Annotated in this window: 61 protein-coding genes and 3 pseudogenes (1 of these 64 running past the window's edge); 44 read left to right on the top strand and 20 right to left on the bottom strand. The window is 66.2% G+C overall.

Annotation, left to right across the window (positions count from 1 at the left end; translation table 11 throughout):
- A protein-coding gene (locus JM664_RS11300; RefSeq protein ID WP_227420033.1) for a helix-turn-helix domain-containing protein crosses the window boundary here: on the bottom strand, window positions 1–958 show its 5' portion. The gene continues 191 nt to the left of window position 1, outside the view; only the first 958 of its 1149 coding nucleotides appear in the window; its start codon is at window positions 956–958; its stop codon lies off the left edge, out of view.
- 345 nt (window positions 959–1303) lie between these two features.
- On the opposite strand from JM664_RS11300, the gene JM664_RS11295 reads away from it, so the two are divergent.
- The 8 genes and pseudogenes from JM664_RS11295 (at window position 1304) to JM664_RS11260 (ending at window position 9730) form a co-directional block, all read left to right on the top strand.
- Window positions 1304–2185, top strand: coding sequence for a recombinase family protein (locus tag JM664_RS11295; RefSeq protein WP_227420032.1), 882 nt, complete (start codon window positions 1304–1306; stop codon window positions 2183–2185).
- Between the two features lie 133 nt (window positions 2186–2318).
- Window positions 2319–3512: a plasmid partitioning protein RepA gene (gene repA / locus JM664_RS11290; RefSeq protein WP_227420031.1), complete on the top strand. Its 1194-nt coding sequence runs from the start codon at window positions 2319–2321 to the stop codon at window positions 3510–3512.
- Window positions 3496–4425 carry a plasmid partitioning protein RepB gene (gene repB / locus JM664_RS11285; RefSeq protein WP_227420030.1) on the top strand — a complete coding sequence of 310 codons (930 nt, stop codon included), beginning with the start codon at window positions 3496–3498 and terminating at the stop codon, window positions 4423–4425. Before repA ends, repB begins: the two co-directional genes overlap by 17 nt.
- A gap of 211 nt (window positions 4426–4636) precedes the next feature.
- On the top strand, window positions 4637–5851 hold the full coding sequence (gene repC, locus JM664_RS11280) for a plasmid replication protein RepC (RefSeq protein ID WP_227420029.1): 1215 nt from the start codon (window positions 4637–4639) through the stop codon (window positions 5849–5851).
- A gap of 1300 nt (window positions 5852–7151) precedes the next feature.
- Window positions 7152–7516 (top strand): annotated as a pseudogene (locus tag JM664_RS11275) (transposase); the annotation flags it as partial.
- Between the two features lie 380 nt (window positions 7517–7896).
- Window positions 7897–8178 carry a hypothetical protein gene (locus tag JM664_RS11270; protein WP_227420028.1) on the top strand — a complete coding sequence of 94 codons (282 nt, stop codon included), beginning with the start codon at window positions 7897–7899 and terminating at the stop codon, window positions 8176–8178.
- Window positions 8175–8588, top strand: coding sequence for a type II toxin-antitoxin system VapC family toxin (locus JM664_RS11265; RefSeq protein ID WP_227420027.1), 414 nt, complete (start codon window positions 8175–8177; stop codon window positions 8586–8588). The genes JM664_RS11270 and JM664_RS11265 overlap by 4 nt, the downstream gene beginning before the upstream one ends.
- A gap of 188 nt (window positions 8589–8776) precedes the next feature.
- On the top strand, window positions 8777–9730 hold the full coding sequence (locus JM664_RS11260; protein WP_227420026.1) for an IS5 family transposase: 954 nt from the start codon (window positions 8777–8779) through the stop codon (window positions 9728–9730).
- A gap of 154 nt (window positions 9731–9884) precedes the next feature.
- On the opposite strand, the gene JM664_RS11255 is transcribed toward JM664_RS11260, so the two are convergent.
- Window positions 9885–10550 (bottom strand): VirC2 family conjugal transfer protein, encoded by a 666-nt coding sequence (locus JM664_RS11255; RefSeq protein WP_227420025.1) that lies wholly within the window; start codon window positions 10548–10550, stop codon window positions 9885–9887.
- Window positions 10531–11259, bottom strand: coding sequence for a P-loop NTPase family protein (locus JM664_RS11250; protein WP_227420024.1), 729 nt, complete (start codon window positions 11257–11259; stop codon window positions 10531–10533). Before JM664_RS11250 ends, JM664_RS11255 begins: the two co-directional genes overlap by 20 nt.
- Before the next feature lie 45 nt (window positions 11260–11304).
- On the opposite strand from JM664_RS11250, the gene JM664_RS11245 reads away from it, so the two are divergent.
- The 9 genes from JM664_RS11245 to JM664_RS18875 all read left to right on the top strand — a co-directional run bounded on the left by JM664_RS11245 (window position 11305) and on the right by JM664_RS18875 (window position 19889).
- Window positions 11305–11730: a hypothetical protein gene (locus tag JM664_RS11245; protein WP_227420023.1), complete on the top strand. Its 426-nt coding sequence runs from the start codon at window positions 11305–11307 to the stop codon at window positions 11728–11730.
- A gap of 41 nt (window positions 11731–11771) precedes the next feature.
- The gene (locus JM664_RS11240; RefSeq protein ID WP_227420022.1) at window positions 11772–12251 is read left to right on the top strand and encodes a DNA mobilization endonuclease VirD1/MobC family subunit; all 480 of its coding nucleotides are present in this window, start codon (window positions 11772–11774) and stop codon (window positions 12249–12251) included.
- On the top strand, window positions 12248–14050 hold the full coding sequence (locus JM664_RS11235; protein ID WP_227420021.1) for a relaxase/mobilization nuclease domain-containing protein: 1803 nt from the start codon (window positions 12248–12250) through the stop codon (window positions 14048–14050). Before JM664_RS11240 ends, JM664_RS11235 begins: the two co-directional genes overlap by 4 nt.
- 12 nt (window positions 14051–14062) lie before the next feature.
- Window positions 14063–16174 carry a type IV secretion system ATPase VirD4 gene (gene virD4, locus JM664_RS11230; RefSeq protein WP_227420020.1) on the top strand — a complete coding sequence of 704 codons (2112 nt, stop codon included), beginning with the start codon at window positions 14063–14065 and terminating at the stop codon, window positions 16172–16174.
- 127 nt (window positions 16175–16301) lie between these two features.
- On the top strand, window positions 16302–16655 hold the full coding sequence (locus JM664_RS11225) for a type II toxin-antitoxin system RelE/ParE family toxin (RefSeq protein WP_227420019.1): 354 nt from the start codon (window positions 16302–16304) through the stop codon (window positions 16653–16655).
- Window positions 16655–16948 carry a helix-turn-helix domain-containing protein gene (locus tag JM664_RS11220; RefSeq protein WP_227420018.1) on the top strand — a complete coding sequence of 98 codons (294 nt, stop codon included), beginning with the start codon at window positions 16655–16657 and terminating at the stop codon, window positions 16946–16948. Before JM664_RS11225 ends, JM664_RS11220 begins: the two co-directional genes overlap by 1 nt.
- 12 nt (window positions 16949–16960) lie before the next feature.
- Window positions 16961–17887: an ABC-three component system protein gene (locus tag JM664_RS11215; RefSeq protein ID WP_227420017.1), complete on the top strand. Its 927-nt coding sequence runs from the start codon at window positions 16961–16963 to the stop codon at window positions 17885–17887.
- Window positions 17884–18123: an ABC-three component system middle component 6 gene (locus JM664_RS11210; RefSeq protein WP_227420016.1), complete on the top strand. Its 240-nt coding sequence runs from the start codon at window positions 17884–17886 to the stop codon at window positions 18121–18123. The genes JM664_RS11215 and JM664_RS11210 overlap by 4 nt, the downstream gene beginning before the upstream one ends.
- On the top strand, window positions 18120–19889 hold the full coding sequence (locus JM664_RS18875) for an ABC-three component system protein (protein ID WP_227420015.1): 1770 nt from the start codon (window positions 18120–18122) through the stop codon (window positions 19887–19889). Before JM664_RS11210 ends, JM664_RS18875 begins: the two co-directional genes overlap by 4 nt.
- A 53-nt stretch (window positions 19890–19942) precedes the next feature.
- Here the strand turns inward: JM664_RS18875 and virB11 are convergent, their stop codons facing one another.
- The 15 genes from virB11 to JM664_RS11135 form a co-directional block, all read right to left on the bottom strand.
- Window positions 19943–20935, bottom strand: coding sequence for a P-type DNA transfer ATPase VirB11 (virB11, locus tag JM664_RS11200; protein WP_227420014.1), 993 nt, complete (start codon window positions 20933–20935; stop codon window positions 19943–19945).
- Window positions 20932–22257 (bottom strand): TrbI/VirB10 family protein, encoded by a 1326-nt coding sequence (locus JM664_RS11195; protein ID WP_227420013.1) that lies wholly within the window; start codon window positions 22255–22257, stop codon window positions 20932–20934. Before JM664_RS11195 ends, virB11 begins: the two co-directional genes overlap by 4 nt.
- Window positions 22254–23024: a TrbG/VirB9 family P-type conjugative transfer protein gene (locus tag JM664_RS11190; protein WP_227420012.1), complete on the bottom strand. Its 771-nt coding sequence runs from the start codon at window positions 23022–23024 to the stop codon at window positions 22254–22256. The genes JM664_RS11195 and JM664_RS11190 overlap by 4 nt, the downstream gene beginning before the upstream one ends.
- 1 nt (window position 23025) lies before the next feature.
- On the bottom strand, window positions 23026–23700 hold the full coding sequence (locus JM664_RS11185) for a virB8 family protein (protein WP_227420011.1): 675 nt from the start codon (window positions 23698–23700) through the stop codon (window positions 23026–23028).
- Window positions 23701–23765: 65 nt separating this feature from the next.
- Window positions 23766–24845, bottom strand: a complete 1080-nt coding sequence (locus JM664_RS11180; protein ID WP_227420010.1) for a type IV secretion system protein — start codon at window positions 24843–24845, stop codon at window positions 23766–23768.
- Window positions 24846–24972: 127 nt separating this feature from the next.
- Complete coding sequence (locus tag JM664_RS11175; RefSeq protein ID WP_227420009.1) at window positions 24973–25287, bottom strand: hypothetical protein; 315 nt, start codon at window positions 25285–25287, stop codon at window positions 24973–24975.
- A gap of 89 nt (window positions 25288–25376) precedes the next feature.
- Entirely contained in the window at window positions 25377–26093 is a 717-nt protein-coding gene (locus JM664_RS11170; protein ID WP_227420008.1) for a type IV secretion system protein, read from the bottom strand.
- On the bottom strand, window positions 26090–26218 hold the full coding sequence (locus JM664_RS18720; RefSeq protein WP_264465656.1) for a hypothetical protein: 129 nt from the start codon (window positions 26216–26218) through the stop codon (window positions 26090–26092). Before JM664_RS18720 ends, JM664_RS11170 begins: the two co-directional genes overlap by 4 nt.
- A complete protein-coding gene (locus JM664_RS11165) occupies window positions 26215–28566 on the bottom strand; it encodes a VirB4 family type IV secretion/conjugal transfer ATPase (RefSeq protein ID WP_227420007.1) in 2352 nt (783 codons plus the stop codon). The genes JM664_RS18720 and JM664_RS11165 overlap by 4 nt, the downstream gene beginning before the upstream one ends.
- The gene (locus JM664_RS11160) at window positions 28559–28834 is read right to left on the bottom strand and encodes a VirB3 family type IV secretion system protein (protein ID WP_227420006.1); all 276 of its coding nucleotides are present in this window, start codon (window positions 28832–28834) and stop codon (window positions 28559–28561) included. The genes JM664_RS11165 and JM664_RS11160 overlap by 8 nt, the downstream gene beginning before the upstream one ends.
- Entirely contained in the window at window positions 28834–29121 is a 288-nt protein-coding gene (locus JM664_RS11155; protein WP_227420005.1) for a TrbC/VirB2 family protein, read from the bottom strand. The genes JM664_RS11160 and JM664_RS11155 overlap by 1 nt, the downstream gene beginning before the upstream one ends.
- Window positions 29109–29789 (bottom strand): lytic transglycosylase domain-containing protein, encoded by a 681-nt coding sequence (locus tag JM664_RS11150; RefSeq protein ID WP_227420004.1) that lies wholly within the window; start codon window positions 29787–29789, stop codon window positions 29109–29111. Before JM664_RS11150 ends, JM664_RS11155 begins: the two co-directional genes overlap by 13 nt.
- A complete protein-coding gene (locus tag JM664_RS11145) occupies window positions 29789–30226 on the bottom strand; it encodes a hypothetical protein (RefSeq protein ID WP_227420003.1) in 438 nt (145 codons plus the stop codon). Before JM664_RS11145 ends, JM664_RS11150 begins: the two co-directional genes overlap by 1 nt.
- Window positions 30198–30458 (bottom strand): hypothetical protein, encoded by a 261-nt coding sequence (locus JM664_RS11140; RefSeq protein ID WP_227420002.1) that lies wholly within the window; start codon window positions 30456–30458, stop codon window positions 30198–30200. Before JM664_RS11140 ends, JM664_RS11145 begins: the two co-directional genes overlap by 29 nt.
- A gap of 230 nt (window positions 30459–30688) precedes the next feature.
- Entirely contained in the window at window positions 30689–31105 is a 417-nt protein-coding gene (locus JM664_RS11135; protein ID WP_227420001.1) for a hypothetical protein, read from the bottom strand.
- 860 nt (window positions 31106–31965) lie between these two features.
- On the opposite strand from JM664_RS11135, the gene repC (JM664_RS11125) reads away from it, so the two are divergent.
- The 5 genes from repC (JM664_RS11125) (at window position 31966) to JM664_RS11105 (ending at window position 37230) form a co-directional block, all read left to right on the top strand.
- Window positions 31966–33204, top strand: a complete 1239-nt coding sequence (gene repC / locus JM664_RS11125; RefSeq protein WP_227420000.1) for a replication initiation protein RepC — start codon at window positions 31966–31968, stop codon at window positions 33202–33204.
- Between the two features lie 243 nt (window positions 33205–33447).
- Window positions 33448–35163 (top strand): RcgA family putative transporter, encoded by a 1716-nt coding sequence (locus JM664_RS11120; RefSeq protein ID WP_227419999.1) that lies wholly within the window; start codon window positions 33448–33450, stop codon window positions 35161–35163.
- Complete coding sequence (locus tag JM664_RS11115; protein WP_227419998.1) at window positions 35132–36181, top strand: RcgR family putative quorum lactone hydrolase; 1050 nt, start codon at window positions 35132–35134, stop codon at window positions 36179–36181. The genes JM664_RS11120 and JM664_RS11115 overlap by 32 nt, the downstream gene beginning before the upstream one ends.
- A gap of 239 nt (window positions 36182–36420) precedes the next feature.
- The gene (locus JM664_RS11110; RefSeq protein WP_406675794.1) at window positions 36421–36846 is read left to right on the top strand and encodes a tyrosine-type recombinase/integrase; all 426 of its coding nucleotides are present in this window, start codon (window positions 36421–36423) and stop codon (window positions 36844–36846) included.
- A gap of 168 nt (window positions 36847–37014) precedes the next feature.
- Complete coding sequence (locus tag JM664_RS11105) at window positions 37015–37230, top strand: WGR domain-containing protein (RefSeq protein WP_227419997.1); 216 nt, start codon at window positions 37015–37017, stop codon at window positions 37228–37230.
- A 314-nt stretch (window positions 37231–37544) separates the two neighbouring features.
- On the opposite strand, the gene JM664_RS11100 is transcribed toward JM664_RS11105, so the two are convergent.
- On the bottom strand, window positions 37545–37844 hold the full coding sequence (locus tag JM664_RS11100; protein ID WP_227419996.1) for a type II toxin-antitoxin system ParD family antitoxin: 300 nt from the start codon (window positions 37842–37844) through the stop codon (window positions 37545–37547).
- A 290-nt stretch (window positions 37845–38134) separates the two neighbouring features.
- Here JM664_RS11100 and JM664_RS11095 point away from each other — a divergent pair, with 290 nt between their 5' ends.
- The 9 genes and pseudogenes from JM664_RS11095 to JM664_RS11055 all read left to right on the top strand — a co-directional run bounded on the left by JM664_RS11095 (window position 38135) and on the right by JM664_RS11055 (window position 44780).
- The gene (locus tag JM664_RS11095) at window positions 38135–38476 is read left to right on the top strand and encodes an ArsR/SmtB family transcription factor (RefSeq protein WP_227419995.1); all 342 of its coding nucleotides are present in this window, start codon (window positions 38135–38137) and stop codon (window positions 38474–38476) included.
- Window positions 38473–38916, top strand: coding sequence for an arsenate reductase (glutaredoxin) (gene arsC, locus JM664_RS11090; protein ID WP_227419994.1), 444 nt, complete (start codon window positions 38473–38475; stop codon window positions 38914–38916). The genes JM664_RS11095 and arsC overlap by 4 nt, the downstream gene beginning before the upstream one ends.
- A complete protein-coding gene (gene arsB / locus JM664_RS11085; RefSeq protein WP_227419993.1) occupies window positions 38913–40025 on the top strand; it encodes an ACR3 family arsenite efflux transporter in 1113 nt (370 codons plus the stop codon). The genes arsC and arsB overlap by 4 nt, the downstream gene beginning before the upstream one ends.
- Window positions 40018–40749, top strand: coding sequence for an arsenical resistance protein ArsH (gene arsH / locus JM664_RS11080; RefSeq protein WP_227419992.1), 732 nt, complete (start codon window positions 40018–40020; stop codon window positions 40747–40749). The genes arsB and arsH overlap by 8 nt, the downstream gene beginning before the upstream one ends.
- Window positions 40750–40935: 186 nt before the next feature.
- Window positions 40936–41121: pseudogene (locus tag JM664_RS11075) on the top strand (transposase); the annotation flags it as partial.
- 14 nt (window positions 41122–41135) lie between these two features.
- On the top strand, window positions 41136–41381 hold the full coding sequence (locus JM664_RS11070) for a hypothetical protein (RefSeq protein ID WP_227420102.1): 246 nt from the start codon (window positions 41136–41138) through the stop codon (window positions 41379–41381).
- Window positions 41378–41731, top strand: coding sequence for an IS66 family insertion sequence element accessory protein TnpB (tnpB, locus tag JM664_RS11065; RefSeq protein ID WP_227419991.1), 354 nt, complete (start codon window positions 41378–41380; stop codon window positions 41729–41731). Before JM664_RS11070 ends, tnpB begins: the two co-directional genes overlap by 4 nt.
- A gap of 66 nt (window positions 41732–41797) precedes the next feature.
- A pseudogene (tnpC, locus tag JM664_RS11060) lies at window positions 41798–43398 on the top strand (IS66 family transposase).
- A gap of 224 nt (window positions 43399–43622) precedes the next feature.
- Window positions 43623–44780: a permease gene (locus JM664_RS11055; RefSeq protein WP_227419990.1), complete on the top strand. Its 1158-nt coding sequence runs from the start codon at window positions 43623–43625 to the stop codon at window positions 44778–44780.
- A 15-nt stretch (window positions 44781–44795) separates the two neighbouring features.
- Here JM664_RS11055 and JM664_RS11050 read toward each other — a convergent pair whose 3' ends face one another.
- The gene (locus JM664_RS11050; RefSeq protein WP_227419989.1) at window positions 44796–47246 is read right to left on the bottom strand and encodes a heavy metal translocating P-type ATPase; all 2451 of its coding nucleotides are present in this window, start codon (window positions 47244–47246) and stop codon (window positions 44796–44798) included.
- A gap of 149 nt (window positions 47247–47395) precedes the next feature.
- Here JM664_RS11050 and cueR point away from each other — a divergent pair, with 149 nt between their 5' ends.
- The 13 genes from cueR to JM664_RS10985 all read left to right on the top strand — a co-directional run bounded on the left by cueR (window position 47396) and on the right by JM664_RS10985 (window position 55322).
- Window positions 47396–47791, top strand: coding sequence for a Cu(I)-responsive transcriptional regulator (gene cueR / locus JM664_RS11045; protein WP_227419988.1), 396 nt, complete (start codon window positions 47396–47398; stop codon window positions 47789–47791).
- 74 nt (window positions 47792–47865) lie between these two features.
- A complete protein-coding gene (locus tag JM664_RS11040; protein WP_227419987.1) occupies window positions 47866–48210 on the top strand; it encodes a hypothetical protein in 345 nt (114 codons plus the stop codon).
- 137 nt (window positions 48211–48347) lie between these two features.
- Window positions 48348–49799 (top strand): multicopper oxidase family protein, encoded by a 1452-nt coding sequence (locus JM664_RS11035; protein WP_227419986.1) that lies wholly within the window; start codon window positions 48348–48350, stop codon window positions 49797–49799.
- A 92-nt stretch (window positions 49800–49891) separates the two neighbouring features.
- Window positions 49892–50749: a WD40/YVTN/BNR-like repeat-containing protein gene (locus JM664_RS11030; RefSeq protein WP_227419985.1), complete on the top strand. Its 858-nt coding sequence runs from the start codon at window positions 49892–49894 to the stop codon at window positions 50747–50749.
- 11 nt (window positions 50750–50760) lie between these two features.
- Window positions 50761–51264: a DUF411 domain-containing protein gene (locus JM664_RS11025; RefSeq protein ID WP_406675793.1), complete on the top strand. Its 504-nt coding sequence runs from the start codon at window positions 50761–50763 to the stop codon at window positions 51262–51264.
- Between the two features lie 132 nt (window positions 51265–51396).
- The gene (locus tag JM664_RS11020; RefSeq protein ID WP_227419984.1) at window positions 51397–51882 is read left to right on the top strand and encodes a c-type cytochrome; all 486 of its coding nucleotides are present in this window, start codon (window positions 51397–51399) and stop codon (window positions 51880–51882) included.
- The gene (locus JM664_RS11015; protein ID WP_227419983.1) at window positions 51879–52457 is read left to right on the top strand and encodes a DsbE family thiol:disulfide interchange protein; all 579 of its coding nucleotides are present in this window, start codon (window positions 51879–51881) and stop codon (window positions 52455–52457) included. The genes JM664_RS11020 and JM664_RS11015 overlap by 4 nt, the downstream gene beginning before the upstream one ends.
- Window positions 52454–52975, top strand: coding sequence for a TlpA family protein disulfide reductase (locus tag JM664_RS11010; RefSeq protein WP_227419982.1), 522 nt, complete (start codon window positions 52454–52456; stop codon window positions 52973–52975). The genes JM664_RS11015 and JM664_RS11010 overlap by 4 nt, the downstream gene beginning before the upstream one ends.
- 3 nt (window positions 52976–52978) lie before the next feature.
- Window positions 52979–53254 carry a hypothetical protein gene (locus tag JM664_RS11005; protein WP_227419981.1) on the top strand — a complete coding sequence of 92 codons (276 nt, stop codon included), beginning with the start codon at window positions 52979–52981 and terminating at the stop codon, window positions 53252–53254.
- A gap of 22 nt (window positions 53255–53276) precedes the next feature.
- Entirely contained in the window at window positions 53277–53564 is a 288-nt protein-coding gene (locus tag JM664_RS11000; RefSeq protein ID WP_227419980.1) for a hypothetical protein, read from the top strand.
- Window positions 53565–53617: 53 nt separating this feature from the next.
- Window positions 53618–54274, top strand: coding sequence for an SCO family protein (locus JM664_RS10995; RefSeq protein ID WP_227419979.1), 657 nt, complete (start codon window positions 53618–53620; stop codon window positions 54272–54274).
- A complete protein-coding gene (locus JM664_RS10990) occupies window positions 54271–54714 on the top strand; it encodes a copper chaperone PCu(A)C (protein ID WP_227419978.1) in 444 nt (147 codons plus the stop codon). Before JM664_RS10995 ends, JM664_RS10990 begins: the two co-directional genes overlap by 4 nt.
- 80 nt (window positions 54715–54794) lie before the next feature.
- Window positions 54795–55322, top strand: a complete 528-nt coding sequence (locus tag JM664_RS10985; protein ID WP_227419977.1) for a cytochrome-c oxidase — start codon at window positions 54795–54797, stop codon at window positions 55320–55322.
- Window positions 55323–55427: the final 105 nt, after the last annotated feature.

Raw genomic sequence — 55427 nt, 5'->3', positions numbered from 1 at the left:
CCCAGAACCGCGCGGCCCGGCGCGGCAGGAGGTTGCGGATGAGGCTCTGCCCCTCGAGTTCGGCGATCAGGTTCAGCGCCGTTCGGCGGGTGACGCCAAGCTCGTCCGCGACCAGCGCCGAGGTAAAGATTGGCCGCGCCAGCACGAACCGAGCCATCTCTGCCATCCGCGAGCGCCCGTGCCGCCCCTGCCCCGCCGCCCTGATCCGGGCCACGTCGCGCCGCAGCCGGCCGAGCTGGCCCAGGTCCCAGGCGAGGCTTTCGGCCGCCAGCGCCAGCAGATCCGCCACCCCCGCCTCGCGCAGCGGCGACCAGAGCCGGAAGCCGCGCCGGGTCAGTGCCACCGATGGCGTCACCACCCAATGCGCCGCGACCGGCGCCAGCAGATCGCCGTCGCGAAGGGGCGCCCTGCCCTGTCCCGCCAGCTGCGCCCGCGCCGCGCTTTCGACCGCCATGAAGACGAGCCGCTCCGCCGCGGGCGATCGCCGGCCCGAGCGCCGGGCATAATCCGCCGCCGCCCGGAGCCCCGCCGCCACCGGCATCTCGAGCCAGTCCCCGAGCCCCGTGGCCAACGCTTGCAGCTCGGCATCGCCCAGCCGCTCGGTCGTGTCCGGCGCCACGCCGATCGGCGCGGCCGCCCGCTCGATCCGGCGGATCGCCGCGACCGGATCGCCGAGCACGTCGCCGGGCGCGCGCAGCACGTCGAGGATCTGTCCGGCAAGCTCGGCGCCGCGCGCGTCGATCTCCTCGGTCCGGTTCATCGCCAGGCGCATGACGATCTCGGACTCCGAGAGCCGCACGTCCTCGAGCGCCACCGAGCGGACCGCCTCGGCGAAGGCGGCCTCGGTGCGCCAGAGCCGGCCCGTCTCAGGCTCGGCCAACGTCAGCGCCTCGATCCGCGCCGCTGCCACCTCTGCACGGAGCAGCGCCAGGTGCATGCGCGTCCCAGGCTGGTCCATGCGTCCTCCGCGCAAGTTCCTCACGTGGAAGCTAAAAGCGCAGGAAGCGAAAGTACATCCGTCATTGCTTCACTTGCGTTGGAGTTCTTCCGGAGCGTGGGCATTGAGGTCGGTGCACGGCAGCGTTTCCGCCGTCGTGTCCCGCGCCGGGAAAGGCCGCAGGGCGCTCTCCGGCCAAGCCTACAAGACCTTGCGGCAAGAAGGGACGCACGGGCGGGACCCCATCCAGGGCTTGCCTGCGCCTGCAAACGGTCGTTTAGTGGGACCTGCTTGAATTGCAGAAGCGCGTCCGGAGAGCGCAGACTTGCCAAACTCCCCCGCCAGCCGGCCCTGCCCCGTACCGCCGTGGCCCTGATCGGCTACGCCCGCGTCTCCACCGACGACCAGCTCACCCTGTCGCAGGAGGAGGAGCTCCGCGCCGCCGGCTGCGACGAGACCCACCTCGAGCACGCCTCGGGCGCCAGCCGCGCCCGTCCCGTCCTCGCCCGCGCGCTGCAGCGCGTGCGACCCGGAGACGTCCTCCTCGTCGTGCGCATCGATCGCCTCGCCCGCTCGCTCAGCCATCTGCTGGAGGTGATCGAGGGGCTCGAGGCGAAGGGCGCCCACTTCCGCTCGCTGAACGACCCGATCGACACCACCAGCCCGCAGGGCAAGTTCACCCTGCAGGTCCTCGGCGCCGCCGCCGAGCTCGAGCGCGCCCTGATCCGCGAGCGGACGCTGGCCGGGCTCCGCTCCGCCCGCGCGGCAGGCCGCGTCGGCGGCAATCCCGGCCTGCGCGCCCGCGACCCCGACGCCATCCGCACGCTCCGTCGCGCCCGGCAGGAGCGCTACCACGACGCCCTCGCCCGTTCCGCGCCCGACTGGGCGCCGCTGGTTCGCCGCCACCGCCCCGACATGGCGTGGGAGGACCTCGTTCGCCTGATCAACGCCCACAGGTCGGACGGCCCGCCCTGGACCGTCGAGCGCCTGACCCGTGCCGTGAAACGCTACGTCGCCGACGGCCTCCTCGACGCCACGGTCCTCGGCCGCGCCCGGCCCCGCAACGCCGACGACCGCCTGATGGCGATCGTGGCCGGCATTGCCGGGGCCGACCCGTCGCTCACCCTGCAGGCCATCGCCGACCGCCTCGAGGCGATGCGCGAGCGCACCCCCCGCGGCCGCACAAGATGGCAGCCATCGTCGGTCAGGATGTTGCTGGAACGCGCGGGCAAGCAGGGATTGCTGTAGAGGCCGCTTGGTGGTCTCCTATCCGTGCCACACAAAATCTAGAAAGCGCTTGCACGAATCTGGTTGCTCGGGCAATAGTCTCGAAAAAATACGCGCGTTCACATAAAAAACGCGCCTACGGATCGGGGCAGACGTGAGCGAAGGTGAGCAGGACCTTGATGTCGCCATTGGACACTACGCGGAACTTCTCGCGTCGAACCTGCACGCTCAACGCGCGGCCCACTTTCCGCCCGACGCAAGGAAAGTCATGCGAAGCTTGACCAGCGGCGAAGCGGCTGAGCTACTTGGCGTCGATCATACCTACCTCCGCAAGCTTCATCGGGAGGGAAAGATTCCTGATGTCGAAACGACGGCCGGTAGTCACCGTCGCTACACGCTCGATGATATCTGGCAGATCCGTCAAGCTTTGGAAGCCAACGCGAAAAAGCCCGGAACCTACGTCCCGGGACGCCGTGCTGGTGATGAACTACAGGTTGTGTCCGTCGTGAACTTCAAGGGCGGGTCGGGCAAGACGACGACCTCGGCCCACCTCGCGCAACGCCTTGCCCTCAAGGGGTATCGGGTACTGGCGATTGATCTGGACCCGCAGGCGTCCCTCTCTGCCCTTCACGGCATCCAGCCCGAGCTTGACCTCATTGAGGGCGGGACGCTTTACGACGCAGTTCGCTACGATGACCCGGTCCCGATCTCCGAAGTGATCCGCAAGACCTACATTCGTGGTCTAGACTTGATCCCCGGGAACCTTGAACTCATGGAGTTCGAGCACGAGACCCCTGCCGCTATCCAACGTGGCGGCGCACGGGCCTTTTTTGCTCGGGTTCGTGAGGCCCTTGATAGCGTCCAAGCCGACTACGACGTCGTCGTGATCGACTGCCCCCCGCAGCTCGGGTTCCTGACGATGTCGGCGTTATCCGCCTCGTCCGGCGTTCTTGTAACCGTTCACCCGCAGATGCTCGACCTCATGTCGATGTCACAGTTCCTGCGGATGACAGCCGACCTTCTCGGCGTGATACGGGACGCGGGCGCAAACTTGCGCTTCGACTGGCTTCGTTTCTTGCCGACCCGCTATAAGGTCGGCGACGCGCCGCAAACCGAGGTGATTGCCTTCACCCGAGGCCTCTTCGGTCGGTCTGTTCTGACCAACCACATGGTAGAGTCTACCGCAATCTCTGATGCAGGGCTGACCAAACAGACGCTCTATGAGGCGGACCGGAGAGACTTCACGCGACAGACCTTCGACCGCGCGATGGAATCCATGAACGCCGTTAACGACGAGATCGCCGCGATCCTTCAGAGCACGTGGAGGCGAAATGGCAAGAAAGCCTAAGCTAGGCCTGCCGTTGCAGACGCTCCGCAACGCACCTGACGCCCTTGAGGGTCGCCGGCTCCGCGGTGGCGTTTTTGAGATCGACCCGGGTCGCATCGACACCGCAGGTCGCCTTGACGATCGACTGCAGATCGAGATCGAAGGCCTGAAGGCGTCGATCTCCAAGAACGGTCAGCGGGTACCGATCCTGGTGCGGCCTCTGGATAGCGATAACTATAGCCTGATTTACGGCCGACGACGTCTTGCGGCCTGCCGTGAGCTGGGGATCAAGGTCCGCGCCATCGTAACTGAGGTTGAGGGCGATCAAGCGCTCCGCGATCAGTTGCTCGAGAACCAAGAACGCCGCGACCTGAGCTTTATCGAGCGAGCGTTGGTCGCTGCTGCCCTGCTCGATGGTGATCACCTGACCGAGGCTGAACGCACGAACAAGGGCGTGGCCGAGGTGTTGAATTTGACCGAGGCCGGCGTCTCGCAGCTGTTAAGTGTTGTCCGGACAGTCGGAGAGGATCTCATCCTAGTAATCGGTGCGGCACCTGGCATTGGCAGGCCCAGATGGGAGGAGCTCAAGAAGTCTCTAGGTGCCGCCGATGTGGATCGCGATCGATTGCTCGCCGCCGCAACAGATGCCAAGACGGATCATCCTGGCGGAGTCGACGATGAATCCGATAGAGCCTTCCTGGCCGTGCTCGAAGCTGCGCAACAATCGGGCCAATCCGGGCCATCTGCGCGCAACCGCGAACGGGCACTGCTGATACCGGGCGTCGGAGCAGCGACCGTCACGACGGGCCGCCGCGGAAAGCAGCTCAAGCTCGAGCTGAAGGCCGAAGACACTGATTTCGTCAGCTGGCTCGAAGGCAACGTGCCACAGCTGATTACCGAGCTTCATGAGCGCTGGAAGCGCTCAGAAGACTGAGGCAGGGCGACCAACAACAAGGAGGCACGACACAGGCAGAAAAAGAAAAGGCCCCGAGAAGCAAGCTTCACGAGACCTTTCTTGGGTTTCGCGTCGGGGCCAGCCCGCTACAAAACTCAGTGTTGACACCCTGAACGTAGCGATCTGGCTCCTATCCCGCAAGCGCAATGCGCCTCGCGGGGCCTAAAATTTTGCCTTCGTGAACGTTTTCATGGAGTACACACCGCTTTCGCCGTTTCTGCGGCCGATCTCGCGCGTCCATCTACGCACCATCCAAGAGCCTGAGGCGCAGGTCTCCCGCAAGCTGATCAACAAGTGGGAGCTTCTTCGGGAGCTGTCGAAGGCTCAGACGGCTTTCGACATTACGGAGCGAGATCTGAGGGTCCTACAGGGTCTGCTGAGCTTCTTCCCGGACGCTGAGCTCGGCGAGAATGCTGAGATGATCGTCTTTCCCTCCAACAAAGCGATCTGCGAGCGCCTAAATGGCATGCCCTGCTCCACGATGCGACGTCACCTCGCCAAGCTTGTCGGCGCCGGGCTGGTCGGCCGGCGCGACAGCCCCAATGGGAAGCGCTACGTGCGCAAACATGGCGATGAGCGTGTTTCGTTCGGCTTTGATCTCTCTCCACTCTTCCGCCGCTCCGAGGAGATCGCACGGGCAGCAGTGGCTGTTCGCGACGCCGAGAACCGTCTGAAGCGGCTTAGAGAGGTTGTGAGCCTGATGCGGCGTGACCTCGCTGCACTGGCAGAGTTCGGCGAAGAGATGCAGCCAGGCCGTGGCCTATGGGATCAGCTTCGCGATAAGGCCGCCGTCACGGCGCGTGCGCTTCGCCGAAAACTGTCGATCGAGGACCTTGGCCAGTATCGAGCCGAACTTGAAGCGCTGATCGAGCAGGCGCGGAACGTTGTTGCTGAGCCGATAGTGGAAGAAGTGGGCACCAATGATGCCCAGTATGAGCGCCACCATCATAATTCAAAAACAGAATCTACAGATCTTGAACCCAGCTTAGAAGAAGCCGAAGCAGCCTCCGTCGCGCCTGAAGACGACAAACCTGATGTGCGTGAGGGTAGAATGGAAGACCTTGGGACGAGACGCATGCCAAAGATCCCGCTTCACATGGTCACCGCATACTGCCAATCGCTGAAAACCTTCCACCAGAACGAAATTCGCCACTGGCATCAGCTCTACGATGCCGCATGCCGTTTGCGGTCGGCCATGGGCATCACCGCCTCAGCCTGGGAGGAGGCCCAGCGATGTATGGGGCGTGAACAGGCATCGATCGTCGTTGTCGCAATGCTGGAGCGATTCACGGAGATCAGGTCTCCAGGTGGCTACTTGCGTGCGCTGTCGGCCAAGTGTGTGGTAGGTAAGTTTTCCTGTGGGCCTATGGTCATGGCGCTGAGCAGTCGGCGGAGGACGACTTAACAGCTGTTAAGTGCACTCTAGGGCGCGGACGTAACAGCTGTTAAGTCCGAAAGTGTAGGTGTGGCCTGCCAGCTTTATCTGGACAATCGGGGCGTGGCGCTCTTACGTGAGCTGGAAGTGCCCAACATCCCTTCGAACGACCAGGCGCTTTCAGATCTGGCGCATACTGAATGGGATGACAGTCCGGGTCACCGATCCTTCAATGCTGTGGGGCTCGACGCCTGTGGAGCTGCTAGCGTCTCGAGGCAGTACCAGCATTTGACACGCAGGCACCCTGCCCCAAGCGGCATGGGCTGGCCCGGAACATGAACATGCAGGCCGAAGCAGAAGCCCTCGCGACCGAAGGCCTAAGTCGATGCATGTTTGGCTCGACGTTCCCTACGGCGACAGCCGTCCGCTGGCCTCCCGGGCGCTCAGCGTCGACGAACGAGGCAACGACGGCGAGCGCGGTGATCGAACGGATGCCCGGCATGATCATAAAAGGCAGGCCGTGCGGTTTTGGGGCGCCGCCGCGCACCTGGACGTCGAGCGTCCGCATCTGATCGACGACGGTCGCGATCCGGCGCGACTAGGCCTTAAAGGCCGGACGCAGCTCGGGGGCGATCGAGACTCCGCCGGCGATGGTCTTTTCCACTCGGCGCATGAGGCCCCAGACGCACTTGCCGAACAGGCCCCGAACGTCCTCAGCAGTTCCCGGGCTGCGATCTCCAGCCGGACCCGGATGCCGACGAGCGCGTCGTGCGCCTTGAGCAGCGCACGGACGATATAGGTGCCGTGGCTCTTGGTCTGCACCTCCTTGAAACCCGCCGGTGCGCCCGATCTGAGCAGACTCGCGCATCGTGTAGGTCCGATTTGTTCGGCATCATCTTCAGAGCCAAGTTCACATGACGCGCGTCGAGACAGATCACCGGCGCTCCCCTGGGGGAGACGCGTTCAAAGGACATACCGCGAGAGGCTCCGTCTCCCAGCCGACCATCGCGCGAGCCAGCCCATGTTCGAGTCGGAGCAGGTCGCCACCTTGGCTTCGGCAACGATTGAGCCGCTGGCGTCGACGATGCATGCGGCGGTCTGTTCCTGCGATGCGTCCAGCCCAGCAAGAACACGCACGTCATCCTTCGGGACGACGACATGAACTGCCGACACGCCATGCGTGGCCTCCGGCGTGAACTCTGACGAGCGGCGGGGGCGGCAGCGACTAAGGTGTAGGACGCCGCGCGCGGAGTCTTCGACATAGCGCAGCGGATCGATGCGAGATATCGCGCTGATCTAGCTGCTTGAGAAGTAGGCCGATCGCGACCTCGTGCGCGAAATACTAGCCTTCGCGGCCGAGCGGATCATGGATCTGGAAGTCGAGGCGCAGACGGGTGCTGCGAAGGGAGCGCGTTCGCCGTGCGCGAGGTCGGGCGGAACTGATACCACGACCGCGATTGGGACGCCCGCGCAGGGCGGATCGCGCTGGAGGTCCGGAAGCTGCGCAAGGGCAGCTACGTCCTGAGTTTCCTTGAGCCGCGACCGACGGCCGAGAAGACGTTCGTGGTCGTCATTCAGAAAGCCTACTTCCACGGCGTCTCCACGCCAGCGGTGGATGATGTGATCAAGGTCATAGGCGCGGTCGGCATTGTCCACGAGCCAGTCAGCCGGCTTTGCGCGGAGATCGAGGAGAGATGTTTGGCAAGCGTCATGCTGTCTGGCAGGCCGATATGACGTTTGGCAGCGCTGCCGTGCTCTGGAGCTATCTTCCGGCCTTGGACCAGGCGAGCCCTGTCACATTGCCTGAGTTCCAGGATCAACTCCCTCATCGAGAAGGCGAACTCCTGCGGCGGGCATAACGACAGGCTGTCTGACTAGGCGCATCTCGCAGGTCTAAAATGTAGGTCAGGCTGTGGACCTCGATATGATCGAAGCAAGTCTGCAGCCGCCGCAGACTCCTACATGAACTGCATGCTTTTGCATGGCTGCCCGCCGCGAACGCCGCACCACGTCTCTGGAATGACATTGCCGGCGCACTATGTTTCCGGTAATGTTGCCGGAAAAAGGAGGGCGAAGTGGCAGAACCCCAGTCTCCCGTCACCGCCTGGCGCAAGCGCCGGCAACGGCAGGGCTTCGTTCGCGTCGAGGTTCAGGTTCGCAAGGAAGACGCTGGCCTTCTGCGAGAGGTCGCGACCGCTCTCGGGGATCCGGCGCGCGCGGCCGAGACCCGCGCAGTCTTGCGTGAGACGGTCGTCCCAGCACATTCAGGCGGGCTTAAGGCGCTGCTGGCGTCGGCGCCGCTTGAGGGCATCGAGCTCGAGCGGAGTCCGGATGTCGGACGTGACGTCGCTTTATGAGCTTCCTGATCGACACCAACATCATCTCGGAAGTCCGCAAGGGACCACGCTGCGATCCGGCTGTGGCCGCATGGTGGAGCAGTGTCGCCGAGGATGATCTCTGGCTGAGTGCCCTAGTGCTCGGCGAGATCCGAAAGGGTGTCGATCTGGCACGCCGGCGCGATCCGCGGAGGGCCGGTGTGCTCGAGGCTTGGCTCGGTGAGGTGACCTCCGGCTTCGGAGATCGCATCCTTGTTGTGGATGCTTCCGTTGCCGAGGAATGGGGCCGGATGGCCGCGATGCGCCCAGTGCCGGTCATCGACGCACTGCTGGCGGCAACAGCGAAGTCGAACGACCTTACTCTGGTGACGCGAAACGCGGCGGATGTTGACGGGCTCGGTGTCGAGGTCTTGAATCCCTTCCTGGCCTGACCGGCACAGCCGCAGCTGGCACCGCTTCGCCAACCCCAGTCCAGCAATTCCGGACCGTAGACGCCACCCGCACATCGAAATCGGTTGCTCCAAAGTGCACGGCAGGCGAACCTAAGGAGCCTCTGAAGAACCTCGGCATCGGCCCGTGATCTGGTAGGTTGGCGGCGACCTCGATCGAGCGCCGCCCGATGAAGCAGACCACCTTCGCCTCGCTGGCCTATGCCGGGAAGAAGAAGCGCACGCGGCGCGAGAAGTTTCTCGCCGAGATGGAGGCGGTGGTGCCTTGGTCGCGGCTGACGGCGCTGATCGAGCCGCACTACCCGAAGGCGGGACCGCTGGGCGGGCGGCCGCCGATGCCGCTGGAAGTGATGCTCCGGATCTACTGCCTGCAGCAACGGTACGCGCTGTCCGACCCGGCGGCCGAGGAGGCGCTCTACGATAGCGACGCGATGCGCCGGTTTGCCGGCCTGGAGCTGGGCGACGACGCGATCCCGGACGAGACGACCATCCTGAACTTCCGCCACCTGCTGGAGCGCCACGAGCTGACCCGTGCGATCTTCGAGGCGGTGAACGACTACCTGCGCGAGAAGGGCATCCTGCTGCGCGAGGGCACGCTGGTGGATGCGACGCTGATCGACGCGCCAAGCTCGACCAAGAACAAGCAGGGCGCACGCGACCCGGAGATGACCAGCACGAAGAAGGGCAACGCCTGGTATTTCGGCATGAAGGCGCATGTCGGCGTCGACCTCGACAGCGGCGTGGTCGACTCGATGGAAGCCAGCACCGCCAAGGTGCACGACAGCCAGAAGTTTGACGACCTGCTGCACGGTGACGAGCAGGCGGTGTTCGGCGACAAGGGCTATGTCAGCGGCGAGCGAGAGGCGGCGTTCCGCGCCGAGGGCAAGGTCTGGGGCGTCATGCGCAAGGCCTCCAGGGGCGGCAGGCTCCATCCCGTCGACGAGCGCATCAACCGGATCATCGCCAGCCTGCGGGCCAGGGTCGAGCATCCGTTCCGGGTGCTGAAATGCCTGTTCGGCTACCGCAAGACCCGCTACCGGGGGCTGGCGAAGAACCAGGCACAGCTCTACTCGCTGTTCGGCCTCGGCAACCTGTTTCTGGTCCGACGACGCTTGATCGCCTGAGGCGGAATCCGTCCCGAGCTATCGAAATCATCTGAAATGCGCTCCGCGGCGCCCAGGCATTGGGCCGTCGAGGACATCACCCGTTCGCCGCCGCCACTTCCGCCGACGGTGATCAGTAGATCAGACGTTCCCTAAGCTGAGCAGGCGGCCCAAATCAGCTGGGGTCGACCTTTGCCGCGCAGCACTGTTCTGCCTCGAAGAAGTACGCCAGCGCCCGCCGCGCCAGCAGCCGTGCGAAGGCGCGGTCGGAGAGCAGCCGCGCCGGATCGAGATGCTGCACTGCAATCCCATGCGCCCGTCGCGAGATACGACGGGTCGTGGTGACGGTCGCCCCGACCTCGTCGTACGCCGGCAGCGCCTCCGGCACTTCGCCGGCGTCGAGGGCGCCGCGGAAGTCGTCGAACGCGCGGCGCAGCAGAGATCGCACCGCGGCGTCCTCGCCGATCTCGGCAGCGAGGGCGTCAAGCGCCGGGGAGGTGCCGCGCGCGGGGTAGGGCACCACCATCTTGATGCTCATCATCTCATCGGAAGCGGCCGCCGCCGTGTTCGCGGCAACAAGGCGCCGCCGCCGCGGCTGTCTATCTGTTGTCGTGACATCCGCGTCAGCTCGCGTCCCGGGTCCAGCATCCGCTGACCGCGCGAGAGCGGCAGACGCCTTCTGTGGCGCCCCGGGTGCGGGAGCGCCATCGGCGGCCGCCGGCAGGCCACGGGAGGGCGCTTCGGCTGTCGGGGCTTCCTGCGTGATCGCGTTCAGATGCCGCGTCCGGCGATGCGCCGTGAACAGCGCCTCGTGGCCCGTTTCAGGCCGTCTGATCGGCATGGAGCGCCCCCGTGCTCTCGGCCTCGTAGAGCGTGTCGAAAATGTCCTGCGAGACGACGTTCGCCTCTCGCAGCGCGATCTCGATATGACGCGCCGCGATGCTCCCCGCCTCCCGCAGCCGTGCCGCGTGTAGGTGCAGCATGCCGAGCGCCTGGATCTCGGCGAAGGCGTTGCGCAGCGGCAGCTGCGCCGTCATCTGCGGCACCCGCTTCAGGATCTCCACGCTCTCCCGCTCGGAGGCGTTGAGCCGGTAGGTCGGGAACCGCGTCATCATCATCGCCACCGGGATCTCGAGCCGGTTCGCGCTCAGGAGCTTCACCACAAACTGGAAGGTCGAGAGCGCGCCGTCGATGTCGATGGTGGTGAGCGAGGTCGGTATCAGGATCAGGTCGGAGGCGACGAGGATCGCGGTATTGAGCTCCGACGCGCCACCCTTGGAGTCGACGAGCGCGATATCCGCGCCCGCTTTCTCCGCAGCCGCGTAGCTCGCCTCGAACAACCCGAGGTCCGTCGCCTCGTGGATCGTCACCGCCTCGTCCCAGGTGCCGCTGTCGCGGGCGTTCGACCGCCAGAGCGCGAGCGTGTCGTTCTCGTCGGCTTCAAGGAGCGCCAGGCGTTTCCCAGCCGCGAGGAGCCCCGGCACCGCGGCCATGAGCGCCGTGGATTTCCCGGCGCCTCCCTTGAAGGAAGTGAAGGTGACGAGCTTCATGGCGTCTCCCGACCGCACAAGATGCGGCGCTCGACCCGCTCAACCTTGAGCGAGATGAAGCCGCCGCCCCTCGGAGGTAGCCCGGCCGAGTCACGGAGGTCAATCGAGCCGAAGAAGACGCTCGAGACGTTCGGGACACTCGAGACACTCGAGACACGTGAGACGGTCGAGACGATCAGCCCGGTCGAGACGCATGGGACGATCGGGACGGACGACCCGATCGAGACGGGTGAGACGCATGGGACGATCGGGACGGATGACCCGATCGAGACGGGTGAGACACGTGAGACGGTCGAGACGAAGAGGACGGAGAGGTCGAAGAACCCGGTCGAGACGGATAGGTCGGAAAGGACAGATGAGACACTCAAGCCGTTCGACGAATTGGAGAAATCGCCGCGGCCGCCCTTGACGCGGTTGAGGAAGGGAGAGAAGGGTGGGGTCTCTTGGTTGGCAGGATATATGCGAATGTAGAACATTCGCATGAGTAGCAGGGACGCGGGAGCAGGGCCGCTTTGGACAAGCACGACGGCGAGACTCCCGACTGGCGGAACCGCCGCCTGCAGGGCGGCAACTGGAGCGGTCCAGAGGCGACGACAGACCGTCCGAGGCGCGCCGACAAGACGCTCTCCGTCCGGTTGACCGAGGCCGAGCTCGCCGAGTTCGACGCGCAGATCGCGCCGCTCGGACTGAAGCGGAACCGCGCCTTGCGGATCGCAGCGCGGCGGATCGCTGGGTTCGTCGAGGCCGATGCGGCCGAGGTCGCGGCGCTCAGGGACGCCACGCGGCAGCTCGGCGGCGTCGCTCGGAACATCAACCAGATCGCCCGGGCGGCGAACCGGACGCGCGATCCCGACTACCGCGCCTTCCTGGAGGAGCGCGCCGCGCTCGGGCGCGAGCTTGCGCGGATCGAGGCGCGGCTCCAGGTGCTGCTCGATCTTGCCACGCGGCGGAAGGACGGGCTGGCACGGCTGGAGAAGGCCGCTGCCGAATGACCGTTGCGGTTGTCGACCTCCTGGCGCGGGGCAGGGCGGCAGCGCCGTATGTCTCGCCGCTCGACGCGGTGATGGGCGAGGACTGGGCGGAGGTCGAGTTCGACCGGGCGGGCAGGGCACGGCTCGTGCGGTCGGGGCTCGCGGCCGCTCACAGGCAGGACATCGCCCGCTACGGGGGCGGCGGGCAGCCGGGGCGGAAGCCGCAGGCGGTGATCAAGATGATCCGCAAGGGCGGGGCATCGGACCTGCGCGGGCTCCGGGCGCAGATGGCGTATCTGTCGCGGGGCGGCGAGCAGATCCTGCAGCGGTCCGAGAGGTACATGGGCGTCGAGGTCGACGCCGAGCAGGCGGCGGCGATCGAGACGGCGTGGCGGATGCCACAGGACGGATCGGGTGCGGCGGACCGCACCAGCCACTTCATCGTCAGCTTCCCGGAGAGCACGCCGCACGGCGCCGCGGAGAGGGCAGGGCGGGCCTGGGCCGAGGAGCTGTTCGGCTCGGGCGACTATGGCGGCGATGCTTACGACTACTACACCGCCTTCCACACCGACCGGGCGCATCCGCACATGCACGTCGTCGTACACCGCCGTGGCCTCGACAACGGAGAATGGCTGAAGGTCTCCCGGCGCAGCGACGTGAACTATGACACCATGCGCGCCGTGCTGGTCGAGGTGGCCGGGCGGGAGGGGATCGCGCTCGAGGCGACGCCGCGCCTGGCGCGCGGGGTGCATGACCGGCCCGTGCCCGACGCCGAGTATCGCCGGGCATGGGAGGAGAAGCGGGCGCCGGTGGCGCCGGAGCATTCCCCCGAGACGGCAATCCGCGCGGCGGCGGCGCTGATCCATTACGCCCGGCGCTTCGCTTCCGATGCCCGGGCGATCGAGCGCGAGGCACCGGAGCAGGCAGCGCTGTTGCGCGCGGCCTCCGAGGCGATCGCGCATGGGCGCGCCCTTACCGACAGCATCTACACCCCCGTCGCACCAGAGCAGGAGAACGACATGAGCAGCGCGCGCGTCGAGGAGAGACGTGAGGAGGTTCGGCAGAACTTCGAGAAGATGGATCGCGGTGTCGAGCAGATGGAGGACGGCGCGAGCCGGATGCGCGTCCTGCGACAGATCGACGAGCTGAAGACCCGCAGCGCGCCGATGATGTCCGATCCCGGCCAGCTGCGCGACTTCGCCGTGAAGGATGACAGCGGCCGCTATCAAGGCATCGACGCCTCCGATCCGCGCCGCGCCGGAATCAAGGCGGAGGCGGACGAGAAGGTCGTGGCCGTCGCGGCCCGCTACGGGGTCGATGGAGAGGCGACGGTGGAGCGGTACTCCGGCGGCGTGCCCTCGAAAGGACTGGCGGCGGAGTTCGCCGCGGCCGAGGAACGCGAGCGCGGTCGGACGCGCGTCGAACGCGGAGAGGGGCCGGAGAGCGCGGACGAGCGTCGCTCGGCTCTGGCCCGGATGCACGATGAAGTCGGAGCGATCTACCAGGAGGCACGGGAGCACGCCGCGAGAGGCGAGGGCAGGGAGGTCGGCCGCCGGTTCTCCACGTCGGAGAGAACTGACGATGGGAGAGGAGCGGAGCTACCTGATGCCGGACGGAATCGTGCCGATTATGCGCCGTCGTCTGTCGCCAACGATGCCGCCAGGCAGCAAGCCCGCAACGCCGAGACATGGCGCCAGGTCCAGGCGGAGCGGTCCGCCGAGCGCGCTGAGGCCGAGCGCCGGGAGGGCGTGCGGCGGCGGCAGGAGCGCGAGGACGAGGAGCGGGCGCGTCGCGAGCGCGACAACGGCCGCGGGCTCTGAGGACGACATGACGTGACGCAAGCCGCTCGGGATATCGCGACGCTCGCTCTCATGGGCCTCGTCATCGGCATCATGCTCGGCATCCTCGCTGCGGGTGGTTACGCGACCTGGACCGTCGGCGGCGACCTCACGAGTATCGGCTTCGGGACGATCTTTGCGTTTGCCCCGTCCTCGCTCGGTGCCGACACGGAGCCGTTCCGCACCGCCGTCATGGTGGGTGGGGCCGTGGCGTTGGCGATGACGGTCGCCGCGCCAGCCATCGGCTTTCGCAGAGAGCTGACCAGTCATGGCTCCGCACGCTGGGCGACGACGACCGAGATGAGGCAAGCGGGGCTCAGGGCACCGCTCAGGAGAATCACTGGTCCGATCTACGGCAAGCTCGGAGGCCCGCGCAGCCGGGCCGACTACATCACGTCGCCAGAGATCCCGCACAGCCTGATCGCCGCGCCAACGGGCTCGGGCAAGGGCGTGGGCGTCGTTATCCCCACGCTCCTGACCTATCCGGGCTCAGTCTTTTGTCTCGACGTGAAGGGCGAGAACTTCGCCAAGACGGCGCGCCGCCGCGCTTCCATCGGGGACAAGGTCTACAAGTTCGCGCCCTATGACCCGGAGGGCCGGACGCATCGCTACAACCCCCTCGACGACGTGGCGGCCGCGCACCCTCGGCGCCGCTTCACCGAGGCCCGGCGTCTCGCCGCCTCCCTGATCGTCGCCCACGGCAACGGGCAGGGATTCCTCGATGGCGCCCGCGAGCTCTTCGCGGCGACGGCGCTGCTGGCGATCGAGCGGGGTACGCCCACCATCGGGGCGATCTTCGACGCCCTCTCGCAGCCCGGGGAGGCGTTCAAGGTTCTGAGGGAGCTTGGGGACGAGGCGAAGTCCGAGGAAGCCAGGAAGATCTTCTACAAGATGTCGGGCATGGAATCCCGCATCCTCAGCTCATACCTCTCCGTCCTTGCCGATGGTGGCCTGAGCCTATGGGCTGATCCGGCCGTGAGAGACGCGACGGCGATGTCGGATTTCTCCATCCACACCTTGCGCAGCACGCCTGCTTCGATCTTCATCGTCGTCGCGCCGAATGATCTCGTCCCCCTGGCGCCGCTGATCCGGCTGATGTTCCAGCAGACCATCGCCATCCTGCAGCGTGCCGAGCCGAAGCAGGAGAAGGGCGAGACGTTCCCAGTCCTGTTCCTCCTCGACGAGTTCGTGTCGCTCGGCCGCATGGACGTCCTCTCTTCAGCGATCACGACGCTCCGGAGCTACGGCGGGCGCGTGATGATCGTGGTGCAGACCATCGCCTCCCTGCGCGACCTCTACGGCAAGGAGGGGGCGGCAACCTTCCTCGCCAACTGCCGGATGCAGCTCTTCATGGCCCCGGCGGACGAGGAGACGCCGACCTACATCAGCAACGCCGTCGGCGACTACACCCGCACGCTGCGCTCGAAGTCCTGGAAGAGTAGCGAGTTCGCCACCAGCATCCAGGAGCGGGTCGATGCCGCCCGCCTGATGCGGCCCGAGCAGGTGAGGATGCTCGGCGGGGCCCGCATTGTCGCGCTGCTGCAGAACATGTACCCCATCCTCGCGCATCGGGTGACGTACTACGAGGACCGCGAGCTGAAGCGCATCTTCGAGGCTCAAATAGGGGATCTGCCGGAGCCGCCGTCGCACTTCGACGAAAGTTCTCCGGAGCAGGACGAAGCCAGTCCCGACCCGCAGAGCCTTCCCGATAAAGGCGCAGAAGCCGTCGAGAGTGCGAGGAGGGGCCAGAAGGAGTCAGCCTCGCCTTCATCCAGGTCGACAGACGACATGGACGACGCAACGGAACGCGAGGTTTATTCGGGTCTCGGGGAGGTGGCGGCGGACCAGGCCGTCGTCCTCGGCGAGATTGCGAAGGAGCTTGCCGAGGCCGCGAGGAGAAACCGAGAGCGGTTCGCCGTCAGATCGCAGGAGGCCGACGAACGACCAGTGGAGAGTGAAACCTGCTCGGCGGAAGGGGCCGGCGCCAGGAAGAAGAGCCATGACGAGGCCGCACTCCCCACGGAGCCGCCCGCCGACCACGAACTCGATCTCTCCGAGGTGCTCCGCGATGCTCAGCGGGCGAACCGGGTTCGGTCGGAAGTATGAGCTTCAGCGCGGCGGATGCTGCGATGCCAGGCGCCAGGGCCAAGAGCGAAGATACCGAGCAGGGGAACTGGGCCCGCCTAGAGGCGGGCGATCACCGCTTGCAAAATGCACCAGTAATGGTACATCCATGGCAGGTGATCTGAAGCGTCTGCCTGCCCGGTTCTTCCGGTCAGAAGCGGGAAGCGAGCCAGTCCGGGACTGGCTGCTTTCGCTTTCGGCCCCCGACCGCAAGGCAGTCGGTGATGACATCCGGACGGCGGAATTCGGTTGGCCGGTCGGGATGCCGCTCTGCCGGAAGATCGCCGGCCGGAAGGGACTGTGGGAGATCAGGACGAACCTTCAGGACGGACGGATCGCACGGGTGTTCTTCTGCGCCCATGAAGGCAGCATGGTGCTTCTGCATGGCTTCATGAAGAAAACGCAGAAGACCCCGCCAAACGAACTCGAGACGGCCGCGCGGCGCATGAAAGGACTAAGGTGATGAGCGACGAGAAAGAACTGGGGACCGCAGGCTCCTCTTTCGAGGACTACCTGGCTGCGCAGGGCACGCTCGAGGAGACCACCACGCAGGCGGTCAAGCGCGTATTGGCGCATCAGCTCGTGGTCGCCATGAAGGAGCAGAAGATTAGCAAGGTGGAGATGGCACGGCGGCTGCATACCAGCCGCTCGCAGCTCGACCGGCTGCTCGACCCACGCAACGACAGCGTGACGCTCGGCACCCTCTCCCGCGCCGCGCAGGTTGTCGGGCGTTCTCTGAACGTCGAGCTGCGCTGACCGCCGCCCGTCATGAGCGAAGACACCAGCTGGCATTGGCAGCTCGACCTAAAGCTGCGGACCTGTCAGGGGAATGCCTTTCAGACCTTCATCGGCGATCTGATGGAAGCCCGCTTTGGCGACGACTTTGTCCGTGTGAAGCCCTACGGATCGCTTGGCGACAAGGGTTGCGACGGCTACCGGCAGTCGGACGGTGCCGTCTTTGCCTGCTACGGCGCACAGAACGGAGCAGCCGGCTCTGTCTCTCAGCTTCTGGGCAAGATGGACGACGATCTCTCCAAGGCCAAAGAGCACCTGGGCACGCTCATGAAGAGCTGGCACATGACCCACAACGTCGTCGAGGGCCTGCCGGTTGAGGCGGTCATGAAGCACAAGAGTATTTCCGACGCCAATCCTGAGCTTCCGGTGTTTCTTTTCGGTCCACCGAAGATCAGAGAACTTATGGGCCAACTCTCCGAAGCGGACCGGACGAGATTCATCGGACCGGTCGCCCGAAACAGCGACTATCAGCACCTTCAACTCGGCGAGGTGCGGGACCTGGTCACCGCCCTCATCGTTGCCGTCGATTCTACGGATCTTCCGCCCGGTGATATCGTGCCGGTCTCACCGGAGAAGCTCGACTTCAATAATTTATCCGGCTCTTCCCGGCAGCTCCTGCGTGCTGGACGGATCAACGCTTCGCATATCGGGACCTACTTCAACGCGCATCCCGACCCAATGCGCGGCGAAACCGTCGCCGGCGTGTTCAGAAACCGCTACGCCGAACTCAGAGCGCAGGCGCTTGCGCCCGACACCATCCTGTCGGAGCTGTACCGCTTTATCGCGGGACCGGGTGACGTTCCTATTCCGCGCCATGTGGCGGCTACTAGCCTTCTTTCCTACCTGTTCGAGAGCTGCGACATCTTCGAGAACGCTGCCGCCGCGGAGGCCGCGGAATGATCCTGCCCGCCAAACATCTGCCCCCCGAGCGGTGCATCTCCGGGATCGGGGCGGTCATCATTGCGCAGCTGGATGAGGCCCAAAGCGTCTCGGAAACCTGGGTGCGGACGTCTCGGGCTTTCGGCGGGCAACCCATCACCTTTGACTGGTTTGTTCTGGCGTTGTCGTGGCTCTATGCGGCCAAGGCCATCGACTATGACAACAGGGGCTTGCTCACTCGGGAAGCCCGGCCGTGATACTTTCGGTCACGAGCTCGTTGCCGAAGTTCAAAAGCCTCACCTTTCACGAGGGGCTGAATATCTTGCTGGCCGACACCACAGATGCGGCAGCCGCTGGCAACACACGCAACAGCGCCGGCAAAACGAGCTTTGTGCAGATCGTTGACTTCCTGTTGGGATCGTCGGCGGGAACTGACTCGCTGTTTCGCTCGGCGGAGTTGGTGGAGGTCGAATTCACAGGCGTTTTTCAGGTCCGCGATCGGCGGGTGACTGTCACCCGGTCCGGCAAAGAGCACGGGAAGCTTTTCCTGCAGGGAGAGCATGGGCTGCCGGACGATCTGGTGAAAACAGATAAGGAGACGGAGCGGCCGTATTTGTCCAACAGCGACTGGTGCAGATATCTGGGCCATGCGTGGTTCGGCCTGCCCGCGGAGAAAAAGGCCGGGGACTTCGGCAGGAAAAACGCGCCGACCTTCCGCCCGATGATGAAGTACTTTCTGCGTCTCGACAGTGACGGCGGCTTCAATCACCCGGAGAGGAACTCCGAGACTCAGCAGAGATCGTCCTATCAGGTCTGCCTGTCATACATGTTCGGCCTCGAGTGGCGGATCGCGCGCGAGCTGCAGGATGTGCGCGACAAGGAGAAGACGTTGGAGGCCCTGCGGAGAGCAGCGAGCACCTCAACCGTTTCAGAGGTAGTGGGAACCGTCGCACAGCTGCGGCCACAGCTCGCGCTGGCGGAACGCAGAGCGCGCGCCAAGCGTGAAGAGATAAACAATTTCGAGGTCATGGAGACGTATCGGGATACCGCCGAACAGGCCTCCCGGCTTCGCGTCAGATTGCAGGACATCACCCGTCAACAGGTGACGCTGAGGGAAACACTGGGATTTCTGCAGCAGGCGCTTGAGGCGGAGCGACCCGCCTATATGGTCGATGTCGCCGCCATGTACCACGCCAGCGGGGTAGAGCTGCCGGATGTGGCGCTGCGCAGGTTCGAGGATGTTGAGGCTTTCCAGCGTTCGGTGACCGCCAATAGGCGCATTCATCTGCAGTCCGAGATCGAGCAGACACAGCGCGAGATCAGCATATCAGAAGATGATCTGCAGGAGGCAAGCAGGCAGCGTCGTGAGCTCCTCACATCGCTTGAGGGCAAGGGTGCCTTCGAGGACCTGGTTGCGTTGCAGAGGGAATCAGCGGCTCTTGAGGCGGAACTCGCTGTTCTCAGACAGAAATACGAGGCGGCGGAAGCGCTCGAGAGCAGCAAGGCGGAGCTGAAGGTGGGTCGTATCGAGATACAGAGACGGCTTCAGGCCGACTATGCCACGCACCGCGCACGGCTTGATGATCTTATCGTGCGCATCGCCGAACTTATCGGAGAGCTGTACATCAACAGGGAGGGATACTTTGAGGTCAGCGCCACCGATAACGGCCCTGAATTCTCGATCCGTATAGAGGGCGACCGCGGGACTGGCATCCGCAGCATGGAAATCTTCTGCATGGATATCGCGCTATATGAGAGTGTGCGCGATAGGTTCGGCGGTCCTCAGTTTCTGATCCACGATAGTCATCTTTTCGACGGCGTTGATGCCCGGCAGATCTCCGCCGCTCTGCAGATCGGCCGGAGATCCGTCGGAACAGAAGGCCAGTACATCGTCACCATGAATTCTGATATTTACGAGACTCTTCCGTTTCCGAAAGACTTCGAGACTGCGAACATCGTTCTGCCGACAAGACTCTCTGATGATAAAGAAGACAGCGGGCTGTTCGGCTTCAGGTTCGGTTAGCCGCTGCTGGCGCAATGCAAGCGCAGCATGATCGCCGGCGTCATACGGTCGGTTCATCCCGCCAAAGCCGGCATCCAGACCTCCAGCACGCCGCGCCGTCCCTCGCGTCGTCCGACCTGCACGACGAGGTCGACCGTCGCCCGGGCGTAGTCGATCACGTCCGCGCGGGTCTGGTTCAGGCCGGCCCGCAGGACCATCATCGCCATACGCTCGAGGGCGAGGACGGGGCTATCGGCGTGGATCGTGCTGATCGAGCCCGGATGGCCGGTGTTGATCGCCTCGAGGAAGTTGAACGCCTCCGAGCCCCGTATCTCGCCCAGGATCAGCCGGTCGGGCCGCATCCTGAGCGCACTCTCCAGGAGCCGCGCCGGTGTGCGTTCGGAATCGGTGCGGCGATCCGCGACGAGCGCCACGCTGTTCGCGTGTGGCAGATGCAGCTCCGGCGCGTCCTCGATCGTCACCATCCGTTCTTCAGGATGGGTGAGCGAGAGGACCGCGCGCGCGAGCGTCGTCTTGCCCGAAGACGTGCCGCCCGAGATCAGCAGGTTGAGCCGGGCGTCCACGGCCTGCCGGAACAGCTCGGGAAGTTTCCCCGCCTTCGCCAGCCCGGCGAGCGTGGTGAGGCGCGCGCGACGCTCGCCCTCGATGTTGATTTCCCGGCCCGCGACAAAGCCGATCTCGTCCACGTCGAGGATGCGCGAGACGTACTTGCGGATCGAGACAGAGACGCCGGCTTCGATAGCCGGCGGCACGATGACCTGAACCCGCATCGACTGCCCGAAGACGCGTACGCGCCCGGAGACGATGGGGTGCTTCGGCCCGAGCTGGTTGCCCGACTCGCCGGCCAGGTGCGTGCCGAGCATCCTGAGCCGGGCAGCCGGCATGGCGCCGTCCCAGCGGGTCATGTGCAGTGCGGTGGCATGCTCCACCCACACCTGGCCGTCGGGGTTGATCGCGACCTCGTTCACGTCGTCCGACGCGAGGAGCTGGCGGAGCGGGCCGAGTCCCTGCTCGGCATGGCTCGCGGGAACGTCGATGACGCTCAAAACACCAGGTCCCGGTTTACGAAGACCGTGATTGCGGTGCCCTGCTCGACGTAGATCACCGGCGGGGCGGAGAGATAGTCGCCCATGACGCCCTGCGCCGAAGTCTCCAGATCGCCTCCGAGGTCCTCGGCAACATCCTGGCCGGTCGCGCCGGTCTCCGAGGGCACTACGACCTCCGGCGCTGTGCCGATCAGCGAAATCAGCGCGGCTGAGCCGAAGCGCTGGCGGAAGCGGCCGTCGACGAAGCCTTCCTGACCGGACCGGCCGAGCGTGTCGGCGCCGTAGCCGCCGATCTCGACGCTGACGCCATCGGGCGTGACCGCGCGGCTCCAGGCAAGCTGCACCCGGCCCTGCACCACCGAGACGTCCGAGTTGTAGCTGCCGAGCAGTCTGGTGCCGCGCGGCAGGAGCACGGTCGAGCCGTCATAGGACCAGACGTCGTCGCTGATGACGGCCCGTATCACGCCGGGAAGCTCGGTCGAGATCGCAGTCTCAAGCGTTGCCCGAAGCACCGTGCCTTGCACGACCGTCCGGTCCGGCGCGGCGATCGCGGTGGCCCGCACCCTATCGTAGCTTTGCGTGCTGGCCGAGGCGATGAATGCCTCGTTGCCCGTCAGCTGGCGGCGCGCACCGCTGCCGCCAGCGCCTTGCGGCTCGCCGGTGATGGAGCCCCCGGCGTCGAGCACGATGCCGTCGGACATGATCTGCGCCTCGCGGATCTCCGCGCGTCGGGCGCGTTCCTCCTCGAGCCGCCGCCGCGCTTCGGCCTCCGCCTCGCTCTCGCCCAGGTCCGCGATGCCCGCGGTGACCGGACGCGCCGCGAGGGCGTCCTGCAGCTCGCGCTGGTGGCGTTCCTCGAGGCTCGCGCGCTCGCGGTCGAACTGCTCCTGCAGCGTCGCCGCCTGCTCGGCGAGAAGCGCCCGCAGCTCCTCGGCGCTCTGCCCCTTCGCGGCGCGCAGCGCCTCGATCTCGCGCTCGAGCGCGGCAATGCGGTCCGGATCGGCATCGTCCTCCGCGGGCGGCAGCACGATCGTCGGGTCGGTCGTCACCACCTCCACCGGCTCGGTCGTCGGTTCGAACATGAGGTCGGAAGCAGGCGTGGACGGCTCCTGCATGTCCTCCGACTCCGAGGCGCCCGCGGTGAAGAGGCGCTTCACCTCGCCAGGCGCAAGGATCAGAACGGCGACGGCGGCGAAGGCAACGAGGAGAAGGGCGCCCGTCAGCATCCGCACGACCGGGTTGGCCGAGCGGCCTTCGAGACGCGCCCGGCGCTGGCTGACCGGATCGATGTGGCGGGATCCCGTGTCGGTCTGATCGCTCATTTGAACACACCTCCCCCTTGGAGCGGTGTGGCGCTCCGGCCCCCGCGGACTGCGCGCACCACGCGCCCATGCGCGATGCAGAGCTCCTCGTCGCCGATCCTGAGCGTCCAGCGCTCAGAGACCCTGTCGACCACACTCGCGTTCTCGTCATGCGTGACGTTGACGACGCTCTCCCGACCGCTGGCGTCGGCGGCAAAGATCGCCGGCCGGCGCGCGCCTTCGGGGAACACGAAGAAGGTCTGCCGCCCGTCGTCGTAGACCTGGATCGGCCGGATCGAGGCGGCCTTGCCGGCCGCATGGTAGTCGTAGTCCCGCGGACGGAGCGCGCGCTCCGCCGCCTTGCGCCGGCGCGCGGCCTCCTCCTCGGGATAGGTGAAGCTCACCCGGTAGTTCAGGTTCGGCGAGCCGACCTGGCCCTGCCGCGCGCGGAGTTCGAAGGTGTAGGCGCGGCGGTCGGTGTAGACCGTCATGTTGGTGTAGGCGCCGTCGATCAGCGGCTTGATCGAGAGCACATCGCCGCGGTTGAGGCGGACGATCTGCCAGCTCTCGCTGTCGCCGACCTGCACCGACTCGATGTTCTCGCCCGCGGCGAACTCGATCGCGGTGATGAAGCGGAGGTAGGTGTCGAGACGGTAGACCTCGTGCTCGTCGTAGACGTAGCTGCGGATGCGCGGGTCCTCGGGGAAGGGCCGGGGCTTCGTCTCGGCCGCGGCGGTCGTGACGGAGGCGAGCAGCGCCAGGGCGAAGACGGCAGGGGCGGGACGCATCTCAGTTCTCCCTCGGTGCCAGGGTTTCGGCGTCGACGCGGTAGCCGGTCACGGTGAAACCCAGAGGGTTGTGCCAGACCTGCTCGAGGTTGCGCTCGATGCGGGGCCGGAACTCGAAGCCGACGGTCGCCACGAAGTCGCGCTCGACGGGCTCGAGGCCGGGGCGCTCCATGCGGCGGGTGAAGCGCACCTGGGCGGTGTCCGCGTCGAGCACCGAGACCGACCGCACCCGGACGGTGATCAGCGTGTCGCGGCCGTAGAGGTCGGGCGGGTAGGTCTCCGCGCCCGAGGTCCAGAGGGTGCGCAACGAGTCCTGCGCCTGGCCTTCGGACATGGCGTTGACGCGTGGGATGCGCTCGGCATTGTCGGTCGCGTCGTAGGTTTCGCGGTCGGTGATGTAGCGCACGAGCTCCGCCTCACGCACGGCCTCCTGATCGGTGAGGTTGGTCGGGCGCACGGCCACGACCTGCTCGGCCTCGCCGGTGGTGCGGTCGACCATGACCACGTAGGGCCTGACCTCCTTGAGCGGCAGGATCGCGGCGAGGGTTCCGATCGCGCCGAGGGCGACGACGAGGCTCGAGCCGGCGAGCCAGCCGAAGAGCGTGCGCTGGCGGCGCAGCGAGAAGAACACCTCGTCCTCGAAAGCGGCGGCCGCGGTTGGACGATGCTGGGCCATTCAGGCGGACTCCTTCTTCTTCCGCGGTCGTGGGATCGCGGCGCACATGGTCGGTGGCTCTGGCTCTAGTCGGCTTTGCGCGGTCGCATCGTCGGTGCGGCAGTCGGCGTCTCGGCGGCGGCGGGCGAAGTTGTCGTACGTCGCGTGGCGCGGGTGGTGGCATTCTCGCGCGCCTGCACCCGCTGTCCGGCATTGGCGGCGGCGAAGCGGTCGAACGCGCCTGCCTGCTCGCCGCGCTCCGCCGAGTGGCGGGCGTGCTTCATCGCGAAGCGCTTTCGCGCCCCGTAGGAGGCCTGGAGGTCGGCAATCATCGCGTGGCTCGCGGACTGACCCGTGCCGCTCGCGGCGCGGGCGGCGCCGACCGCGGAGATCGCCGCCGCGACATGCGGCGCTGCGAGCTTACTGACGCCGCCCGCCACCGAGGCGCCGGCGCCTGCGCCGCCCCGCGCCATCGCGACCCCGTTCGCCGTAGCGACGATGGTGCCGGCAAGGCCATTCACGAGCGTCGGCACCTGGATCATCAGAAAGATGGCTGCGGCCCCGACGATGATGAAGCCAGCGGCACCGGAGAGCTCAGTCGCGTTGGCAGCCTGTGAGGTCATGTTCGAGCCGATGCCGATGATGGCGCCCATCACCCCGGCGAGGACGAGCGGGATCAGGGCGAAGCCGAGCGTGAAACGGACCCAGCTTTCGAAGAGGTTGCCGGTCGCCTTGAACATCAGCGTCGGGATGAAGACCGGCGCGAGCGAGACCGCCATGGCGAGGCCGACCTTGGCGAGCGAGGAGATGATGATGGCCGCCACCGCCATCAGGCCGCCGATGATCCAGACAACGACAGAGGTCATGCTGATCGTGAAGAAGCCAGATTCGTCCGCGAGCTTGTCGGAGAAGGCGAAGAGCTCGCTGATCATCAGGTCGAAGGCGACGTTGAGGTTCGGAGCCATGGTCGCACCCATGAGTTCCGCGCCGATCGCGCCCGGCGTGTTGGTGAGGATGTCGTAGATCGGCTGGAACTGTGCCCAGCTCGTCGCAACAGCGGTGACGATCACGTAGCGCACGCCCCAGCGCATGTACTCGCTCACCCGGATCGGCACCCATTGCAGCAGGGTGTTAAGGGCGATGAAGATTAGCCCCACAAGACCCATGAGCTGCAGCGTGGTGGCGATCGGCCCAGCGACGGTCGCGAAAACAGACTCCGCGTATCCGGCTATGGCAGCGTCTAGCTTTGCGAGTGTATCTTGAACGAAAGTAGCCACGCGATTGAGCTCCGGTCTACTCGACAGCGCCGACGCTGCGGCAGTAGTTTAGTGCTGCCCCGTATCCATCGTCGGCAGTCTGTAGCTCGAGGTAGTGGGGTCGCAGCTCGGTGTTCGACATGCCGAAGAACTCGTCGGGGACCATGGCCTCGATCGCGTCCCAGTCGCGCCGGTCGTCGAGGCAACTGATTTCGTAGGGCTCGCCGGTGGCGAACGCTTCGCATTGCTGCCGGATATGTGTGGCGTCCCATCGATCGCGGTACTCTTCCAGGATGCGTTGGATGCCAAGGTTCGGTGCCCGAGCAGCGATCTCGTCCTGATCGAGATCCATCTGATCTTCGCAGTGCCAAGACCGCTCAGCTGCCAGGGCACCCGCGCCGGGGGTCACAGCCAGCACAGTCGCTAAGATCGTCACTCGTCTCATCCGTCATCTCCTGCTCGCATAAATGTGCGCTGCGCCGCCCGGTCGCGGGCGTCCGAGAGCGCGTCGGTGCCGACGACGTTGGCCGTCGCCGCCTGGATGCGCAGGCTCTCATTGAGGAGCACAGCGACCTCGGCCAACATCCGCGTGTTGTAGTCGACGCTCGCCTTGAGATCGACGTTGTCGTCGATTTTCCCGATCAGCGTGTTGACCCGCTCCATTGAGGCGTTCGCCCGGGCATAGGTGTCCTCGGCCGTTGCCACCGCCGCCATGCCCGATCCGGCCTGGGTGGCGAGCGCCCGGTCCTGCGGCAAGGACGAGGACAGGAAGGTGTTGACGTCGGCAAGGCCGAAGGTGGTCTTCAGCTCGTCTATGCGGCCGGTAATCGCGCCGGCGTTGCCGGGAATGGCGACACCCGTCATCGCGCCGTCCATGATCGCGGAGAGGCTATCGGCCGCCCGGCGCTCCGCCTGCTCGGCAGGACCATTCAGGATGCCGCCGATCCCCTTCGGCCCGGTGATGCTCTCGAGCTGGCTGCGCAGGTTGTCGAGCTGCGCGATCTGGTTCTCGTAGTCCCGCCGCATCTGCTCGAGCTGCTGGATATACTGCGCGATCGCGGTCGTATCGATCACCGGCACGCCCTGGGCGAACGCGGCGGGGGCAAGCCCTAGGGTCAGGGACAACGCGAGCGCCGTCCGGCTGGGCATGCGGATCATACCACCGCCTCCTCGGTGTTGATGGGTTGCCAGTCGCACGCGCAGGGCGACGTGCGGTCGGTGTACGTGGCGCAGCCGCCGAGAAGAGCGACAAGCGCCAGCGCCAGTCCGAGCCTGCGGTTCATCCAGCCTCCTTCCATTCGGGCGCGTCGCCACGCCACTCCGCCTTCGCGCGGTCGTCGCCGGCCAGGACGCCGAGCAGCGGGCCGAGCGCGCTGAGGTCGAGATCGACGATCGCGCTTGCGTCGCCACTCCGGACGAGCGCCAGGCGGCTGCCGGCGGGCGACATGGACGCGAACGCGGCCTCGGCGTCGGTGAGCCCAAGCGGCGCCAGCTCGGCATCCGAGTTCCGCGCATTCGGAAACAGGATCTGCGTGGCGACGCTTTCGAGGATCGAGCCCCCGGCGCGGCTCTCGGTGATATGGCTCACGCGCTGGGTCAGCATGACGACCGCGACGTTCTTCTTGCGCATCGTCAGCATCCAGTCCTTGAGGCGGGCCTCGAAGTACGGGTCGTCGAGGAGCTTCCACGCCTCGTCGAGGACGAGGAGCGTCGGCCGGCCGTCCTCGACGGTGCGCTCGACACGGCGAAAGACGTAGGAGAGCCACGCCGTCCGCACCGCCGGGCTGTCGAAGATTTCGGTCAGGTCGAAGGCCGTGATCGCATTGGCGAAGCGCAGCGGGTCCTCGCCAGCCCCCGAGAACAGCCAGCCGTACTGACCCTCCGCATCCCACTGCGCCATCCGCGTGTAGAGATCGCTGTCGTCGTCGAGGGCAACGAGCTGCGCCCGGAAGTGCGCAAGCGTCTGCAGGCTGGGTGCGGCATCGGCATTGGCCTGCGCCGCATGGGCCAGCGCCTCGGCCTGGACGGCGGAGAGAGCGCCGGCATCGCCGCCAAGGAGCGCGCCGAGCCAATCGGTGAGCCAGGCCGTTCCGCGGGCGTCGGCCTCGGCGCGAAACGGGTTGAAGCCCGTCCGCTCACCCATGTGGACGGCGGAATAGCTGCCGCCGAATGCCCGGATCGCCGGCTCGAGTCCGCGATCCTTGTCGAAAGCGATGATCCGTGGCTCGACCCGCTGCGCCTGGGCGAGCAGGAAGGCCGTGCCGATCGTCTTGCCCGAGCCGGTGCGGCCGATGACAAGCGTGTGGCCGACCGTGCGTTCTCCCGGAGCGCCGGGCAGGTGGAAGTTGAAGCGATAGGGTTCGCCCGAGACCGTGGGCAGCGTGGTGATCGGCGCGTCCCAGGGCTCGGTGCCCGGCTCGAGGCCCCGGTCGCTCGCATGCAGTGCAGCGAAGTCGGCAAAGCAGGCCGACGAGATCATCGCCGCACGGGCCCGGTAGGCGAAGTTCCCTGGATGCTGCGCGAAATACGCCGTGCGCGCACCGATGTCCTCGCGGACCGCGACGCCGCCCGACCGCTGCACCTGCGTTCGGATCTCCGCCGCGAGCGCGTCGAGCTCGGCCTCGCTCTTCGCCACCACCATGGCCGTCGCCTGGTGGTGACCGAAGCTGATCCGTCCGGAGGCGAGGTCGTCGGCGGCCTGGACGAGATCGGCTTGCGCCGAGCGCGCCGCGTCGTCGGCGGCGCTCATCTGCCGGCTCGTCCGCTGCACGCGGGCGAGTGCCGGCACGAGCTCGATCGGGGTGAAGGAGTGCGTCACGACCATGTCGGCCGGCAGGTCGAGCCGGTCGAGGAAGCCGGGTGCGGTCTCCGTCGGGTACTTCTTGAGCGAGAACAGAGCGCCGAAGCGCATGTCGGCGGAGTCGAGGCCGAAGACGATGAAGGTCTCGCCGCGGAAATCCACCCGGCTGTCGGCGAGGAGGTTGGAGAGGGGCGTGAAGAATGCGCCTGGCGTCAGCGGCGCGTACTTGCCCGAGAGAGCCATGCGCAGCATCCCGAGCCAGCGGCCGTCGGTAAGGGTCAGGCGCTCCGGCCGCGTCGCCGCGAGCGCCTGCATGAGGTTGTCCATGACCTCGTTCAGCCGCGCTACACGGCGGTCGCGCTCGCGGTGGAGGTCCCGCTTTGAGCCGCCCGTGAGCTTCGTCCAGAGCCCGGTGAGGCGCGGCGGGCGAATGATCACGGTGACCATCGAGGCCCGGTCGCGCAGGCCGCTCTCGCGCAACGTGGCCTGCCACGTCCGGTCGATCTGCGCCGCGAAGCCGGTGCCCTCGACCGGCAGCATGGCGGGCTCGGTTCCGTGGGAGAGGCGATGGACGTAGAACGCGACATCCGCCGCGGCCTGGGCAATCGTGGCGGACATGGCGCGGGCGACGTCATCGACCAGCACCCGGTCGGCTGTCTGCGCCTCGACGCCGCGGACGATGAACGAAGCCATCACGTCGCCGTCGCGGAGCATCAGCACGTGGTCGCTGACGGCCGAAAGGTACGGGAGATGGGCGGCGAGCATGTGCTCGCGGGTGAGTCCCGCGGGCTCGACCGCCCTGCGGCCGAGACCTCGCTTCGTCTCAAGCACGGTAGACGATCCCGTGACCCCTGAACCAGCTCGGCGGTGGCGGGGTTCTGGAGAGCGCAACGAAGATCACGTCGATCAGCCGCGCATCGTGGGCCGCGAGCGCTCGCAGGGCGGCGTAGCCGATGATGGCGCTCGCCACGAACCAGAGCGCCGATAGCGTTGCGATGAAGCCGCCGACGACCAGCCCGAACAGCACCACAACGTAGGTCATGGGAAGGCCCGCGATGGAGACGGGCCTCGTGAGGGCCAGGAAGCACGGATTGCGCATCAGGCGATGCCGCCCAGGATGGTGCCGGCGCCGTAGAGGATGACGAGTCCGAGGCAGATCGAGAGGGCGAAGCCCCAGTTCATCCGCCCGGTGAGGAACATCAGGCCCACCCCAGCCAGCGCGACCAGACCGATGGCGCGGCCGGTGGTGCCGGTGAGCGCGGTGCCGAGCGTCGTGAAGAAGGTGTTGACCGGCGAGAGGTCCTGCGCGAGCGCCGGGGTCGCAAGGACGGCGAGCGCCAGCGCCATCAGGGCGGTGCGCCGTGCGGGATAGGTCAGTATTGCCATACCGAGGAGGTCCTTTGCTTGAGGGCAGGGAAGGGGACTGCGACCGGGACGACGCCCGCGGCCTCAGGGGCGGGCCTGACGCCAACGGCGGACGCGATTTTAGCGACGTAGGCTTGCGTCTCGCGGAAGGGGGGCACACCGCCGTACTCCACCACCCGGTGCGGGCCGGCGTTGTAGGCGGCGAGCGCGAGATGGACGTCGCCGAAGCGGGCGAGCTGCGTCGTGAGATAGCGCGCGGCGCCATCGAGGTTCTGCGCCGGGTCGAAGGCATCGGTGACGCCGAGCGCGCGGGCGGTGTCCGGCATCAGCTGCCCCAGCCCTTGTGCGCCCTTCGGAGAGACGGCGCGCGGATCGAAGGCGCTCTCGGCACGGATCAGCTCGACGAAAAGCCGGGCGAAGGTCAGCGCGTCGAGGCCGGCGCGGCGCGGGCCGTCGCCGCCGGCGTGGCGCAGGGCGACCTGTTCGGCGAGGTCGCGATAGCGCTTCCTCGATGCAGTCACCGGCGCGGGCGCCGCTGTGGTAGCCGGCCGCTCTGCGGCGGTCGTCGTGGGCGCCCCGTTGACGGAGACCCGGCCTCCCGGCCCATACTCGTAGACGGTCGCCTGAACGGATGCGGACGCCAGCGCGCCGGCAAGGCCCAGCGTCAGGATCATGGCAGAGAAACGCATCACCACGGTATCACGCGCGCCATCGCCGGCGTCAGGACGAAGACCGCCAGGAGCGTCAGCGCCGGGGGTACAGCGAGCGGCGTGACGAAGGCCGCGAGGAGGATCGTCAGGATCGTCCCGATGAACGTGAGCGGCACCCGCCGGACGAGGTATCCTCCGAGCAGAAACGTCAATGGCAGGAAACTCAGCCAGAGAAGCGCCCAACCGAGCGTCCAGGATCCCCACGGAACCGCGTGGAGATGGCTGAAGGCGATGGTCGCCCCGAAGTAGGGGACGAGTGCGACGTGGGCGGCGCGCACCTCGGGCGAGCTTTGGCGGTCCGGTGCTCCTGTCGTGCCGCCGCCGCTCCAGCGTCGACGGTGCTCCGCGATCGAGACGACGTTCGAGCGCGTCGCGGCGCTCGCGTCGCTATTCCTGGTCGACTGCGGCGTCAGCACCGAGCGAAAGGACGGGAACCACGACCTCGGTCGCGTCCGGGTAATGGCCCTGGTGGTCACTGATGAGGGCGTTCGCCACCTTGAGCCGCTTCGGCTCGCCGGTCCTTGCGATGTAGACCTGCATTGCGGTCCAATCCGGCCGGCGGACGTAGACGGTCCACTCGAGCTTTCCGCCGACGTCGATCGGCTTGTAGAGCAGATCGGCGCTGCCGACCTGCCCCAAATTCGGCATCCGGCGCAGATTTGCCGGTAGCGAGGCAGTGGAACGTACAAATCGCGTTCGCCATCCTTCGGGCTCATCGCATCGATGCGATAGGCGCTCTTGGCCTTGCTCATCGCCTGAAAGACCGCGCCCAGTCTGCATCGCTGATGCCGGGCCGGGCGAGGGCGTGATGACCCGCATGGCGCGCCGCGGCGGCGCCGATGACGGCGAGAAATTCGGCGCCCGGAAGGGGCCGGCGGCTACTTCTTTGCGAGCTTCCCGTCGCCTCCTGGCGGTGGACTGTCCACGCCGCCGAGGTCCGGATCGTCCCGTCCGCTCGGAACACCATCGCGTCGGACGTCGCGGGTCTCGATGGAAAAGTCGTCAAACAGGCACAGCGCGCGACCGTCGCCGAATTCGTGGTGATGCGCGACGAGCCCCGGCCAGAGCAGGAAGTAGCGCGGCTCCGCCCCCTTGAAGCTGCTGACCCGGCTCGCCACCAGCACGCATTCCTCGCCGTCCGGCAGGACATAGATGCAGCGATATCGAGGCGGCCTGCGGCCATAGCTGGCGCGCTCCATGAGCTCGTACCGCACCCGGAAGTCGACGCCCTTGGCTCGAAGGTCCTTGACGCCTTCCACCGTGATCAAGGACAGCGCCTTCTTCCGTTTCGGCACGAATGTCTCCTCCGCCAATGGAAGGAGACTTCCCGCGAAGTTCATCGCGCCTCAAGCACGTTGCTGTCAATATACTATTTTACACGCTGCAACTATCCGCGCAAAATGAGTCGCAGACTGGACGCGCATGATGGCATCTGTATTCTGTCGCGCATCGGTTGTGCCTCATGGAGACTGCCAGTGTCCCTCCGCAGAACCCGCCTTGCCGCCTCGGTAGCGACGACAGTCGCCCTGCCGCGGTACGCGCTTCTCCCAGTGACTGCGCCATCCTGCTCTGTCTCGCCGAAGGCTGGCCGCCCGTCGCCGAATGCATCGCGGCGGAGGCCGAGGTCATCCGACGGATCACCCCCTGGCGGATCGAGCCGCCGCTGCAGCTCTGGCGCCGCCGCATGAGAGAGCGGCAAACAGACCGGAGCGGCGAGACCCGCAGCAGGGATGCGACGCATGTCGATTCCTGTGACGACAGCGGACCGTTCGGCTGGCGCGACACTGACAGCACGGTTCTACCCGATTGGGCACCGCAGCGGCGCGGCTGCGCAGCGAGCGGCAATCGTCTCGTACGCGTGGTCGCAGTGAGATGGCAGGCCCACGACGGCACCACCGGCCACGAGGTCATCCAATACTAGAGCGGGACAAGCGCAGGCAGCGACGCCCGACCGCAAGCAGAAGAGGAGGCAGAACCCCCGGAAACAAGAACCCCCGCGTGGCGGCGGCCAACACGGGGGGTCTCGAGAAACCTCTCTAGCACTTTGGTTTCTAGGCCTTCCGATGAGCGCAATCAAGCGAAAACGCAGCTGTCTGCGAATGATATCGCTCGGCCTCATCGCCGCCTCGCGTCCGTCAGGAAGTGAGGAGACGTCATGGAAGCCCAACAACAGCACGTACCCGAAGCCCTCGGGAAATGGCAGGCGCTGCGCAGTGTGCGTGCGCTTCACCGCGAGCTCGGCCTGTCCGAGCGCGCCTGCCGCGCCCTCGAGATCATCGCCATGCCGACCCGGGACCAGGATTGGTCGAGCCCGGGCCGAAGCCCGATCTGCTACCGGCGCCAGCGCGCCATGGCCGAGGAGCTCGGCGTGTCTCCGCGCCAGTTCCATAACATTGAGCGCCAGCTTGAGCGCGCTGGCCTCATCGAGCGGCGGCTGACGCGGAACGGCTGGCGCGGCATCGCCGGCGGAAGGGCGCACGCCGGGATCTCAGGCCTGTCGCTTGCCCCGCTGATCCGGAGTGCCGGTGAATTCGCCGCCCGCGTCGCGAAACGTGCAGCCGAGCGCGAAGCATGCGCGGCGATCCGTGTCGAAATCCGTGTCACCTGGGGTCGGCTGGCGCGCCATCTCGTCAGCGATCCGCGAGCGCTCGCGCGGGCGAGTGAAATGCTGGCGCCGCCCAGAACCGAGGCGCTCGCCACCTGGACCCGCGACGCGCTCGATCGCAGGCTCACGGACCTGCAGGCGGCGCTGGCGGAAACGATGCCGACCGCGGATGCGGATGCGATTTCCGATGCGCCGGAAACGGACTTCCGGTGCCATACAAGAAATACAAACAAGCTCGAAAGAGTATCTTGTAGCGCAAGCACTTCACCGCCAATGGTGGATTGCCCCGCCGAGCCGCGCTTCACCTTCGCTCCCGCTGCTCCGAATTCATCGGCGCGGCGCGACGAGGGCGGGCCTGCGAAGCGCTCCACGGCAGCGCTCGCCGTTACGGTCGGCCTACTTCGGCAAATCGCGACACCGGAGCTCGACTTCTATCTCGAGGGCTTGGACTGCCGCAGTATCGCAGACGCCGAACGCGCCACCATGTTCCGCCTTCGCGAGCTGGAAATCAGTACCTCCACCTACGAGGCCGCACGCCGCGAACTGGGCGCCGCTGCCGCCGTGCTCGCGATCGCAGTCATCGACCGCAACAGGTCCCATCCAAAGACACCGGTCCGATATCCCGGTCGCGTTCTGCACGCGATGACCGATCGCTGCCGGCACGGAGCCCTCGATCTTGCCGCGAGCGTCCACGCGATCTTCGGCAGAAGACCTGGGCGCAGGCCCATACAAAGCGGCAGTTCAAGGGAAACTGGGCATTACGATGCAAGCTCGTCCATGCAGCGATAGCGGACGCTCCGCCGCTGCCATGGCCAAAGCCAGAGGTCGTAGACATCGATCGACTGATCGGCGTCGTCGATCCGGTACCGCGTACCGACAACGCGACCCTCCCGGACAAGATGTCCGATGGGTCGCGCGAAGCACCATGAACGTGGTCCTGTCATCTGGCCGACTCCTCTGCGAGGCCGATGTCGGCAGGCACCGATACCACCTCGATTGCATCGCTCTTCTTCCGAGGGCCGCGAGCGTCTGATGAGCAACGCATCCCCTGTCCCACGCCTGCCCGTTGATGGCGGGCGAAATCACGGTAGATTACGAAGTTGCGCGAAACAGAACGAAGCGGAGGTCTGTAACGCCCTGATCAAGAACGGCAAATTCTATGCACCGCCGCCAGCCGACGAGCGCGATTTCAAGGACCTGTTCAAGCGGGCAGCGGCAGCAGGCGTGGGTCGGCCTGTCGACAAGTCCGGTTTTCCTTCGGGCCCGTGGACGCCTGAGCGCCTGGCGGAGGCTATCTCCCAGATCGATGCCAACCGGTCCGGGATCGAGTTGCGGACAGTCCAGCTTTGGTTTCAGGACAACGAGAAGGGCATCAGCTCCGACAACATTCGCTGGCTGGCGAGAATATTCGGATGCGATGACCCGGAAGCGACAGGCGAATGGCAGGCGGAGCTGAGTGCGTCGCAGTCACGGTTGACGGCCAAGCGACGGCAGAGACGCCGAACTTCGGACGGCGTCGCCGGGGGACCGCCTCAAGCCGAACGGCCGGCGCCTTCCGATGAGGGGATGGCACCCCCGGCCGAGACTCCACAACAGCAGGACACAGAGGAGTCCGGGAGAGGATTCAGCATCGCGCAGAGGTCCGAGGCTTTCTTCAGCCGCGGGTCTCTTTTGGACCTGCCCGCCTCCGTCTTTGCGGGCGCCGTCGCACTTCAGTTCTTGTCCTACTTCCTCGGCATCCACAGCGTCACGTACGTGCGCGAGGACGGCGCCATCAAGCAGGTGGGGTTCCTCTGGGCTCCCAACTGGACCCTTCTGTTCATGATCTTCATGCCCCTCTTTCTGGCCTTCGCGGTTGAGCTCCTGGCGTTCTGGAGAGATGAGGGTCGCCCCAGGCTGCTGACCGCCGTCGGCAGCGTCGAGACGGCCGATGGTTGGGCCCGCAAAGTAGAAGCTTCGTCGTACACCTACTGGGCGGTCTTCCTGATCTGCGTCGGTTTCGCTGGTCTCTTCCAGTGGATCAGCGTCAGGTTGATCCCCTTGCTGAGCGGCAACAACGACTATGCGGTCGACTGGGGCTCGCTGACGCTCGTCCAGCCTGACGCCATTTCCATACCACAATCAATCGCGTTTACCGGCGTTGCCTATTTGTACATGTGCCTGTGCTTTTATCTTTTCTTTGCAGGGCTCATCTTGCTCTTCACGGTAGTGCACGACCTCTATGACATCGAGCGACTCTCGGACCACCGCAGTGTAGATTCTCAAGCTCACGCCGCTGAAGTCGGCCACCGGATCATGCGCGGCATCTTTCGATGCACTTTGTCCGGAATTCTGATCGCGATATGCATGAAGCTCCAGGCCTTCTACGTGACGACCGACGACAAGACCATTCTGCACTGGCTGGTCAGCGATGCGCTGACCGTCCTGGCGGGAGCGGATCATGAGACCGATCGGGCCAACTACAGTATGCCGACGCACTACACGAGCCTCCTAACCGCACTGGCGAGCTGTATTCCCTTTCTCTATGGCTCCGTCCGGATACGCCGCGGAGGCCGGTTTTCCTCATCTCATAGAAGGATGACGCTCGCCGTGGCATTACTTGTCGCCGGCTATCTCCTCATCGGCGCGTTTCCGGGCTTCGCGATTTTTCTGGGCGTCGCCGTCCTGATAGGGACTTACGGACTATTCGATCCGGCGTTTTCGGCGCGGTCAGCCAGTGAGCCAGGAGACGATCGAAATGTATCATAAATGGCTTGATCGGTGGGACGAGCGACGGGCGCAGCTCGGCGATGCGGTGAAGGAAGTGACCGGGTTCGCCATCGATGCGCACCTCGCGTTTCCAGAGGCGACAAAGGAAGCGGGACTCGGCGAGCTTTGCGCGCGTGCGGACAGGGCCCTCAGGGATCCGATCTTTTTCGAAGACGAGGATGCGTCCGATCTGGAGCTTGGACGGGACGGCGGATGGATCAGCTTCCCGTCGAGTGTTGCGACCGATGTGGAAGAGAATAATCTTGTTTGGGCGCGGGTGACAGAAAGGCGACCGTCCGACCACGCACTCGTGGTCTTCCACCATTGGAACGCAACCTCTCGCAACCCTCAGATGGCGAAATTCCTCTCGCGCCGTGGCATCACAGTGGTCGAGATCGCCATGCCCTATCATTTCGAGCGTAGCCGCCCCGGCTCTTCGCACGCCGACTACATGCTCGGTCCGAACCTCGGCCGAACCATCCAGTCCCTGCGGCAGGCTGTCCTGGATGGCCGAAAGCTTATTCGTGGACTGAGGAATGACGGCTATGGTGAGATTTCGGTTCTCGGTATGAGCCTGGGGTCCTGGGTTGCGGGTCTGGTAGTTGCACATGAGCCTGCTGTGCAAAAGGCTTCCCTGTTTCTCACGGCCGGAAGCCTCGCTGACATGGTCTGGACCGGCCGTGCCACACAACATATACGCGCCAGCCTCGAAGATAAAATCGATCTGGCCGACCTTCGGAGGGCCTGGGCTCCGCTCAACCTGGAGAACTACGCCGACAGACTGGCGCGGCGTGGTCTAGATCTTCAGGTGGTGTATGCCAAGAGAGATACGGTGGTGGCCCCGGCACTAACAAAGCAGCTGATAGCGAAGCTAGAAAATGCCGGGGCGGAGCTGTGGGTCCTGGAGCTGAACTGCGGGCATTACTCTCTTTCGCTACCCCCATATATTATTTGGGCCGGTTGGAGCTTGCAGCGGTTTCTAAGCCGCGGCCATAGAGCCGTTTCCACCTGCTCATAGCAATGCTCGACAGCGTTCACCAGCTTGGCGTTCGTTGTAACAATATTGGCCATTCTGTTCAGCGCTCGACGGCCGAGACCGGTAGACCGGACGTCGAGCGAAGCGCAAACCTGATCGCTATTCGATCAGGTTCTGCAGCGATATCGGAGCACTGACCGCTGTCCGGCCGCCACGCGTCGACAGGGCAGGGGACCGCTTTTCGCTTCCGCACGGAACAGAATTCGCGCAAACTGTTCACCGTGAGCGAGATGCGCCTCCACGATGCCGCCGGCAACCGGCTCTATCTGAACGCCGAGGAACGCGCCGCCTTCCTGGCCGCCGCCCGACGCCATGGCGGCCGGGACCGCACGCTCTGCGAGACGCTGCACTATACCGGCTGCCGGCGGTCGGAGCTTCTCGAGATCACGCCGGCCCGGGTCGACCTTTCCGGCGGCACGATCGCGATCCGCAGCCTGAAGAAGCGGCGCGACGCCACCGGTACCGCGCGGATCGTCTACCGGAGCGTGCCAGTGCCGCCAGATTGTCTCGACACGCTCGACACCGCGCATGACCTCCGCAAGGTACAAAGTTTCGCGCAAGCGGGCGAACGAGCCGCTCTGGCCGATCGGCCGCGTGCGGGTCTGGCAGATCGTGAAGCGGATCATGATCGAGGCAGGGATCCTTGACGCCCCGCAGCGCAGCCCGAAGGGCCTGCGGCACGGCTTCGGGATCAACGCGTCCGTGACCGGCGTGCCCCTCAACATGCTGCAGAAATGGATGGGAGGACGGCGATCTACGCCGACGCGATCGGCAAAGAGGAGCAGGACATCGCCGCCAGGATGTGGAGGTAGGTCATGCATCTGACGAAAACGATTTTGGATGCCAATCTCGCGCGGTTCTACCGGATGGAGATCGTGCCCGGACTCTTCGGCGACTGGGGCCGGGTGCGCGAGTGGGGGCGGATCGGAAGCCCGGGGCAGGTCAGGACCGACTGGTTCGGCAGCGAAGCCGAGGCCAGGGATGCCCGCTTCGCGCTGCACATGACGAAGGCCAAGCGCGGGTACGAATAGGCACGCCGCCCACCGCGGCGTCGAAGACTCCAAGGATCACACGAGCCCCTCCAAGTCCTGGCCGCCATAGGCGAGACGCAGGATGTCACGCGGCCCTCGTCCACCGTGAAGGTGATCGTTACACGTCGCTCGAAGCCCGCGATGCGTAGGCCCGGGCGCAGATCGTCGCGTCGGTGGCCGCGCTCGGGGGCGTGGGCGTAGCCGCGCAGGTGGTCCCCGAGGCGCTACGGCCGGCAAGGCCCGTTCGGAAATCCAGTCATAGAGTTCTTCGAGGTCCGCCTGCGCTTCCGGGGAGAGAACGACCTCGTAGATCCTCACGCGCGCCCTGTGCCGCGACCGTCCTGCTCTTCCTCGAGCCGCGCCGCATGGCGCGTTCGCAGTACGTCCATCGCCGACTCCAGCGGTACGGCGCGGCCGGGGTCGTCGCGCATGGCGTCGTAGACAGGGACGACGTCACGCTCGAGCCACCGGTCCACCGCCGCCTCGCGTTCACGCAGCGCGCGCAACCCGGCGCGCACCACTTCCGAGGTGGAGGCAAACGCGCCGGAGGCGACGAGACTGTCGATGTAGGCGGTTTGATCGTCAGGCAGACTGACGGTGCGCTTGGCCGTCATCAGTGGCCTCCTTCTGCGGTAGGGCGATGTCATACCTCAGGACAGGTCGCCCGACCAGCGAGTCTTCCATCACCTGGCCACAAACCTCCCAGAACGTCGGGAGTTCTGGGCGGGGGTTCTGACCTACCGTAAGAGCTTGATCTCACGAGCGCTGTTCAGAGCGGCCAGAACGGACCGTTTTCGCCCCTTCATGGACTGCGCCTTCGGCATCATTGTCCGGCCGCTCGCGCCGGACGCGCTGCCGAACTTCGGGGATTGATTGTCTACTAAATCTCCAATATCGTGGAGTTATGGAGAAACAGGACACCTTGGCCGCGCTCGCCGCACTCTCACAGGAGACGCGTCTCGACATCTTCCGTCTTCTGGTGGAGGCCGGTCCGGAGGGGCGCGCAGTAGGTCGGATCGGCGAGGCTCTCGATCTTCCCTCGGCGACCTTGTCGTTCCACCTCAAGGAGCTGAAGCACGCCGGGCTGGTGACAGTCCGGCGTGAGGGACGCTCGCTCATCTACGCGGCCAGCTTCGACACCATGACAGGCCTGATCGACTACCTGACCCGCCACTGCTGCGCTGGCGATCCGGCAGCCTGCGGGATCGCTCCTCCGACGGCCGCCTCGCGGAAAGAGACCGCATGACCACCACGATCTATCACAACCCGAACTGCGGCACGTCGCGCAACGTGCTGGCGCTGATCCGCAACTCCGGCGAGGAGCCGGAGGTCATCGAATATCTGAAGACCCCGCCCAGCCGCGAGCGGCTCCTGGCGCTGATCGCCGCGATGGGCATTCCGGTCCGCGACCTCCTGCGCCGGAAAGGCACGCCCTACGACGAGCTCGGGCTCGACGATCCGAAGTTCACCGACGACGAGCTGATCGACCTGATGCTGCAGCATCCCATCCTGATCAATCGGCCGATCGTGGAGACACCGCTCGGGACCCGGCTCTGCCGTCCGTCCGAAGCCGTGCTGGAGATCCTGCCCGATCCGCAGCAGGGCGAATTCCGCAAGGAGGATGGCGAGCTCGTCGTGGATGCGCAGGGACGACCTGTAAAGACGAATGATAGCGCCGCCCGATGAGCGACGACACCTACGCTCCCACGGCCGAGGCAATCGCGTCGCCGCCCGCCGGTATTGGCTTCTTCGAGAAGTGGCTCTCCGTCTGGGTCGCCCTGTGCATCGGCGCGGGCCTGCTGATCGGCAATACGTTTCCAGGACTGTTCGAGACACTCGCGGGCCTCGACATCGCGTCCGTCAATCTCGTCGTCGCCGTCCTGATCTGGGCGATGGTCTACCCAATGATGGTGGCGGTCGATTTCGCCAGCCTGTCGCACATCGGCGACCGGCCGAAGGGGCTGCTGCTGACGATCGTGGTGAACTGGCTGATCAAGCCCTTCACCATGGCAGGTCTTGCCGTCCTGTTCTTCGAGGTCCTGTTCGCGGACCTGATCGCACCGGCCGATGCGCAGCAGTACATTGCCGGTCTGATCCTGCTCGGGGCTGCACCTTGCACGGCCATGGTATTCGTCTGGTCGCAGCTGACGCGAGGCGACCCGACCTACACGCTGGTGCAGGTGTCGGTGAACGACATCATCATGATCTTCGCCTTCGCGCCGATCGTGGCGCTGCTGCTCGGCGTCACCGACATCGCGGTGCCGTGGGAGACGCTGATCCTCTCGGTGGGGCTCTACATCCTGATCCCGCTGGCGGCCGGCGCCGCCACGCGCCAGTGGCTCGCACGCGGAAGCCGGGGCGAGGACGCCGAGGCGGCGGTCGCGCGCTTCACGGCGACGGTCAAGCCTGCTTCGGTGATCGGCCTTCTCGCGACGGTCGTGCTCCTCTTCGGCTTTCAGGGGCAGATCATCCTGGAGCAGCCGCTGCTGATCGTGCTGATCGCCATCCCGCTGCTCATCCAGTCCTACGGGATCTTCGCGCTCGCCTATGCGGCCGCATGGGCATGGCGCGTGCCCTTCAACGTCGCGGCCCCGTGCGCGCTCATCGGAACCTCCAACTTCTTCGAGCTCGCGGTCGCGGTCGCGATCAGCCTGTTCGGCCTCCAGTCCGGCGCTGCGCTCGCGACCGTGGTCGGCGTTCTCGTCGAGGTGCCGGTGATGCTGTCCCTCGTCGCCTTCGCCAACCGGACGCGGCATCATTTCCCCGCGGATGCCGGAGGCGCGCGGCATGGCTGATCGTTCCATCCCGATCGAAGACCTGCTGAACATCGACCCGGCGTCGCTCCAGCCGATCGACGTAGCCGCGCTCGCCGGGCCGGGTGCGCCCACGCACCCGCCGCGCATCCTGATGCTCTATGGCTCGCTGCGGGAACGCTCCTACTCGCGCTTCGCCTCGGAGGAGGCGGCGCGCCTGCTCCGCTGGTTCGGCGCCGAAACCCGCACCTTCAATCCTTCCGGTCTGCCGCTGCCGGACGCGGAAGGCCCCGACCACCCGAAGGTCAAGGAGCTGCGTGAGCTCGCGACCTGGGCTGAGGGCATGGTGTGGTGCTCGCCCGAGCGCCATGGCGCGATGACGGGGGTCATGAAGGCGCAGATCGATTGGCTGCCGCTGTCGCTCGGCGGCATCCGGCCCACGCAGGGCAAGACGCTCGCGGTGATGCAGGTCTCGGGCGGATCGCAGAGCTTCAACGCCGTCAACCAGATGCGCATCCTCGGCCGCTGGATGCGCATGGTGACGATCCCCAATCAGTCCTCGGTTGCGAAGGCCTGGGCCGAGTTCGACGACGCCGGGCGGATGCGCCCGTCGCCCTACTACAACCGCATCGTCGACGTGATGGAGGAGCTCGTGAAGTTCACCCATCTCACGCGCGACCGCTCGGCCTGTCTGACCGACCGCTATTCGGAGCGGGTGGAAAGCGCTGAGCAGCTGTCACAGCGCGTCAACCAGCGCTCGACCTGACCGCGTGGCTCACGGAAGGCCGCCGGCCGACGACCTCTCGAAAGAGAAAATGATCGCGGCGGTCATCGCCTGCGCGATCCGCGAGGCCTCCTCCACCGTAAGCGCGCCGGACGCCCCATAGCCTTTCGACCTTCAGCAGATGCGCCGTTTGCCTGACGTTCCGCTGAGTTTTCCGGAGGGTTTGGCATGGGCAAACACGGCGCGGGCGGGGGCGACGGCTGGCGATCTGGGTTCGTGGGGCGGATCGAGGTTCGGGAGAGCGCGACCGGTCGACGGGAGTGGCCGGAGGCGGTGAAGGGGCGGATTGTCCGCGAGAGCCTGGAGCCGGGAGCTTCGGTGAAGGATGTCGCGCACCGACACGGAATCGCGCCGCAGCAGCTGACGACATGGCGGCGGGCCGCGCGGCAAGGTCGGCTGGCGCTGCCGGAGGACCGGTCGCGGAGGACGGCTTCGGCTTTGCGGCATTGGTGGTCGCGGAGGAGCCGACGCCAACGCCAACGCCGAGGATCGAGAGCACCGCGCCGGCGCAGGCCGTGGAGATCGTCGCGGGCGAGATAACGGTCCGTCTCGACGGGGCGACGCCGGCGGTGCGGATCGCGGAGATCGCCGCGGCGCTCGGGGCGCGGCGATGATCACGCCCGGGCAGCGGATGCCGATCGTGATCGCGACGAAGCCGGTGGACTTCCGGCGCGGTCACGACGGGCTGGCGGCGACGGTGCAGCGCGAGCTCGGGCTCGACCCGCATTCCGGGCTGACCGTGATCTTCAGGTCCAAGCGCGGCGACAGGTTGAAGATCCTGGTGTGGGACGGGACTGGGCTCGTGATGATCTACAAGCGTCTCGACGAGGGGCGGTTCGCCTGGCCCGCGGTGAAGGACGGCGTCATGCGCCTGTCGCGGGCGCAGTTTGAGGCGCTACTCGAAGGGCTCGACTGGCGGCGCGTGACGCCGCGGCGGGTGCGGGCGCCGGAGACGGCGGCGTAGCGCCAAGCCACTGACTCTGCTGAGCATTTCAGTTGTCCGTGTCCTTGGCTCTGGTAGTCTGCCGCCATGCCTGCCGCCGAGGACATCACCGAGATCGCCGCGTTGCACGCAGCGCTCGTGGCGGAGCGCGGCGCACTCGCCGCCGAGCGCGCGGCGCGGCTCCACCTCGAGGCGGAGATGGCCGACCAGAAGGCCTATGCGGCGCGGCTGGAGACGCTCCTGCGCGAGATGCGCCGCGCCCGGTTCGGACCGCGCTCGGAGAAGCTCCACCCCGACCAGCTCGCGCTGGCGCTCGAGGAAATCGAGACCGCCATCGCCGAGGCGAAGACCGCTCACGAGAAGCGTCCCTCGGCCGACAAGGCGGCGACGGCGGACTCGTCCAAGCGGCCGAAGCCCAATCGGGCGCTGCCGGCCGACCTGCCGCGCATCGAGCGCGTGATCGAGCCCGAGAACCGGCGCTGCCCCTGCGGCTGCGGAGAGATGGTCAGGATCGGCGAGGACCGGGCACATCGGCTCGACGTCGTGCCGGCGCAGTACCGCGTGCTGGTCACCATCCGCCCCCGCTACGCCTGCCCGAAGGGCCGCGCGGGGGTGGCTCAGGCGCCCGCGCCGGCGCACCTGATCGAAGGCGGTCTGCCGACGGAGGCGCTGATCGCGCATGTCATGGTCGCCAAGTTCTCCGAGCACATGCCCTTGTATCGCCAGAGCCAGGTCCTCGCCCGTCACGGCGTGACGGTGGACCGCTCGACGCTGGCGGACTGGGTGGGCGTCGCCGCCTGGCATCTGCGCCCGATCGTCGACCGGATGGCCGAACTCCTGAAGCGCTCGGGCAAGCTCTACATCGACGAGACCACGATCCCGGTGCTCGACCCCGGCCGCGGCAAGACCAAGACGGGCTATCTCTGGGCTATGGCGCGAGACGACCGACCTTGGGGCGGCGGCGACCCGCCCGGCGTCGTGTTCACCTACGCCCCTGGCCGCGCCGGCGCGCATGCCGAGCGGCTGCTGACAGGCTTCGACGGCGTCCTGCAAGTGGACGGCTACGCCGGCGCCTTACGAAGGACGACCGCGAGGGCGGCCGACCGCTCGTGCTCGCCCAATGCTGGTCGCACGCGCGGCGCAAGCTGATCGACGCCACGCCGAAGGCCGGCTCGCCCGTGGCCGAGGAGGCGCTCCGGCGCATCGCCGCGCTCTACGCCGTCGAGGCGGAAATCCGCGGCCGTGGTCCCGAGGAGCGTCGCGCCGTCCGCCAGGCCCGCTCGAAGCCGCTGGTCGATGCGCTCGGCGCCTGGCTGCGCGCACAGAAGGAGCGTCTCTCCGGCTCCAGCAAGATGGGCGAGGCCGTCCGCTACATCCTCAAGAGCTGGGAGCCGCTCTGCGTCTTCCTCGACGACGGCCGTGTCGAGCTGGACTCGAACAGGGTCGAGAACCTGATCAGGCCCCACGCCCTCACGCGCAAGAATGCGCTCTTCGCAGGCCACGACGAAGGCGCCGAGGCCTGGGCCCGCATCGCTTCGCTGATCGGGACCTGCCGCGTGAACGCGGTGGAGCCCTACGGCTACATGAAGTCGGTGCTCGAGGCGATCGCCGCCGGCCACCCCATGGCGCGCATCGACGAGCTGCTCCCCTGGACCTTTGCCAAACCCGCCGCAAACGCCGCCGCCTGACCGCCAACCGTGGAGGTGGTTTCCAAAGAAGTTTGCAGTCTGGCCTGGAAACCCGCGCCGTAAGCCCGTCAACCCGACACCGCTATGCCGCAAGCGGCGCGCTTACCCTCCACCGTAAGCGAAGCTGGACTTCGACGCACCTCCCCAGGCGCCAGAAGGAACCTCGAGCAAATCCGGTAGTTTTTCTGGATCGGGACGGAACGGGCAGCCGACAAGCAAGCTTCATGGATCAAGTTCTTCAGGCCTTCACCACTGGCGCCGGAATGCTGTGGAAAGCGCTGTGGGCGCTGATCTTCGGCTACATCATCTCCGCCGGCATCCAGGTTCTCGTCACTCGCGAGCAGATGGCCAAGATCCTCGGCGAGCGCGGGCCGAAAGTGGCTGGTATCGCCGGATTCTTTGGCTTCATCTCTTCGTCCTGTTCCTTCGCCGCGCTCGCCGCGTCGCGCTCGGTCCTGGTCAAGGGCGCGCATCCGATGAACTCGATCGCGTTCCTGATCGCGTCGACCAATCTGGTGATCGAGCTCGGCATCGTCCTCTGGGTGCTGCTCGGCTGGAAGTTCACCCTCGCGAACTTTCTGCTCGGCGTGCTGATGATCGTCTACGCCTACATCCTCACGCAGCTCTGGTTCCCCTCGGGCCTCGTCGACCAGGCGAAGGAGCACGGCGAGAACGCCCAGCAAAGCGAGGGAATGGACATGGACCACGGGATGAAGGGCTCGTTCCGCGACAAGCTCGTCTCCCGCAAGGGTTGGCAACGGATCGCCCAGGCGTTCTTCATGGAATGGAAGATGGTCTGGAAGGAGATCCTCCTCGGCTTCACCATCGCCGGCTTCATCTCGGTCTTCGTGCCGCAGAGCTTCTGGAACGCGATCTTCCTCATCGGCGACGGCGGCGCGCAGCAGAGCCCCGGGTTTCTCATCGTGCTTGAGAACGCACTCGTCGCCCCTGTGGTCGCGTTCTTCACCTTTATCGGGTCGATGGGCAACGTGCCGCTGGCGGCGATGCTGTGGTCGCGCGATGCGTCCTTTGGCGGCGTGGTGGCGTTCCTCGGAGCCGACCTCGTGGCGGCGACCGTGATCTGGGTCCACGCCAAGTACTATGGCTGGCGCTACGCTCTCTACCTTTCTGGGCTGCTTTACGTCTGCATGGTCGCGGCGGGCATCACGGTGCACTACCTCTTCGCGCTTCTCGGCATGATCCCGACCGAGCGGCCGTCGCTGCAGGAGATGGTCCGCTTCGCGATCGACTACACCTTCTTCCTGAACCTCGCCTTCCTGGCCGCGGCCGCCGCGCTTCTTTGGCTGCATTTCCGCGGCGGCGGCGAGAGCCGGGAACGCCGCAACCAGCAAGAGCACGAGGCATCCCGCGCCCGCTCTTGAACGAGAAGCTTTCGATCAGAGTCGCACGGCCCTCAGCCTGAGCGCATTGCCGATGACCGAGACGGACGAGAGGCTCATCGCCGCGGCAGCGAACATCGGCGAGATCAGGAGCCCGAAGAACGGATAGAGCAGCCCTGCTGCGATCGGCACGCCGGCCGTGTTGTAGATCATCGCGAAGAAGAGGTTCTGCCGGATGTTTCGCATCGTGGCGAGCGACAGGCGGCGCGCCCTGACGATCCCGCCGAGATCGCCCTTGACCAGGGTGAAGCCAGCGCTCTCGATCGCGACGTCGGCGCCGGTGCCCATGGCGATGCCGACATCAGCCTGAGCCAGCGCTGGCGCATCGTTCACGCCATCCCCGGCCATCGCCACTTTGCGCCCTTCCGCTTGCAGGTCTCGAATGATCCGCGCCTTGTCCTCGGGCAGCACGTCGGCGCGGACCTCGTCGATGCCGAGACGGCCGGCGACCGCGCGAGCCGTCCGCTCGTTGTCGCCCGTCGCCATGACGATCCGGAAGCCGAGCTCATGAAGCGCCTTGAGCGCGGCCGGCGTCGTTTCCTTGACCGGGTCCGCAACGCTCACGAGACCCGCGATCAACCCGTCGACGACGACGAACATGACGGTCTCCCCCTCGTCGCGCCGGGCGTTTGCGGTCTCGGCCGCGGACGGCGCCTCGACCCCGAGCTCCGCTAGCATCTTGGCATTGCCCAAGGCGACCGCCTTCCCGTCGACCACGCCTTTCACGCCCATCCCGGTCACCGCCTCGAAATCGTCGGCCTTGGCGAGCGTCAGGCCGCGCGCCTCGGCACCCCGGACGATGGCCTCCGCCAGGGGGTGCTCGGAGCCCCGCTCGAGGCTTGCCGCCAGGTACAGGATCTCGGCCTCGTCGTGCCCGCTCTCGGGCAGTACGACCGACAGCTCCGGCTTACCCAAGGTCAGGGTTCCAGTCTTGTCGACGATCAGCGTGTCAACCCTGGCGAAGGCTTCGAGCGCTTCCGCGTTCTTGATGAGCACGCCTGCCTGCGCACCGCGCCCCGTCGCCGTCATGATCGACATCGGCGTGGCGAGGCCGAGCGCGCAGGGGCATGCGATGATGAGGACCGCGATCGCAGAGACCAGGGCATAGGCCAGCGCCGGCGCCGGCCCCCAGATCGACCAGGCAATGAACGCGAGAGCCGCAACGGCGATGACGGCCGGCACGAAGTAGCCCGCCACCGCGTCTGCAAGCTTCTGGATCGGGGCGCGCGACCTCTGGGCAGCCGCGACCATCTCCACGATCTGCGCGAGCATCGTGTCCTTGCCGACGCGCCTAGCCTCGATGACCAAACTGCCTGTGCCGTTGATCGTTGCGCCGGTGACCGGGTCACCCGCGACCTTCTCGACCGGGACAGGTTCGCCCGTCAGCATCGACTCGTCCACGGACGATCGCCCCTCGACCACCTCGCCGTCCACCGGCACCTTCTCGCCGGGGCGGACCCGAAGGCGGTCGCCGATCTGCACCTCCTCGAGCGGCACCTCCTCCTCGCGACCGTCGTCGCGGAGCACGCGGGCGCTCTTGGCCGCGAGGTCGAGCAAAGCCCGAATAGCGGACCCCGTCCGCTCGCGCGCCCGCAGCTCGAGGATCTGCCCCAGGAGCACGAGAACCACGATGACCGCGCCGGCCTCGAAATAGACACCGACCTGGCCCGCATGGTCGCGGAAGCCGGCGGGGAACAGACCGGGGGCGATGACGGCGACCACGCTGAAGGCATAGGCCGCGGCGACGCCCATTGCGATCAGGCTGAACATGTTGAGGTTCCTGCTGCGGAAGGACTTCCATCCGCGCACCAGGAATGGCCAGCCGGACCAGAGGATCACCGGCGTGGCCAGGATGAGCTCAAGCCAGCGGGTCACGCGTTCGCCAAGCCAGCTGCCGACCTCGAACCCCACCATCGGCGCCATCGCGATGATGACCAGCGGCGCCGTCAGCACGGCGCCGACCGCAAACCTGCGGGAGAAGTCGACCAGCTCGGGATTCGGGCCCTCGTCACCTGTGGGCACGCCCTTCGGCTCCAGCGCCATGCCGCAGATCGGGCAATCGCCGGGACCGACCTGCTCGATCTCGGGATGCATCGGGCAGGTGTAGATCGTGCCCGCCGGCATCGGCTCCGGCGTCGGCTTGCCCTTCAGGTAAGTCTCGGGCGCCGCGTCGAACTTCTCCTTGCAGCGTCCCGAGCAGAAGTAGAACTTGTCGCCCGCATGCGAGGACAGATGCCTGGCCGTCGCGCGATCGACGGACATCCCGCAAACCGGATCGACGGCTTCGACAAAGTCGCCGGGCGAAGCGGCAAACTTCGAACGGCAGCGCTCCGAGCAGAAGTGGTAGAGATGACCGTCATGCTCGTGGCTGGGGGCGCCTCCGGCCGGGTCCACCGTCATGCCGCAGACCGGATCCCTGACAACATTCGTGGTCACTTCGGCGTCCATCTTCCGTCCTCCGACTGGCTGATTGCGGGAGACCTACGTCTTCCAGTCACTGGAAGGTCAAGAGGTAAAAAATCATTCGGAATAGCGCTTGACCTTCCAGCCAGTGGAAGGCCCATCTGGAGGCAAGCAGGCGTGGTGAGGTATCGGCCATGAACATCGGAGACGTGGCGGAACGCAGCGGGGTCCCGGCGAAGACCATCCGCTATTATGAAGACATCGGTCTCGTCCGGCCCCTGCGGAGCGGGAACGGCTATCGTGATTTTGCGATAGAAGACCTGCACAAGCTGGCATTCCTCGGCCGCGCCCGATCGCTCGGCTTCAGCATCGACGAGTGCCGAACGCTCTTGTCGCTCTACGACGACCGGGAGCGCTCGAGTTCAGATGTCAAGGCGATCGCGCAGAAACATCTCGCCCGGATCGACCGGAAGATATCGGAGCTTCAGGCGCTCAGCGCCACACTTCACGACCTTGTCGTGAACTGTCATGGCGACGACCGGCCTGATTGCCCGATCATGGACGATCTGGCGCGCGCCGGAACGGCCTGAGTGCGCCGGGCAGTTCAACAAATCGCGCATGCGCCGCGCTGGAGATTCGGTCGACCGTAGGATAGTCTGAGACCATGCAGTTGATCGCCCGCTTGATTCTTGTCGCCGTACTCGCCGCGTTCGCGGTGAGCTCGGTTGCGCATGCGGCGGGCTCGGCGGCGATGGCCGCCGACATGGTTGCCTCTGACACCGCGGCCATGGACATGGCGGATTGCGACGCTTGCGCCGATCCTGAGTCCGGCGCCATGGGCATCTCCTGCGACTTCGTCTGCGGAGCGGGCGGTTTCGCGGCCGTGCTTGCGCAGCAATGTGACGCCGTCGCCTTGAGGCCGGGAGCGGCCCCGATGTCTTCGGTGACACGCGACTTCTGCGGTCTCAGCAGCCCGCCAGCCAAAGAACCTCCGCGAATCCTCACCTGATCTGACGCCCGGGCGCACCAGCGCGTCCGGGGCGTCTTGCTGCCCCGTCGGGTCGTTTGCCCCGACGTGCGGCTCGCACCGGCGCCAGTCTTGTTGGCGATCCGGCGGACGACCAGCAGATTCAGTGAGGGTTAGTCATGACCCGGCTTCACATACCGATGCTCTCGCGCCGCGCGTTCGTTACCGGCGCGGCTGCGGGCGCTGCCCTTGTCGGACTGCCGGCAGCAGGGCAGAGCGGCACCGCGCTGCGCGAGATCACCCTCCGCGCCGCTCCTGGCCGCGCCCGCCTTGTTCCCGAACCTCATCCGGAAACACCTTCCTGGTGCTACAACGGAGCGGTGCCGGGCCCGGAGATCCGGATGAAGCAGGGCGAACGTCTTCGCGTGATCGTGGAGAACGCGCTCGACGAGGAGACGACGGTCCACTGGCACGGGGTTCGGGTTCCGAACGCGATGGACGGCGTGCCGCACCTGACGCAGTCACCGATCGCGCCCGGCGACAGCTTCACCTACGAGTTCGACGCCGATGACGCCGGAACGTTCTGGTATCACCCGCACCAGCGCAGCTTCGAGCAGGTCGACCGCGGGCTTCAGGGTGCGCTCGTCGTGGAGGAGCCGAACCCGCCTCGCGTGGACCGCGATATCGTCTGGGTGCTCGACGATTGGCGTCTCACGTCCGCAGCCGAGATATCGGACGATTTCCAGAACTTCCACGACATGAGCCATGCCGGGCGGCTCGGCAACACCGTCACGATCAACGGTCGCGTGCCGGACGTGTTTCCCGTGAGGAGCGGCGAGCGGATGCGGTTGAGGATCATCAACGCCGCCAACGCACGCATCTTCGCACTCGATTTCGAGGGCCATGAGCCGAGTATCATCGCCCTCGATGGCCAGCCGGTTGCATCCCATTCACCTGAGGGCGGGCTCGTCGTTCTGGGTCCCGCCATGCGGGCCGACATCATCCTCGACTGCCACGGCGGGCCGGGGACGCGCGCGACCGTGGTCGACCGTGCCTATCGCGGCGATGAATATCGGGTCGTCGACCTCGCCTACGGCGAGGGGCGGCTTCGTTATGCACCGCCCGACTGGCCGGTGGCGCTTGCACCCAATCCCCTCGCCGAACCCGACATCGCCAAGGCGCGGCGGCACGAGGTGACGTTCAGCGGAGGCATGATGGGCGCGATGGTCGAACGCGAGATGGGGCTCGCTGCGACCGGCGGGATGATGGGCGGCGGCATGATGGGCATGATGCACGACGGAAGCGGCATCTGGCTCATAAACGGCAAGGCCGCCGAGGGGCACCTGCTCGATCCGTTCCTGACGCTGGAACGCGGCGCGAGCCACATCCTCGCGATGACGAATGCCACTGCGTTTCCCCACCCGATGCACCTGCACGGCCACTCCTTCCGGGTGATCCGCCGCAACGGTGCGCCCACTGTGCATCGAGAATGGCAGGATACCGTCCTGATGGCTCCGCGCGAACGGGTGGAGATCGCGTTCGTTGCCGACAATCCCGGCGACTGGATGTTCCACTGCCACATCCTCGAGCACCAGGCCGCGGGGATGATGGGCGTGGTCCGCGTCGCCTGACGCACTTGAAGACAGGACACAACATGAGACGATCACATCATTCTCGGCGTGCCTTTTTGCAGGCCTCCCTTGCAGGTGTGGGCTTCCTCGCGATGCCGCAGCCCCTGCGCGCTGTGGGGCTACGCAAGAACGTGACGGCGCTCGCTTTTGACGGCGACGCGCTGCTCGTCGCGGGCGAAACTCTTTTGCGCAGCAACGATGGCGGCGCCTCCTGGGCGTCTGAACCCGCGTCGGACGCCGGACAAATCCTCGCGTTGGCTACCCATCCCGACCGACCCGGAAGGGTCATTGCCGGCCTTGCCAGAGGAGGCGTCGCCGTCTCGGACGATGGCGGTCGCAACTGGGAAAGGGTGAGTGGAGGACTTCCCGACAAGGCAGTAATCGCGATCGCCGTGGCCGCCGTCCGACCGGACATGGTCTACGCCACGGTCCGCGGCGACGGGCTCTGGCAGAGCGAGGACGCCGGACGGTCATGGAGGTTTGTGATGGATCGGCCGTGGCTGGCGGATGCCGAACGCGATCCGATGGCACTCGCCTCGGTCGATCTCGCCACGGGCATGGGGGGCATCTGGATCTATGCCGGGACCGAGGTAGGCCTGACGCGCGTGCCGGACTGCTTCTGCCGCTGGCAGGACGTCCAGCCCGGAGGTGCGATGGACGCGTTGGCTTCCGGTGCCGCGCCACCTTCCGAGGCTCCGCTCCCGACAGGCGAGCCAATCCATGCGCTGGCCAGCGCGCCTTCCGCGCCCGAAACGCTCTACGCCGCCCTGCCGTCAGGCGTGTGGACCTCCCGCGACGGCGGCGTCGTCTGGTCGCACCTCGCGGACGGGTTCGCCTCCGCAGTGGCGGTGCACCCGGCCAATCCTGACCACATCATCGCTGCGCTGGATGGCGGCCTGAAGCAGAGCCGCGACGGCGGCATCACCTGGTCCGCGCTCGCGACCATCTGAAGGAGTTCACCATGAAGAACGCTCTTGCATTCACCTCGATGGCAGCCGTCGCGGTCGCTGGGGGCATCGCCTTCGCCACCTTGTCATCGGCACAGGATTCGGGTCGGCCGACCACTGCTGATGCCGCCGCCGTGGAACAGGCGGTGCCCTCGAAACAGATCACGATCTGGCGCGACCCGAGCTGCGGATGCTGTGACGCCTATGCCGAGTACCTTGAGGAGAACGGCTATCACGTGACCCGCATTGACGACCCGAATTTCGACCGGCGCTCCGTCGAGGCCGGCGTGCCGGAGCAGGGACTCGGCTGCCACCTCGCCGAGATCGACGGCTACTACGTCAGCGGGCTCGTGCCAGCGGAGATCATCGAGCGGCTGGTGACCGAGCGTCCGGAAGTTGCCGGGATTACACTTCCCGGCATGCCGCCGAACGCCCCCGGCATGGCGCCCGAAAAGACCGGCACGTTGAAGACCTACGCCTTCGGCGAGGGCGGGGTCACCGTCTATTCCAATGAGTGAGTGCATGATGGGAATGATGGAAGGGCCCATGATGGGTCTCATGATGGCAGGCGGCGGTCTTATTCTACTGCTTGTCCTCGCAGTCCTGGTCCTCAGCCTCGTGGCGCTGGTGAAATACCTGCGGGGGCCGAGATGAAGCGCAAAGCGACCGTCCTCTTCGGCGCCGCTGTTGCGGGCCTGGTGGCCATCGCCGCGCTTGCGCAACAACAGGGTAGCGAGGCGCGCGCGGAAGGCCTGACCTTCCTCGGGGAGCCCGTGACGGCGGACGAAATCGCCCTTGGGCAGGAACTCTATGCGGCGAACTGCGCGTCGTGCCACGGTGCCAATCTCGAGGGACAACCGGACTGGAAGCGCCGGCTCGACACCGGGAGGATGCCCGCGCCGCCGCATGACGAGAGTGGCCACACCTGGCATCATTCGGACCAGGACCTGTTCACGATCACCAAGCTCGGGGTCGGCGGCGTCGTGCCCGGCTACGAAAGCGATATGCCCGCGTTCGAAGGCGTGTTGACGGACGAAGAGATCCGGGCGGTGCTCGCCTACATCAAGAGCACCTGGCCCGCGCGTCAGCGCGCCTTCCAGGCCGAAATCACGGCGAATGACGAGGGCGGGACATGAGCGCGGATGTCGAGCAAGAGCCTCGGCGCCGGGGGAGTCGGCTGCTCCTGCTTTTGCCGGTAGCGGTGTTCGGCCTGTTGGGCGCGGCGTTCTACTGGGGCCTCTGGAACAACAACGACCGGTTGCCCTCGACGCTGATCGGAAAACCGGTCCCGGAGTTCGCGCTCCCGCCCATCGAAGGGCGGCAGGACGGCCTGTCCTCGGCGGACCTGCAGGGCCAGGTTTCCCTCGTCAATCTGTGGGCATCGTGGTGCGTCCCCTGCCGCACGGAGAACCCGCTTCTCGTGGAATTAGCCGAAGCAGGCGCCGTCCCGATCTACGGGATCAACTACAAGGACGATCCCGAAGAGGCGCTGGCTTTCCTTGAAGAGCTTGGCGACCCCTTCACCCGGATTGGGGCCGACCGGAACGGGCGCGTTTCCATTGACTGGGGCGTCTACGGCATCCCGGAAACCTACGTGATCGATGCCGAGGGCCGGATCGCCCACAAGCATGTCGGCGCGTTCAACCGGCAAATGCTGGAAGAAGACATCCTGCCCGTGGTGCGAAGACTGCAACAGGAGGCCGGGCAGTGAGACGTCGACATTTCCTGACCGGCGCGATGGCGCTGGCGGCCGGGCCGGCCTTCGCGCGGCCGGTGATGCGGCTCCATGACGAACCGCGGCCGATGCCTGCGCCGCCCTTCGTCGATGGCGCCGGGCGCAACTTGAAACTGGACGATTTCCGCGGACGGGTCGTGCTCCTGAACATCTGGGCCACCTGGTGTGCGCCTTGCCGCGAGGAGATGCCGACGCTCGACGCGCTTCAGGCGCGCCTCGGCGGGCCGGACTTCCACGTCTTGCCGCTGTCGATCGATCGGGCGGGGCTCGAGCCCGTGCGCCGCTTCTACGAGGAGATCGGCATTCGCCACCTCGACATGTACCTCGCCGACGACCTTCGCGCGATGCTCGCCTTCGCCGTGGTGGGGCTGCCGACGACGATCCTGATCGACCGCGCGGGGCTCGAGCGCGGTCGCCTTGCCGGCCCGGCCGAATGGGACAGCCCTGAAGCCGTCGCCCAAATCCAATCCCTCATCAACGAAAGGAGCCATTAGACCATGCCCGAGACGACGATCATGCCCGCAACACGACGTGCGGTCCCGCTGCGACTGCCGCTGGGCCGTCGAGGCCTGATGCTCGCCGCGATGGCGCTGATCGGCGCAGGTCTCGCCCTCAACTGGGGCTGGCTCACCGCCGTGGGCGCGGCGCCACTGATCCTGAGCCTCGCGCCTTGCGCCGTCATGTGCGGGCTGGGGCTCTGCATGATGCGCGGCTCGAAATCTTGCGCGAGCAAGACCAATCCGGCCGGAGAGCCGGACCTGACGAGGGAATGACCGAAACCTGAAGGAGATGATGATGAATACCACACGTAAGCTCTGCTTCGCCGCGACCGCTCTGGCAGCACTCCTGACCACGGCCGCCCTCGCGCAGGAGGCCGGGGACCAGACGTCCGATCAGATGATGCAGAACCAGGACGCCCTGCCCGGCAACATGATGGGCGGGGACATGTCAGGGATGCAGGGCAGGATGCCGATGATGCAGATGATGCAGCAGATGGGACCGATGATGGAGGCCTGCACGGAGATGATGCAGGCCATGACGGACCAGATGCAGGCGCCCGAAGCCGAGCCGCAGGACGGCTGACCCATCACCCGCCCGGGCCCCGGCCCGGGCGGGCCACTGCCTGAGTTGGAACGATGATCGAGAACACCAGAGCGCACCGTCTACGGCGCGCCCGGCTCGTGATCTGGGCCGGCGCGGCAGCTCTCCTGCTCTCGGCAGGTGGCGCGCTGACGTTGCGCGCGTACTTGGCGCCACAAGCACCCCAGGCGACGTCCGTCGGAGAGGCGGATATTCGCTCCGAGTTCTCGCTGATCGACCACACAGGCCGCGCCGTGACCGAGGCTGATTTCGCCGGGCGCTGGCAGCTCGTCTTCTTCGGCTTCACGCACTGTCCGGACATCTGTCCGACGACATTGGCGTACATGGGGAGCGTTCTCGATCTACTTGGTCCTGAAGCAGAACGGGTGGCGCCGCTCTTCATCACGGTCGATCCGGCGCGCGACACCGTCCCGGTGATGGCCGAATATGTCTCCGCGTTCCATCCCCGCCTCGTCGGTCTGACCGGCACCGAGGCGCAGGTGGCCGACGCAGCGCAAGCTTTCCGCACCTGGTACGAGCGGGTCGAGGAGGAGACTGCGCCCGGCGGTTACATGATGGCGCATGCCGGCCACATCTATCTGATGGATCCTGACGGGCGGTTCGAGGCTGTCTTCCAGGAACGTGACCAGCCGCCCGAGGTCGTCGCCGAGGAAATCCTCATGCAGATCGAAAAGGAAGAACGGCAGGGATGAAGTTGCTCGTCGCCTCCCTATTCGCCTTAGCCATCCCGATGGTCGCACAGGCCGAGATCATTGTCACCGATCCTTGGGCCCGCGCCAGCGTTCTCGTCTCGCGGCCAGGCGCCGCCTACCTGACCCTGACCAGCGATGAGCCCGATCGGTTGCTCGAAGTGACGAGTCCGGTAGCCGGACACGTCATGCTCCACGGGGTCGAGACCGATGCTGCGGGCGTGAGCCGTATGGTGCAAATCGAAGGACTGGACGTTTCCCCCGGCACACCAGTGACGCTCGCCCCAGGCAGCTCGCATCTGATGCTGATGGACCTCTCGCGGAAACTCGAGGAGGGCGAGAGCTTCCCCATGACGCTGGTCTTCGAGGCCGCGGGCAAGCTGACGGTGGAGGTCCCAGTCCTCGGCCCCGGCGCGATGGCCCCCATGGAGGAACGGCCATGAGATCAGTAATCTTCCTCACGGCGCTGCTTCTTGCCGGCCCGTCCCTCGCTGACCATCCAGAAGACCGGCTCGACGAGGTCGTGGCGGCGAAGGAGCGCGCTTTCGAGGCCACGGATGTCCGGCGTCCGCCGGAACTCGACGTTGTCGATGGTTCCGGCGAACCGTTCGATCTTGGCCGTCTCTCGGGTCAGATAGTCGTCCTGAGCTTCGCACCCGAAGGCTGTGGGGCGCCCTGCGCCGCGCAGCAGGCGCTGCTCGCTCGGGTCCGGGAGGCGGTGAACGTCACACCGATGCGCGACATGGTTACGTTTGTTGCGGTTGCCGAGGCCGGCGACGGCGGCGAGAAGCCGGCCGCGTCAAACCTCATCACCGTCGAAGCGTCCAACGACTCCACGGCCGCTTCCTTGGCGGCACGCTTTGCCGACCTTTCCTCCCGCGAAGGGATCAGCCCGCAGGCCCATGTGCTCGACCGCGGCGGACGTCACGCCGGCATCTTCCATGGTGAGGAGTTCGGCTATTTCAACATGGTTCTCTACATCAACGGCTTGAGCAACGCCCGCCGGCCGGAGCCAGGTCTTCTGGATCGTGTCCTGGGGCTGATCAGATGACGAGCGCGGCCGTTCATGGAGCATCCCCACCAGACTGGCTCCTGGTTCTCCGGAGATACGTGCTGTTCTCGGCCGTCGCACATCTGGTCTGGGAGATCGGCCACA

The organism is Roseitranquillus sediminis, assembly GCF_016918935.1.
Taxonomy (GTDB): domain Bacteria; phylum Pseudomonadota; class Alphaproteobacteria; order Rhodobacterales; family Rhodobacteraceae; genus Roseitranquillus; species Roseitranquillus sediminis.
Note: the sequence above shows the minus strand (reverse complement) of the source record. Positions and strands in the feature narration are given on the sequence as shown.

Bases quoted from the DNA above. Each gene is read 5' to 3' on its own strand.
- JM664_RS11095 (WP_227419995.1), top strand. From the start codon at position 38,135: ATGGAGAAACAGGACACCTTGGCCGCGCTCGCCGCACTCTCACAGGAG.
- JM664_RS11180 (WP_227420010.1), bottom strand. From the start codon at position 24,845: ATGGGTCTTGTGGGGCTAATCTTCATCGCCCTTAACACCCTGCTGCAA.
- JM664_RS11225 (WP_227420019.1), top strand. From the start codon at position 16,302: ATGGCAGGTGATCTGAAGCGTCTGCCTGCCCGGTTCTTCCGGTCAGAA.
- JM664_RS11005 (WP_227419981.1), top strand. From the start codon at position 52,979: ATGCCCGAGACGACGATCATGCCCGCAACACGACGTGCGGTCCCGCTG.
- JM664_RS11120 (WP_227419999.1), top strand. From the start codon at position 33,448: ATGAGCAACGCATCCCCTGTCCCACGCCTGCCCGTTGATGGCGGGCGA.
- JM664_RS10990 (WP_227419978.1), top strand. From the start codon at position 54,271: ATGAAGTTGCTCGTCGCCTCCCTATTCGCCTTAGCCATCCCGATGGTC.
- JM664_RS11210 (WP_227420016.1), top strand. From the start codon at position 17,884: ATGATCCTGCCCGCCAAACATCTGCCCCCCGAGCGGTGCATCTCCGGG.
- arsH (WP_227419992.1), top strand. From the start codon at position 40,018: ATGGCTGATCGTTCCATCCCGATCGAAGACCTGCTGAACATCGACCCG.
- JM664_RS11070 (WP_227420102.1), top strand. From the start codon at position 41,136: ATGGCGGCGGGCCGCGCGGCAAGGTCGGCTGGCGCTGCCGGAGGACCG.
- JM664_RS11255 (WP_227420025.1), bottom strand. From the start codon at position 10,550: ATGCCGATCAGACGGCCTGAAACGGGCCACGAGGCGCTGTTCACGGCG.
- JM664_RS11215 (WP_227420017.1), top strand. From the start codon at position 16,961: ATGAGCGAAGACACCAGCTGGCATTGGCAGCTCGACCTAAAGCTGCGG.
- JM664_RS11030 (WP_227419985.1), top strand. From the start codon at position 49,892: ATGCCGCAGCCCCTGCGCGCTGTGGGGCTACGCAAGAACGTGACGGCG.
- JM664_RS10995 (WP_227419979.1), top strand. From the start codon at position 53,618: ATGATCGAGAACACCAGAGCGCACCGTCTACGGCGCGCCCGGCTCGTG.
- JM664_RS11140 (WP_227420002.1), bottom strand. From the start codon at position 30,458: ATGCCGAATTTGGGGCAGGTCGGCAGCGCCGATCTGCTCTACAAGCCG.
- JM664_RS11250 (WP_227420024.1), bottom strand. From the start codon at position 11,259: ATGAAGCTCGTCACCTTCACTTCCTTCAAGGGAGGCGCCGGGAAATCC.
- repB (WP_227420030.1), top strand. From the start codon at position 3,496: ATGGCAAGAAAGCCTAAGCTAGGCCTGCCGTTGCAGACGCTCCGCAAC.
- cueR (WP_227419988.1), top strand. From the start codon at position 47,396: ATGAACATCGGAGACGTGGCGGAACGCAGCGGGGTCCCGGCGAAGACC.
- JM664_RS11015 (WP_227419983.1), top strand. From the start codon at position 51,879: ATGAGCGCGGATGTCGAGCAAGAGCCTCGGCGCCGGGGGAGTCGGCTG.
- arsB (WP_227419993.1), top strand. From the start codon at position 38,913: ATGAGCGACGACACCTACGCTCCCACGGCCGAGGCAATCGCGTCGCCG.
- JM664_RS11050 (WP_227419989.1), bottom strand. From the start codon at position 47,246: ATGGACGCCGAAGTGACCACGAATGTTGTCAGGGATCCGGTCTGCGGC.
- JM664_RS11155 (WP_227420005.1), bottom strand. From the start codon at position 29,121: ATGGCAATACTGACCTATCCCGCACGGCGCACCGCCCTGATGGCGCTG.
- JM664_RS18720 (WP_264465656.1), bottom strand. From the start codon at position 26,218: ATGAACCGCAGGCTCGGACTGGCGCTGGCGCTTGTCGCTCTTCTCGGC.
- JM664_RS11260 (WP_227420026.1), top strand. From the start codon at position 8,777: ATGAAGCAGACCACCTTCGCCTCGCTGGCCTATGCCGGGAAGAAGAAG.
- arsC (WP_227419994.1), top strand. From the start codon at position 38,473: ATGACCACCACGATCTATCACAACCCGAACTGCGGCACGTCGCGCAAC.
- JM664_RS11020 (WP_227419984.1), top strand. From the start codon at position 51,397: ATGAAGCGCAAAGCGACCGTCCTCTTCGGCGCCGCTGTTGCGGGCCTG.
- JM664_RS11170 (WP_227420008.1), bottom strand. From the start codon at position 26,093: ATGATCCGCATGCCCAGCCGGACGGCGCTCGCGTTGTCCCTGACCCTA.
- JM664_RS11190 (WP_227420012.1), bottom strand. From the start codon at position 23,024: ATGCGTCCCGCCCCTGCCGTCTTCGCCCTGGCGCTGCTCGCCTCCGTC.
- JM664_RS11220 (WP_227420018.1), top strand. From the start codon at position 16,655: ATGAGCGACGAGAAAGAACTGGGGACCGCAGGCTCCTCTTTCGAGGAC.
- repC (WP_227420029.1), top strand. From the start codon at position 4,637: ATGGAGTACACACCGCTTTCGCCGTTTCTGCGGCCGATCTCGCGCGTC.
- JM664_RS11105 (WP_227419997.1), top strand. From the start codon at position 37,015: ATGCATCTGACGAAAACGATTTTGGATGCCAATCTCGCGCGGTTCTAC.
- JM664_RS11000 (WP_227419980.1), top strand. From the start codon at position 53,277: ATGAATACCACACGTAAGCTCTGCTTCGCCGCGACCGCTCTGGCAGCA.
- JM664_RS11150 (WP_227420004.1), bottom strand. From the start codon at position 29,789: ATGCGTTTCTCTGCCATGATCCTGACGCTGGGCCTTGCCGGCGCGCTG.
- JM664_RS11025 (WP_406675793.1), top strand. From the start codon at position 50,761: ATGAAGAACGCTCTTGCATTCACCTCGATGGCAGCCGTCGCGGTCGCT.
- JM664_RS11040 (WP_227419987.1), top strand. From the start codon at position 47,866: ATGCAGTTGATCGCCCGCTTGATTCTTGTCGCCGTACTCGCCGCGTTC.
- JM664_RS11035 (WP_227419986.1), top strand. From the start codon at position 48,348: ATGACCCGGCTTCACATACCGATGCTCTCGCGCCGCGCGTTCGTTACC.
- JM664_RS11160 (WP_227420006.1), bottom strand. From the start codon at position 28,834: ATGCGCAATCCGTGCTTCCTGGCCCTCACGAGGCCCGTCTCCATCGCG.
- JM664_RS11235 (WP_227420021.1), top strand. From the start codon at position 12,248: ATGACCGTTGCGGTTGTCGACCTCCTGGCGCGGGGCAGGGCGGCAGCG.
- JM664_RS11055 (WP_227419990.1), top strand. From the start codon at position 43,623: ATGGATCAAGTTCTTCAGGCCTTCACCACTGGCGCCGGAATGCTGTGG.
- tnpB (WP_227419991.1), top strand. From the start codon at position 41,378: ATGATCACGCCCGGGCAGCGGATGCCGATCGTGATCGCGACGAAGCCG.
- repC (WP_227420000.1), top strand. From the start codon at position 31,966: ATGGAAGCCCAACAACAGCACGTACCCGAAGCCCTCGGGAAATGGCAG.
- JM664_RS11100 (WP_227419996.1), bottom strand. From the start codon at position 37,844: ATGACGGCCAAGCGCACCGTCAGTCTGCCTGACGATCAAACCGCCTAC.
- JM664_RS11195 (WP_227420013.1), bottom strand. From the start codon at position 22,257: ATGAGCGATCAGACCGACACGGGATCCCGCCACATCGATCCGGTCAGC.
- JM664_RS11185 (WP_227420011.1), bottom strand. From the start codon at position 23,700: ATGGCCCAGCATCGTCCAACCGCGGCCGCCGCTTTCGAGGACGAGGTG.
- JM664_RS11175 (WP_227420009.1), bottom strand. From the start codon at position 25,287: ATGGATCTCGATCAGGACGAGATCGCTGCTCGGGCACCGAACCTTGGC.
- JM664_RS11265 (WP_227420027.1), top strand. From the start codon at position 8,175: ATGAGCTTCCTGATCGACACCAACATCATCTCGGAAGTCCGCAAGGGA.